Below are 57,671 nucleotides of genomic sequence, written 5' to 3'. Positions count from 1 at the left end.
CAATACCGAAGCGAATACGTAAATCAATGATTGGAGTAACTACTCCTCGAAGGTTGATGACACCTTTAACAAAATCGGCTGCTTGCGGTACACGAGTGATTTTCATTAATCTTTCAATAGAACCAACTTGATCCACTGGAACAGCAAATTCTTCATCCTTTAATTGAAATACAATCACTTTTTGTTCTTGATTTGTTTCATTTCCCATTTTAATATCCCCCTAAGTGTTAAAACTATTTTTATTTGTGCATTGCTAATCCTAAATGCGTTCATACCACATTATTATCATTTATATTTAAAGGAGAAAAGTGAAAATACTCTTCTCTACTTTTAATTCTACTAAATCTATGATTAGGATGGAAGTGTTAAAGACACTTCTTGCTGTTTTCATGAAAAATCTTGAAATATTCACTCGTGCTTTTTCTATAGTTATCTCATTTTATTATGTAAATCACGAGACAATAAATTCCCAAAGGAAATCTTGACTCGTGGAAAAACATGCTACAGGCCTCTCCCTTACCCTTTTGTAATCTTATTAATCATGCTACCGATTTGTTGGATATGAGAATTATAATCTACGGCATTCGTTTTAACAGCTGCTTTTGGCATTCCATAAACAACAGATGACTCTTCAGACTCAGCAATGACAATCGAATTTGGATCTTTCTCTTTTAGATACAAGATCCCTTTGGCACCATCACTTCCCATTCCAGTTAAGACAACTGCCAATTTATTAATTTTTTTTATTTGCGCAAGGGATTCAAATAATACATCGACAGAAGGACGGTAGAGATAACCCAGCTTTTCCTCCGTTATTTCTATAGTATGTGATATCCCCATACTTCTAATTTTCATGTGATGGTTTCCTGGTGCAATGTAAGCCGTGTTTTCCTTGATAATTTCTCCATGAACCGCTTCCTTCACGTGAATGTTGGATAATGCATTTAACCTATCTGCCAACGATTTTGTAAATCCCTTAGGCATATGCTGTGCAATTAGTATTGGCGCTTTAAAATCCTTTGGTAACTCTGTTAATACATGTTGCAATGCACGTGGTCCACCCGTTGAAGAGCCGATTGCAATGATGGATTTATGATGGGTGTGTTGGACCTGGTTTAGATCAGGTTGAATTGGTTTCGTAGTATTAGATTTTGTTAATTGCGCTTGAGAAGCAGCTACTACTTTTTCAATAATTTCTTGATTTATTGTTTGTATATCTAATGAGATAGACCCTGAAGGCTTTGCAATAAAATCTACCGCTCCATTGGAAATTGCTTGCAAGGTCTTAGATGCACCTTCACTTGTGAGGCTTGATAGCATTACAACTGGTACTGGATTGTTATTCATTATTTCTAACAAAGCAGTCATACCATCCATTATTGGCATTTCAACATCTAATGTCACAACATCTGGTTGTAATTTCTTTATCTTCTCTATTCCTTCTTTTCCGTTTCTAGCAGTAGCAATAACCTCTATTCGCTTATCACTTTCCAATATATCTGAAATCATCTTACGCATAAAAGCAGAATCATCAATAACAATTACACGAATAGAATTCACAACTGTTACCTCTCTTTTATAAGTCGTTTAAATTTTTGTATGAATGACATAGGCTTTTCATCTTTTGATTCATCTGTCAATGAAATATAATCCTTGGTCATTTGTTTTAAGGCCTTTGTTATGGCAGCTTTCTCATTTAACAAACTATAAGGAACTTGTCGAATAACTGCTGTTGTAACAATTGGATCATTTGGTAGAATTCCTATAGGTTTCACTTTAACCTCTAAGAATTGCAGAATTACCTGTTGGAACTTTTCTAATGATTTTGAACCAGTCTTTTGAGATAACGCACGATTCATTACAATATTGAGCGGCATCGTTGGTTGTTGTGTAACAATATGCTTAATCATGCTGTATGCATCGGTGATAGACGTAGGTTCAGGAGTTGTTACGACAATACACTCATCGGATGCGAGTACAAATGCCATACTCGTTGGTGTTGCTCCTGCCCCCATATCAAATATAATGTAGTCATATAATTGCACAATTTTATGATACTCCTCAAAAAAATGATCCATTTGTTGTTGTTCCATGATAAATATATCCGATAATCCAGACCCACCGGAAATATAGGATAAATTGTTTGGTCCTGTCTCAATAATATCATAAATCGACAAATTATCGTGTAACATGTCAACAATTGTTTTGTTTGTGTTTGAACCTAATAAAATTTCTACATTGCCCATTCCGATATCTAGATCAACTAAAATTACTTTCTTGTTATGTTTACTGAGCTCTAACGAAAAGTTTAGCGCAACATTAGATTTTCCTACTCCACCTTTTCCACTTACAAAGGATATCGTTTTCGCTTCCCTAGGGTTTTCAGACATCTCAAATCGTCGGCGAAGACTTTCTGCTTGATCATGCATCAATGAACTCACCTACTATATAATTGCTGATTTTCTCTGGTGTTGGTTGGATAAGGTCATCTGGAACATCCTGCCCATTTGTCAAATAGGCTACTCCTACTTGCTTCGTTAATGCGATATTTAGAATACTGCCGTATTGCCTCGTTTCATCTGCCTTCGTAAAGATAACCTCATTAATTGGGATATGATAAAAACTGTTATAAATATCGACTATATCATTCGGCTTAGCTGTCAACGCTAGAACCAAGAATGTCTCTACATTATCACTAATATTAATATTTTCTTGTAATTCCTTTACGTATTTCTCATCTCGGAAATTTCTTCCTGCTGTGTCGACAAGAATTAAATCATAATCCTTAAATTGATCAACCTTTTCTTTATATTCCTCAATCGAATACGCTACTTCAACCGGGACATCCAGAATTTTTGCATATGTCTTAAGTTGCTCGATAGCTGCAATACGGTACGTATCCATCGTGATAAAAGCTACTTTCTTTTTATCCTTTAACATACTATGGGCAGCTACCTTGGCTAAAGTAGTTGTTTTTCCTACACCTGTGGGTCCGACAAACTGGACAATTCTTTTATCATACGTAATCCCATTAAAAGACAATTTGCTTAGCTGTACTTCTATTTCACTACGAACTGCTTTGATAATCTCTGATCCAGAGCTTGAGGGGTAAGATGGATTTTCGATCACTTCCTTAATGATTCTTTCTGCTAGTTCATCATCCACTTCCTGATCTACCAGGTGCTGAAACACTACTTGATAGTCAACATCAAATTCATATTCCTTGTTATCTACCTGTTGTTGCATAATTTTTTTTAAATACTTTATTTCATCCAATATATCTGCACTACTTTTATCAGGTTGTGCTGCTGATTCCTTGATTATCTTTCTTGGTGCTACCGCAGCATGTTTTTTTGCTTTTTCCGGCATTGGGTTTTTATCTAGGGCAGCAACTACTTCTATCTTTCTTTTTTTAAAGAAACCCAAGAATCCCCCCTCTTGGATCTCTTTAGAATTCAAGATCACGGCATCTGGACCGAGTTCTTTACGTACGATGCTCATTGCTTCTGGCATCGTTGGCGCTACATATTTTTTTACCTTCATGCTACATTCACCACTCCAACGCTTTGAACTTGTACATTTGGTTCTAATTCATTATAAGACAATACAACAACCTGTGGTAAAAATCGTTCAAGCAATTGCTTTAAATACATTCGAATTGCTGGTGAGCATAATACAATTGCATTTTCTTCCTGTAGGGTCAATTTCTCCACCTCTTCATGGATCGTTGTTACAATTGTTTGTTGGTATTCAGGATCTAATGCTAAATAATTTCCGTGCTCTGTTTGTTGGATGTTTTCCGCTATTAATTTCTCTACTTTTCCAGAGACAGTAATGACTTTTAACGACATATCATCTGTTACATATTGTTGTGTAATTTGAGAAGATAATGCCTGTCTTACATATTCCCCTAATAGCTCAGGGTCATTCGATAGCTTGGCAAAGTCTGCTAGCGTTTCAAAAATAATCGGTAAGTTCTTAATCGATATATTCTCTTTCAGTAATTTGCTAAGCACTTTTTGAATATCTCCGATTGCTAAAGGTTCTGGTGTAACCTCTTCTACTAATATAGGATAGCTCTCTTTTAGATGATCGATTAATTCTTTCGTTTCCTGTCTGCCTAGTAACTGATGTGCATGCTGCTTTATTACCTCAGTTATATGAGTTGAAACGACTGACGGTGGATCAACGACAGTATAACCAGAAAGCTCAGCCTCATCCTTATGCTCTTCACTTATCCACTTAGCAGGTAAACCGAACGCAGGTTCTTGTGTGTCGATTCCTTCAATTGTATCGTCTTCCATCTCAGGGGTCATCGCCAAGAAATGATCGAGTAGTAATTCTCCTTGTGCAACTTCATTACCCTTAATTTTCAACCGGTATTCATTCGGATTTAGTTGAATGTTATCACGTATACGAACCACAGGAATTACAATTCCTAATTCAATCGCAAGTTGTCTACGAATCATGATCACTCGATCTAATAAATCGCCACCTTGTTTTGCATCAACAAGCGGGATCAATGAATAACCAAATTCAAATTCAATTGGATCCATATTAATCAAGTTTACGACATTTTCTTGCGTTTTCATTTCAGAACTTTCCGTCTCATCCTCTTGTTCCACATCTTGTATTTCTGGTTCCTTCGATTGCTGCATAAGAAGATAACCGCTTAACGCCAACAAACCAGCTATCATTGATGTAAGGAAAAAGTTAATTGGGGTTAAACCCAATAGAAAAATAGTTCCTGCTGCAATAAATAGTAATTTAGGATAACGTAATAACTGTTCAGATACATCACTTCCCAGGTTATTACCCGAAGAAGACGTTCTTGTAACCACAATACCAGTTGCTGTCGATATTAATAAGGCTGGAATTTGACTGACTAATCCATCCCCTACTGTAAGTCGCATAAACGTATTTATTGCTTCTTGAAAGGACATATCCATTTGAACCATACCAATAATCAGTCCAAAGAGGATATTGATTAATACAATAACAATACCTGCTATCGCATCTCCTTTTACGAATTTACTCGCACCATCCATAGATCCGTGAAAGTCTGCTTCATCTTCTACGGTTTTACGTCTTTCTTTTGCTTCTTGTTCGGATATAAGACCAGCATTTAAATCTGCATCTATACTCATTTGTTTTCCAGGCATTGCATCTAATGAAAAACGCGCAGCAACTTCGGATACACGTTCCGAACCTTTCGTAATGACTAGAAAATTAATGATAACCAAGATTACAAATACTACAAAACCAACAAGTGGACTATTTCCAATAACAAACGTACCAAACGTATCAACAACGCCTCCCGCGTCTGCTTCGGATAAAATAGATCTTGTTGTTGAAACATTTAATCCTAATCGAAATAAAGTTAATAGTAATAAGAGAGAAGGAAATATAGAAAATTGTAAAGCATTTTGTGTGTTCATGGAAACTAAAATTACAATTAGTGCAAGTGTAATATTGATTAAAATAAAGATACTTAAAAGCCATCCCGGGAGAGGGATAACTAACATAATGATAATTAATATAACGCCTAAAAGTACGGATAAATCACGTGCCTTCATGGATGAAATCTCTCCTTATTACTTAACTTTTTTGTCCAAACGATAGACATAAGCTAATACTTCAGCTACTGCTTGGTAAAATTCCTCTGGTATCGTGTCACCTATTTCAACCTTGTCATATAACGACCTTGCCAAAGGCCTATTTTCTACAGTAACAACTTCATGTGCTTTTGCTATTTCTTTAATTCTGAACGCAAGATGATCCACACCCTTTGCCAAAACGTAAGGAGCACTTGATTTTTCCTCATCATACTTAATGGCAATTGCAAAGTGAGTAGGGTTCGTAATAACAACATCAGCATTTGGTACCTCACTCATCATACGACTCATAGCCATCTGCCTCTGTCTTTCCTTAATTTTGGATTTGATTAAAGGATCCCCTTCGATATTTTTATACTCATCCTTTACATCTTGCTTTGACATGCGCATATTTTTCTCGAAATCATAGCGCTGGTACGTATAGTCAAACACTGATAAGAATAGCAAAGCAATAATTGCCGCAAATCCCATGATCATTGTCGTTTGACCAAAAAATGCGAGGGAGCTTTCCGTATCCTTAAATGCTGTCATCATCATGTCATCTTTAAAAATCCATATCGTTGAAAAGGTAATAGCTCCAATAAATACAATTTTGAATAATGACTTTAGCAATTCTACCAACGCACGTATGGAGAATATGCGCTTGGCACCCTGAATTGGATCGATTTTTTTCAAATCTAACTTTAATGGTTCGGTTGTAAATAAAAAGCCTATTTGCATTAAGTTTGAAGCAAACCCTGCGATTATAGCCACTAACATTATAGGAGCAACAAGTTTTGCAGTCTCGATTGTTCCTTCAATAAAGACTTGATATACCGTATTTGGAGTTAAATCCCAGTGTATATACTCCGTAAAGGTATGTTGAAACAAAGTTGTCATTATGTTCTTCATATAGCCACCAAAGACAAATAAAATAATAAATGAAAGAAGTAATAAAATTGCCGTATTAACGTCTTGGCTTTTGGCTACTTTCCCTTTTTTTCGCTCATCCTGCCTTTTCTTCGGAGTCGCTTTTTCTGTTTTTTCACCTGCAAAGAACTGCAAATCTAACCTTAACTGCAATCTAAGCACCTCCGAATAATTGCATGAGACCACGCATTGTTTCAAACATCATTTCAAATAAATATTTCACTAAAACAATATAAAGACTTAAAAAGAAAAAGATAGCAATAAAACTTACTAATATTTTTAATGGTAAACCTACAACAAAAACGTTTAATTGTGGGACGGTTCTCGCAATAATACCTAAAGCCACATCCACTAAAAACAAACATCCTACAATAGGAATCGCTATTTGGAAAGCAATTAGAAACATATTATTAAATGCATCGATTACAAACTCGGCAATATTCCCATTATGAAATGGGATAAAACTATCAATTGGGACAAATTGATAACTATTTACAATTCCATCTATTAATAAATGGTGTCCATCAACCGATAATAGAAATAGTAAGGCAAAAATATAAAAATATTGCCCGGTAATTGGACTTTGTGCTCCGGTTTGCGGATCTACTACATTCGCAATGGCAAAGCCCATTTGGAAATCTATGAACCCCCCTGCGATTTGAACTGCTGAGATAATAATGTACCCAATTAAGCCGACAAGCAAGCCAACGAGTGCTTCTTTAATCACTAGAAATAGATACATCTCATCGACAACAACTAACGAAGTATCAACCGTATAGAACATAATAAATGCCAAAAAGAAACTAAAGCCTATTTTAAACGGTAGTGGAACTGTTCGGTAAGAGAAAAAAGGTAACGTTACAAAAAATGCCACCACACGAACTAGAATGAGTAAGAAAACTGGAAAACTATTAATATTAATCGCTTCAAGCATAATTTACCCTACAAACCGATTTAAATTTTGAAATATCTCTGTCGTAAACTCCACCATGGTCGATAACATCCATGGCCCAAAAAACACAAGTCCAACTAATACGGCTACTATTTTGGGGATAAATGCTAATGTTTGTTCTTGAATCTGAGTTGTTGCCTGAAATATACTAACAAACAAACCAACAGCAAGTGCTAAAAGTAATAAAGGACCCGTAACTAATAAAATAGTATAAATTCCTCTTTCAGCTAAAGATAATACAAATTCACTACCCATTACTACGCACCCTTCCTTTTCCTCCAAAAATAGTCATTAGAAACCACTTAATAATGAGTGGGTTATTAAATACCAACCGTCTACTAAAACAAATAGTAAAATTTTAAATGGCAGTGAGATCATTACCGGTGGTAACATCATCATCCCCATTGACATTAATACACTTGCTACGGCCATATCGATCAATAAAAATGGTACAAATATCATAAAGCCCATTTGAAAGGCTGTCTTAAGTTCACTTATTGCAAACGCTGGAACTAAAGTTGTTAAAGGAACATCTTGAATCGTTTCTGGTCTTTCAGTATTTGTATAACTCATAAATAGTTCCAAGTCTTTCTGGCGGGTATGTTTTCCCATAAATTCTTTTAATGGGGTACTTGCCCTTTCATAGGCCTCATCTAATGAAATCTCCTCATCAAAAAGAGGCTGTAATGCCTCGTCATAAACTTCTCCAAACGTAGGAGCCATAATGAAAAATGTTAAAAATAATGCAAGTCCGATTAATACCTGATTAGGTGGCATTTGTTGTGTTGCCAAAGAGGTTCGGACGAAAGATAAAACGATGATTATTCGTGTAAAACTCGTCATTAAAATTAATATACCAGGGGCTAACGAAAATACGGTTAATAATAATAGTAGCTTTACTGAAGTTGCTACATTGGTTGGGTCTGAACTAGAAAACATATCTATAAATTCATTCATCATTAACATCCTTTTGAATTTCTTTATCTCGGAGCGCTTTTCGGTTCTCTTTTAATTTATCTAGTTCTGACGCAAATAAATTCTTGAAATCAGTAGTCTTATTACTATTCGAACCTTTGCTTTCAGCCTTCTTCGGCTGCATGAGATTGGAAAAAAGATCCCCCGCCGAAAAGTTATTCGTTTCTTCATAACTAGCTAAAATTTCACGCCTCATGTCTTCGTCGGTTATTTCTTGTAGTAGTTCAACATTGTCGCCAACCCCAACCAAATACAACTTACTTCCAACCCGGATAATTTGAATCGACTTACTCGGTCCAAGTGTTAGTCCGCCTACATTTTCTAATGCTTTTACTCTACTAAATAATTTATTTCGCTTATTTAAAAACTTTAGTAACAAATAGATTAATGCTAGTACTAATAGCAGCGCAAAAAACATTTTCACTAAGTCAAAAGCCAATGAATTGTTATCTTTTCCAAATGATTCTTCTTTTTCATCAGAATCATTTGTTACTTGCCCTTCTTCTTCACAGTCAACAAGACATTCATCAGCTGTAATTTCTTTTGCCTCAATCTCATTCATCCATGAACCAAAGAAAAGTAATACTATTAAACTAGCAATAAAACTAATTTTTTTAATCACTATAGTCACTCGTTTCTAAGTTAATGCTTTTTGGATAGCTTCAATTACTCGGTCAGCTTGGAATGGTTTCACAATGAAATCCTTTGCCCCAGCTTGTATAGCATCAATAACCATTGCTTGTTGACCCATTGCCGAACACATAATAATCTTCGCTTCAGGATTCGTAGCTTTAATTTCCTTTAATGCAGTAATACCGTCTTTTTCAGGCATGGTTATATCCATCGTTACAAGATCCGGAGTAAGTTCATTATATAATTCAACTGCTTGAGCTCCGTCTTGAGCTTCACCAACAACCTCAAACCCATTTTTACTTAAAATATCTTTAATCATCATGCGCATAAAAGCTGCATCGTCAACTATTAAAATTCGTTTACCCATTATTATCTCTCCTTATTTCAGCTTCATTAATCGATCTGATTGACTAATAATATCTGTAACACGAACACCGAAGTTTTCATCTATAACGACTACTTCGCCTTTAGCAATTAACTTTTCATTAACTAAGATATCAACTGGTTCACCAGCTAGTTTATCTAATTCAATAATCGAACCGGCTGATAGGTCTAAGATTTCTTTGATGGAACGATTCGTCCGTCCTAGTTCAACGGTAACTTTCAACGGTATATCCAGTAGCATATCTAAGTTACGATGCTCGTTTTGATTTAGCTCAACTTGGTTAAAGTTAGAAAAGTCTGCTTGCTGAATATTAGCTTGCTGATTTGCTGCCGCGTTCCCAATATACTGAGGTTGATTATTTTGCATCACGGGTTGTTGTTGATAACCAGCTTGATTAACATGTTGTTGATTCGCTTGGGGCTGGTTCACCTGGCCAACTGGTTGCTGATTTACAGACATTTCTTGCTGTTGGTTAGCAGCTACTGGTTGCTCTAATTGTTCTACAGCTGCAGCTGTTTCTTCCTCAGCAGATTGATTCATTAATGTATCTACTAATTGTTTAGCAAAATCTAATGGAATTAACTGCATGATATTTGAATCGATCAACTCGCCAACCTTCAGTTGAAAGGAAACCTTAACAAATAATTCAGGCTCTTCTTCTGCACTTAACGTCTCATCAACGTGATTTAATGCGATTTCTGGCGGTGAAATATCAATCTTCTTATCAAATACAGTGGACATACTCGTTGCAGCTGCTCCCATCATTTGATTCATGGCTTCTTGAACTGCACTTAGGTGAATATCATTTAATTCCTCGGCAGGACCAGTACCATCTCCACCTAGCATTATATCTGAAATGATTGCTGCATCCTCCGATTTGATGACAAAGACGTTTACTCCATCAAAACCCTCAACATAATTTACTTCAACCCCAACATGCTCCATTTCAAACTCACTGTCTAATTCTTGACGGTTAATGATGGAAACCGTTGGAGTAGTAATGTCTACCTTTTGATTTAATAGTGTTGAAAGAGTTGTAGCAGAGCTTCCGAATGAAATATTCCCAATTTCCCCTAGCGTGTCAACCTCCATGCTCGAAAGATGATCTTTTTCTTCAGGTTGTTTTGTATCTTTTTCTTGGTCATTTTCCTCGTCATCATTTGCTCCAACATTTAATAATGCATCGATTTCATCTTGGGAAAGCATACCATCATTCATCATCTTCATTCCCCTCCTTGATTTCTTCCAACACTTGTACAGAAAGTTTCTTTTTGTACTTACCTGGCTGGACATAGAATTTTGGTTCTTTGTTTATTTCTAACGTAAGTGGACTATCTATTGATTGATCTAAAGCAATTACATCGTTACTACTTAGATCTAAAAATTGCTGAATATTAATCTTACTTTCTCCTAATACAGCTCTAGCTTCCACATTTGCTTTTTGAAGATTAGTAGAAAGTTTTTCATAAGCTTCTGGATCTCTCTTTTTCGTAGTTGTTTGCATCCAGTATTGTACGGACAATTTTGAAATGATTGGTTCAAGAACAATATGTGGGATACATATATTTATCATTCCACTTGTTTCTCCAATTGTTGTATTCAACGACACCACTACTACTGTTTCATTAGGAGAAACTAGTTGGAGAAACTGTGGATTCACTTCAAATTCCTCTAAAACAGGATCTATGTCAATTAGAGATGCCCAAGCTTCTTTTAAGCTAGAGAAACCTTTTTCAAACAACTGTGAGATGAGGATTGTTTCAATCTCTGTAAGGTTCTCAATTTTATTAACACTGTCTCCTCTTCCTCCAAGCACACGATCGAGCATACCATAGGCTATGTTCGGATTAACCTCCATAATCAGTCTTCCCTCTAACGGAGAAACACTAAATATATTTAAGACGGTAATATTCGGGATAGAACGTATGAATTCCTCATAGGGGATCTGATCAACCGAAGCAACCGTAATATTTACATACGATCGTAATTGAGATGAAAAGAATGTAGTTAATTGTCGTGCATAATTCTCATGAATACGACCAATTCCTCGAATCTGATCCTTTGAAAATCGTAATGCACGTTTAAAATCATACACTCGAACTTTTTTCTCTTTTTCTTCCTTTTTTAACTCTTCCGCATCCATTTCACCAGTTGTTAATGCGGATAACAGCGAGTCAATTTCATTTTGCGATAATACTTCTTCTGCCAAGTATACTCACCTCCATTCCGGAGTACATTGCTATTGTAATATTTTCTGTATTGTATATACGTCTGTGATTTTTCCTTCTGTCATTACTTCGTTTAACTCTGTTATGACCTTTTCTTCTAAACTAGATAGACCAGTTTTAAATTCTTCACTCTCTAATTTTGCTAATTCCTTAATCAAAACGTTTTTTACTTGGAAATCTCTTTTTTCAATTTCTTCTTTTGCTTCCTTGCTGTCCGTTATGACTTGAAATTGAATACGAACAAAGCTTCCATCATTTAAATCGGTTGTTATTTCTGGAGTCGCGTAGGAATATTCAATAATATCATCAATTGATTTTTCCTGACCTTCTGCTTTATCATTTACAAAATATAATACGATTGCCGTTGTAATTCCACCTATTAGAATGATAGCTAATAAGGAAATTAACATTGTCTTTATAATTTTATTCACTTGTATCACTCACCTCTTTAAGTGATTGCTGGATTCCTATTTTTTGATAATAGGAAGTTATTAACTCAATCACTTCTTGGACTGGTTCTCTTACGACAATTTTTTTGCCGTTTTGTAGAGTTACTGTTGTATCAGGTAATGCTTGAACCTGCTCGATCATTGCTGCATTTAATACAAAGGCGTCACCATTTAAACGTGTAACAGATATCATTGTATTGGCGGGAGTGAGCTAGTTTAGTAGTCACTCCCTACCCCCTTATTATCGTTTTAGATTAACAAGCTCTTGCAAGATTTCATCTGATGTTGTGATAATTCGTGTATTTGCCTGGAAACCACGCTGTGCTGTAATCATTTCTGTGAATTCTTCCGATAAGTCAACGTTAGACATTTCCAAGGAACCACTTACGATTGATGCTGTTCCTTCTGATTCAGGAATAGAAAAACCATTAAAGCCTGCGTTTGCAGAGTTTAGGAATAGATTACTTCCTGCTTTCTCTAAACCTGCAGGATTTGAGAAATTAGCAACCGCGATTTGTCCTGCAATTCGGTTATCACCAAATTCATCAACATAAGTGATCGTACCATCTGATTGAACACTAAAGCTCTGCGCTGTGTCAGGAATGTTTAATGTAGTTGGATTTTCCATATCATCGTAGTTGATGACTTCTTCAAGTACAGCGTCTTCTCTCATGAAATTAGTAGTTTCATCTGCTATCACTTTGTCAGCACCATCTACTTCTTTAATTGACATAACTGCACCATCTAATGTAACTGTGACACCACCTACTTCTGCAGATAATGTTCCAGTTTCTTCATCAAGTTTAAAGGTTTGACTTGCTGAATCCGCTGTGAGTGTCATCGTTCCGTCTTGTGCAGTTGTTATACTAATTGGACTAACACTATTTGCGTCGTTACTATAGTTAATCTCAATTTCTTCTTCTAAATCCAACTCAGTATTTTCATTGCCATCAGTTGAAAAAGTCTTGCTAACCCCATTTATTTCAATAATTGGATCATGATCTTCATTATCACTAAACTTTACTACTATATCTTCTCCACCCTGGTCTTTAAAAACCTCTAGTTCAAATTCATTATCGACATTTTTGGTGAATGACCCTAGATCTTTTTCTGTACCATCCTCATACACTTTCATAACACTCATAATATCTTCACCAGCATCATTTTCCCCAAACTCAATCTGGTAATTAATTTCCTCACCATCTTCATTAATAGCCGAAACAGTTTTGTTTCCAGTAATTGGATCTGTTGAAATAATAAGTGGATTCCCAGCACTATCCCAAGTAGTTACTTGTCGAGCATCAATCTCTTGCTCAGATGGAAAACCTAATAAATAAGCACCTTCTGAATTAACAATACTTCCATCCTCATCTAAGTAGAAATTACCAGCACGTGTATAGGCGGTCATTTCTCCATCGCGTACAGCAAACATTCCATCACCTTCTAAAGCAAAATCTAATGGATTATTCGTTGTTTGACGAGAACCTTGTGTATGAATATTATCAATTGATCCGAGCTGAGAACCTAATCCTACCTGTGCTGCGTTTACCCCACCACGTGTTTCAGTTGGCCCTTGAGCACCAGAAGTCATTTGACTCATCATCTCTTGGAAAGTTGCACGACCTTTTTTGAATCCGGACGTATTTACATTGGCAATATTATTACCGATAACATCTAATTTCGTTTGGAAGTTTTTCATTCCAGAAATACCTGCATACATTGAACGTAGCATAATTATTACTCCCCTTTAAATTGGTTTGAAAAGCTGTATCAGTCAGTCAACAGCTTATTGGCTTCCCATAAGGGTCCAGCCTAATCGTTTATTAAAATTGTTCCATTAATATTTGAAAAAATATTACTTGTTGCTTCTTCTCGATCCATTGCAGTAACTACTGTATTATTTTTCGTACTGACAACAAGAGCTGCATTATTCGTTACAACCAATGAATCGGTAATCCCCTTCTGCTTTGCTTCCAACACTTTTTCAGAAATGGTCTCCCATTGCTTCTCATTAAACTCGATATTCCGTTCGTTAAGCCGTTGGCTAGCATGCTTACTAAACTTTAGCGCTTGTTGGCCAATGAGAATTTCTTTAAAATCGGAAGTGTGTTGATTATCTATAGGTTTACGACCCGTCGGAATTTGCAAAGCATGTTGCTGTGATACTTGATGAATCCGGTGATCCATGCTATTCACTTCCTTCTTCGGTATCCCCTGCATCTTCCTTATCACTAGGCTGGCTAACTTGTACAATCTCTTCTACATATTTTTTCTCGCCATTTTCTAGTTGTAGAACGGCTTGACCTTCTTTTTGACTAACAGCTATTACGACACTTGTTTCTTGACCAGATTTTTTTTCAGTCTCTTTGTCATACGTATCATATGTAACTTCTTTTCCGATCATATGACTATATTGAATAACTGGAGAAACCGTCTGATTTTGAACAAGTTTATCGATTGAAGCTGTCATATTCATCATTTGTTCCAAGGAAGAAAATGTCGTCATCTGCGAGATAAACTCTTTGTCGTCCATTGGTGCAGTTGGATCCTGATTTTGTAATTGTGTCATTAATATCTTCAAAAACTCATCTTTGCCAAGATTTGTGCTTGGTGTTTTAGTTGTTTGTTGGTTCTTTAAATATAAAGATGGATCAATAGTAGTCATCCCTCACCTACACCTCCTCATTTAATAATAAATCTTGTATGGCAGATTCAAAGTCATTTTCACTGCTTGACTGCTCATTATCATTTGATGACGAGCTTCCAGAGGAATTATTATCATTCTGCTCATTAAATGATTTTTCGTCTTGATTTTTTTGCATATTCTGCCCTTGTTGTTGTGTCGTCAGATCTTGTTTCTCAATCGTCACTTGATGTGGCGAGAACATATTTTTAAGCTGGTTCATGTTGGATTCAAGCATTTCTTTAGCTGCTTGGGACGTAACCATTATCTTCACCGTCATTTCACCGTTAATCTGGGTTAACTTAATCATCATATCACCTAAATTATCCGGCCGTAACGAGATAGATAATTGGTTTGCTCCATTTGGCATGGATAAAAATTTACTTGACTTCATCACTTTTTGTATTTGATCCATTAGCTGTTGATCAGGGGTTGTTTGTTGAGTACCTTGTGCCTGATTAACATGGATTACATATTGTTCTAACCGAGTCATTGGCATTGATGAACCATTCCAAGCGTTTACGTTCTGTCCAGTTAGTTTTTCAGCTAGGCCATTTTTTTGTAATGCATGATCTACCCATTTTGCAATATCTGTCGTCGTAACTTTCGCATTAGTATTATACTGTGCATTTGCGGCAAATTGATTTCGCTTTTGGAAAGATTGTAATAAGTCCTTCCAAATCCCTTCTAACTTGGAACCTTCTTGATTTGTCAAGTTTAGAACGTTGCTGTTATTTCCAAGTGACTTCTCTAATGCAGTCCACTTTTGTAGCAAATCAAGTATTTGTGGCGCTGCTTTCTTTAAATCTCTTTGTGAATTCACATCTTGAAGAATTGCTTCAAATTTAGAGAATAAATCTAGAAACTTATTAAGATTTTTTATCTGGTCGTCACTTAACAGGTCTTTTCCATTGGAGTTTGCTACTAGAGTTTCTTGTAAAGATATCAATTGTTCAATAGTAAATTGAGTTTGTTTACCTTTCTCAGTTTGATCTGAACTTATACTAGCATTAAGATTATGCAACAGGTTCATCAACTGGTCATTTGATAATTCTACGTCCTTCAGCAAACTCACTTGCTCAGTTGATAGATTAGATAGATCGACATTCTCATTTGACATTAGCCACGCAACTAACGGTTGTAAAGCCTCTTCTAAATCACCCGCCCCATCCAACAGTGCCTTTATATCTTCAGGAATAGTTTCGCCATCCTCTGTGGAAAGTTCTAAATTGTTTACACTTGAATTACTTTCTTTTAGCAATAAGGACTGAAACAAGTCATCTTTTTTAGTAGATTGTTGTTGTTTTGTTTCCACTACTGTTGAAAGTTGTTCTGAAACCTTACTAAAAAGCATTCCGATCGCGTTCATTTTTTCACCTCCTTTCAGTTGTACGTTTATTAATCGTTACTTTCTATAAATAAAGCTGTAATTTCTGCTGCTGTTTCAGACTCTATTTCTTGTAAAATGGCTCCACGATCCTTGTTTGATAGTTTCTGCAAAATAGAAACGGCTGTATTGCTATCCAATTGTTCAATAATTCTAGCTGCTTGTTCGCTATCCATCTCTCGTAAGGAGGCAGACATTTCTTTTACCGCATCACGTTGTTCGGTATTATCAGCCTCCTCGGAGGTGGATGTTGCTTCTTCTAGCTTAGCTTCAAGTTGAGCAATCTCTTGTTCCCGTTGTTCAATTATTCCTTCCAAGTTAGAAACTTCAGCAGCTAAGGATTCTATTTCATTGTCTTTTTCTGTAACTTGTGATTGTACTTCTTCCTCGGCTTTTTCCTCTTTCGCTTCTTCCTCGGTAGTAATATAGGAGTTAACAACTGGAATATCGTTTGCGGTGTTCTTTACCCAGTCAACTACATTAATTCCAGCAATTGCTAACCCAACTGCGGTTAGGGATACTACAATTAGTAGTGGAATTACGATTGCAACGAAAAACCATAAGATAGGATTCATTTTCTTTTTTTCTTCATTTATCTCTTTCGCCATGATACTCACCTATTTTGATAGCTCAGAAATTGCTGAACGGATATTTCATCCATCTGCGCATTTTCTAATCTTTTTTCTTGATTCGCTTGATCTATATTACGATATTCGATTAATTTTTCGAATTTCTTCATTTCAACATGAGCATTCGTTAATTTCGATTGCTTCGCTTCCATTTCTGTTCTTGCTTGTTGCACAGCTTGCTGTAAATTGTTAATTTGTTTATTTATAAATTCCATATATTCCATGTGTTCCTGGATTGAAGTGATATTGGTTGAAGCTTGCAGTGATTCTTCATACGCCTGTTCAGCTACTTCTTTTTTTCGTAGAAGCTCATACATTTTTGTACCAATTCGCTCAAATTGATTGATTGATAGTTGGTATGCGTGCTGGGCGTCCTTTTTTTCTTTTTCACGAATAGTTAAAATCTTACTCATTACTACCATGTTAGCCATCTTTAACTTCCTCCATTAAACAACTGCTTCATCAATTCAATTGATTCATCTAGCGTTTTATACTCAAAGATGTCTTGTTTTAAGAAAGATTGTATTTTTGGATGAAATGTGATTGCTTTATCTATTTCTTTGTCTGTTCCTCGTTTATAAGCTCCGATTTGGATTAATTCACTATTTTGCTCATAAGTTGACAATAGTGAACGTAGTTGTTGAGCGATGGAAATATGTTCCTCACTGACAATGTTGTTCATGACCCTACTTATTGATTTGAGAATTTTAATCGCTGGGAATTGTCCATTTTCAGCTAATCTACGATCCATAACAAAGTGACCATCTAAAATTCCTCTAACCGTATCTGCGATCGGTTCGTTCATGTCGTCCCCATCTACTAATACAGTATAAAAAGCAGTAATTGAACCATATTCATTTGTTCCAGTTCTTTCTAATAACTTTGGCAAAGTAGCAAAAACGGACGGTGTATACCCTTTTGTTGTTGGGGGTTCACCAGTAGCTAAGCCTACTTCACGTTGAGCCATTGCAACTCGAGTAACAGAGTCCATCATGAGATTAACTTTGAAGCCCTGGTCTCGGAAATATTCACTGATTGCAGTAGCTGTATACGCACCTTTAATCCGCATTAATGCAGGTTGATCTGAAGTAGCAACAACTACAATCGATTTCTTTAATCCATCTTCTCCAAGATCCTTCTCAATAAATTCCCTAACTTCGCGACCACGTTCTCCTATTAATGCAATAACATTAATATCTGCCTCACTATTTCTAGCGATCATACCTAGTAAAGTACTTTTCCCGACACCACTTCCGGCAAAAATACCAATTCGTTGTCCTTTTCCCACTGTTAACGTTGTATCAATTGCTTTAACACCAACTTGTATTGGATCCGAAATAGGAGCACGAGCCATTGGGTTTGGAGGTTCTCTATCCGTCACATAATTCTCTAAACCTTTGGGTAGTGGCGAATGATCAAGGTTTTCACCTAGCGAATTAATAACCTTACCAATTAATCCTCGACCAACTTTAATACTTAATGGTTTGCCAACTGATTCTACCAAACATCCTGGTCCAACATCTGTTAACTCAGAATAGGGCATTAATATTATTCTTTCATTGTTAAACCCAACTACTTCAGACATTATCTTTTTCTTGTTAGGTGATGAAGGGTGAATATAACAAACTTCACCGATATTTGCATCAGGACCGTGCGATTCGATCATGATACCAATAACTTGTTGCACTTTACCATATCGCTTATATGTTTCGGCTTGTTCAATTGCAGAAAGATGATGGGTAATATTCATTGTTTATTCTCCATTATTACTTCAAATAATACATCACGTAATTGCGTTAACTGGGTGTCAATGCTGGCATCTACTTTTCCAAAAGGATGTTCAATTATGCAAGTTCCTTCTTTTGCTGATTCATCAACTAGTATGGATAATTCTGCTTGCTTCTCTACAATATGCTGTAGTTCCTTTTTTTGTTGCAGTACATATTCATGATTGGAAGGATGCAAATATATAGTTATTAACGATTTATCTTTTAGGGAATGTATTGCTTCCTTCACAATTGGAACAAAGGATTCTGGATGATCGTTGATTTGTTGTTTCATAATTTTCTCAGCTACATGTATTGCCAATTCAATGATGGAGTCATCACTTTTCTCAATTGTTGCATGATAGTCATTCCTTGCAGATTGCAAAATAGAATTCGCTTGTTCAAGAAGGTTAGAACATTCGTTATAACCCTCTTCTTTCCCTTGATTGAACCCTATTTGATACCCTTCTTCTTTCGCTACTTCAACGAGCTGCTGCTTTTCGTCTTCCCAGTTTTTCTTTTCGTTTTCAATTTGTTGTTTCGTTTCGAGAAGGGTTGCTTCTTTTTGTTTAGTTAATTTTTCTACTTCATTTCTAAGTTCCGTTAATTTGTTTTCTTTTTCATGAATGGAATCTAATAAGACTGTTTCTTGGTTTTCGTTAATTTCTTTTTCAATCTTAATAGGCTTTATCTCGATTAATTTTTTTGATTGATAATGTGAATTAGACAATGATATCGTCTCCTCCACCACGAGCAATAACAATCTCACCGACTTCTTCTAACCTGCGAATGATTGCAACAATTCTGGTTTGTGCTTCTTCAACATCTTTCAATCGAACAGGACCCATATACTCCATTTCCTCTTTAAATGTCTCTGCCATTCGTTGTGACATATTCTTGAAGACGATATCTTTTACTTCTTCACTTGCAACTTTAAGAGCAAGTCGCAAGTCTTCGTTTTCGACTTCGCGAATGACACGTTGAATTGCACGATTATCAAGAATAACAATATCCTCAAATACAAACATACGTTTCTTGATTTCTTCTGCTAATTCGGGATCTTGAATTTCAAGTGCATCCAAAATAGTACGTTCTGTGCTTCGATCTACTCCATTTAACACTTCCACAACCGCTTGAATTCCACCAGTTTGTGTATAATCCTCTGATAATGAAGAAGAAATTTTGCGTTCAAGTACTTCTTCTACTTGGCTAATAACTTCTGGTGAAGTAGAATCCATCGTAGCTATTCGTCTTGCTACATCTGCTTGTACCTCTTGCGGTAATTCTGACAAAATTTGTCCGGATTGTTCTGAATCTAAATAAGATAAGACAAGCGCGATTGTCTGTGGGTGTTCACTTTGTATAAAATTCAATACTTGTTGTGGATCTGCTTTACGCGCAAAGTCGAATGGCCTTACTTGTAATGACGATGTTAGTCGTCCAATGATATTTGTTGCTTCTTGTTGTCCAAATGCTTTCTCTAATACTGTTTTCGCATAACCAATCCCACCTTGGGAGATATAATCCTGAGCAAGAGCCGTTTGATGAAATTGTTCTAGTACGTCATCCTTTAACTCACTATCAACTTTTTTTACAGAAGAAATTTCTAAACTTAGTTTCTCTATTTCTTCTTCTGATAAATGCTTATATACCTCAGCAGATACATCTGGACCAAGGGAGATTAATAGAATCGCAGCTTTTTGTCTTCCTGTTAAAGTTTGCTGTTTTGCCATTTAAAAACCTCCTAATCTTCCCCAATCCAACTCTTTAATAGTTTTGCAAAGTCTTCTGGTTTTTCTTTTGCCATTTTCTCTAGTTGTTTTCTGCGTACGACAGATTCAGATTCTTCTTCTTTAATTTCTTCTACTTCTTTCGTTGGTGCAACAGGAACTTCCGTTTCTACATATTCTTCTTCTTCAGTAGAATTTTTCTTCTTACGTAATAACATAACTAATAATATAATGACTGCTAGTAGTAGTCCTCCACCAACAAGGTACATCCACAGTGGAATAGTAGGTGTTGCTCCTTCTGGAACAGTAGGTGTTTCCGTAAACTCTTGGAATACGATAGATGCTTTCTCTTCTGGAACGACTTCACCATATTCCTTATCAATCGAAGTACTAATGATCGAGCTTAATATGTTTTCAATCCCCGCTTCAACATCTGCTTGTTCCTGCTGATTGAGATAAACTACTTGCTCTCCATCCATTCCTTTTACATTATCCACAGCAACTTGTATTCCTAGATCGCGAATTTTGTACGGACTTTCTACAATATCACGATGAATTCTATTAAATTCATTGTTTACTGTTTCCTTCACTAACTCGTAATCACCATAATCTCCATCTTCTAGCCCTTCGTAGCCAGGAATATCCTCTTCCCCAACAGGAATACCACCTGCTGCATCCCCAAGACCGGAATATGTTTCATGGATGGATTCCACACTGACAGGAAGACCTTCCATTGTTTCAGGATCAATTGGTTCAATTAATTCTTCCACTCGGTTTTCTGCTGTAAAATCAACATCAGTAGTTACAGACACAATTACATTATCCATACCAACCATCGTTCCGAGCATTTGCTGCACTCTTCGTTGGATATCTTTTTCGATATCTCTTTTTATATTCTGTTGTTGTGTATATGCATCTTGAGCACCGGACGACGCTTGTGAATTTTGATCAAAATATTCAAAGTATTGGTTCATAATGACGATGTTCTCTGGTTGTAAATTCGGTACGGCTCTAGACACCAAATTATATAATGTATCTACCTGATTTCCCTCGAACTGATATCCAGGTTGTGTATTTAACACAATGGAAGCAGAAGCTGGTTGAACAGCCTCGCTTGCAAATACCGGATCCTTCGGTAGATTTATCATAACTTGAGCATCGTGAATACCTTCTATCCCTTTCATTAAGTTGCCTAATTCTGTCTGCATCGCATCTAGCTTCATCATATCGAATTCGTTATCCGTGACTCCCCATGAGGAGTTTTCACTAAAAAACGAGTAATCAATGTTTCCACTATTTGGAATACCTTGTCCTGCTAGATCAACAAGCAAATTATCTACTTGTTCTTCCGGTACCAATATCGTTGTTCCACCATCTTGTAGCTCAAACGGAACCCCTCTAGCATCCAATTCTGTTTTAATCTGCCCTACTTCTTGTATAGATAGATTATTATATAAAGGTACATTGTTAGAATTAGTTGAAAACAATGAAATGGCTACTATGAAGGCAATTATTATTACGATGGATCCTATAAAAAGCCCTTTTTGACTTTTGGATCGACCAGCCCAAAAGGTTTTCAGTTTATCAGTTGTATTCGATAGTTTTTCCTTCATATATTCCCCCGCCAAATTTCAAGACAATTATTAAATTATTATTGTTTTAATTTAATTATTTATATTTTTAACCGATAACTATATTAGATAATAGTCGATTAAACAGACATACGCATGATTTCGTTATAAGCATCAATTGCTTTCTTTTGAACTTGAACTGTTGCTTCTAACGTAACACTAGCTTTTTGTGCAGTAATCATAACATCATGTAGATCATCAATTTTCCCCATTGCTAATGCTTCTGTCTTTTTATCAGAAACTATTTGCGCTTCATTAACCTCTTCAATAGCGTTTTTCAATGCATTTGCAAACTTCCCTTGTTCTTCACCTGGTGATATAGCAGGTTTTGATGACTGGAGGTCAACAGATGAAGGCTTTTGTATACTATTTAACATTTCAATCATTGATAAATATCCCCTCTACAATTATTTTCCAATTTCTAGTGCTTTTGTTAACATACCCTTACTCGCATTTAATGCTGTTACGTTTGCTTCATAGGATCGAGTTGCACTCATTAAATCCACCATTTCTTTTAATGGATCAACATTTGGTAATTGAACATAACCTTCCTCATTAGCATCTGGATGTGAAGGGTTATAAACGACCTTAAAAGGTTCCTCATCCTCTACAATCCCAGCAACTTTTACACCATCGGCATGATCAGAAGAAGTATTTGATGCCTTTTGCAAAAAGGATCGAAAGGTTTTATCCGTAGGTTCTAAATTTACCATTTTACGACGATAAGGCTCGTACTCTCCATTTTCATTAACTGTTGCACGTGTTGTTTGTGCATTGGATATATTAGAAGATATTACGTCCATGCGAAGTCGTTGTGCTGTTAATGCACTGGCGCTTGCATTGAATGAATTAAATATCGACATACCTAATTACCCCCTCTAATAACTTTCTGTAAGCTACCTAGTTTTCCATTAATACGATCTACTAACGCTTGATAATAGATTTGATTTTGAGCCAATTCAGACATTTCTTTGTCAACGTCAACATTATTACCATTATGATTGTAAGCTGTATTATTTCTGGTGATGGTTTTAAAACTTGATTGGGAATAATCCCCAAAAGGAATATGTTTTTCGTGTGTGCGTTTAGCTGGTAGCGAATCAGAAAGTGCATCGTTTAATACACTTTTAAAAGCAACATCTTTCGCTTTGTAATCTGGAGTGTCTATATTTGCTATATTCGTAGAGATCGTTCTATTTTTTGCGCTCGCATAATCAAGTGAATTTTGCAACGTATGAATTGTACCTCCAAATAAACTCATATCTAATCCCCCCCTTAAGTAATAGGTTGAAATAACTACATTAAAAATTGTTTTCAAAAATACAATAACCGACATAAATTCATAAATCCATACGAATATTGTAATTTATTTACGAGATAAAGTCTATCAAATTTCGACATTATTCTCATCTAGGAAATAAAATAGTTATAATTTACTAGGATGATGTGACTAAAACAGCATTGGTAAATTTCTCCTATGTTGGATTATAACATTCAATAAGCAGGTGAATTTCGACTATATTTGACAAATCAAGTCAATAAAAAAGTGCTAGTAGAAAAATATCCACTAGCACTTTTCCGATCATCTTACAGTATACCCGAGATGTGTCTGGCACACCGACATAAACGTAATGCCTTGTACCTCATAAGAACCCACTTCAAATCTAACAAGTTAAACTAAGGAAGTTAGCTGGGAGCATTAAAGTCAAATGCCCGATTTGTTCATCTAACAATTAGCAATAATGAAGAATCACCTTATCTGGAACGTAATTTTTCTAGTTCTACAAGGAATTTATCATTTAGTACTTTAATGTACGTACCTTTCATCCCTAATGAACGAGATTCAATTACTCCTGCACTCTCTAATTTACGTAGTGCGTTAACAATTACAGAACGAGTTATTCCTACACGATCTGCGATTTTACTTGCTACTAGTAATCCTTCTTTTCCATTTAATTCTTCAAAAATGTGGTCAATAGCTTCTAATTCACTGTAAGATAATGAACTAATGGCCATTTGAACGACTGCTTTACTTCTAGCTTCCATTTCAATTTCTTCAGTTTTTTCATGTAGAATTTCCATACCAACAACAGTTGCTCCATATTCAGCTAGTAATAAATCATCATCGTTGAAGCTATCCTGTAATCTACCGATGATTAGGGTACCTAATCTTTCTCCCCCACCAATGATTGGTACAATTGTCGTTAACCCATTTTTAAATAAGTCACGATTTTCAACTGGGAATACCGTGTACGGACTATCAATATTCAAGTTTGGTGTTGTTTCATGAATATGAAATAGACCTTCTGTATATTCCTCTGGAAATTGACGATCCTCTAGCATACCTTTCATACGTTCATTTTCGATTTCTTGGTTAATGGCAAATCCTAATAACTTACCTCTTCTACTTAATATAAATACATTCCCTTTAATTACATCTGTTAAAGATGCAGCCATATCATTAAAATTCACCGATTTTCCCGTTGCTTTTTGTAACATTGCATTAATTCTTCTTGCGCGAGTTAAAAGTTCCATTATGATCCTCCATTTTTTTAATAATTTAGTTTTGTTATGTTATAAAATAAATTGACTTAAGTCCTTATTCTTAATAATGGTGCTTAATTTTTCATCTACATATTCTGGAGTTATATGAATCGTCTCCATGTTAATATCTGGTGCTTCAAAAGATAGATCTTCTAATAGTTTCTCTAGAATCGTATGAAGCCTTCTTGCACCTATATTATCCGTGTCTTGATTCACTTGGTAAGCAATTTCAGCTAATCTAGTCACAGCTTCGTCTGTAAACACTACATTTATACCTTCTGTTTTCAATAAAGCCTCGTATTGTTTTAACAATGCATTAGATGGTTCATTTAATATGCGCTTGAAATCCTCAACAGATAATTTCTCTAATTCAACACGAATCGGAAATCTACCTTGTAATTCCGGAATTAAATCAGAAGGTTTTGCCATATGAAAGGCTCCCGCTGCAATAAATAACATATGATCGGTTTTAACTGGTCCATGTTTTGTGACAACGGTTGAACCTTCAACGATTGGTAATATGTCTCGTTGGACACCTTCTCTCGATACATTCGGGGAGTTATCTTGTTTTCCGGCAACTTTATCAATTTCATCGATAAATACGATACCAGATTGCTCAGCGCGTTCAATAGCTTCTTGTGCAACTTCTTCCATATCAACCATTTTTTGCGCTTCCTGTTGAATTAGTAATTCTCTTGCATCTGATACTGGAAGTTTACGTTTTTTCTTCTTCTTTGGCATAAACTGGCTGAAGGCATCTTGCATATTCATCCCCATTTGTTCCATACCAGAACCTTGCAACATATCAAACATTGATGGGGGCATTTCCTCAATTTCCACAGTTACAATATGATCTTCTAATTCACCTAAAGCCAATTGGTGTTCCACTCGTTGTCGCTTACTTTTAATTTCATCGTTTTTTTCATGTTCCTGATCCTCATCAGCATTTCCCTGACCTGAAAAAAGCATTTCAAAAGGATTCGTCATTGTTGATTGCTTCTTAGCTTGCGGCACTAATAATTTTACAAGTTGTTTATTCGCTTCTACTTTAGCCTTTTCAGTTACTTGACTCATTTTGGCTTCTTTAACCATCCGAATGGACATTTCTACTAAATCACGAATCATTGATTCAACGTCTCGACCTACATAGCCAACCTCCGTGAACTTTGTTGCTTCCACCTTTACAAAGGGTGCGCCAACTAATTTCGCCAATCTTCTTGCTATTTCTGTTTTACCCACACCAGTAGGCCCTATCATTAAAATATTCTTGGGAACAATCTCATCTTTAATCTTTTCATCTAATTTAGTACGGCGATACCTGTTCCGCAAAGCTACAGCTACCGATTTTTTAGCGTTTTGCTGACCAATAATATATTGATCTAATTGGTTAACAATCTGCCTTGGAGTGTAATTAATACCCATGTATACATGGCCCTCCTCATTAGTCAAGTACTTCCAGAGTAATCTGGTTATTTGTGTAAACACATATTTCGCCAGCAATCTCCATTGCTGCTTTTGCAATTTCCTTTGCTGATAGATTATCCGAATAATTAACAAGTGCTCTTCCAGCACTTAAGGCATAGTTGCCACCAGACCCAATAGCCAAGATGCCATCATCTGGTTCAATTACTTCACCTGTACCTGAAACTAACAACATGCTTTCTTTATTCATTACAATTAGCATAGCTTCAAGCTTTCTTAACACTTTGTCACTCCGCCATTCTTTAGCAAGTTCTACAGCAGCTCTGGTTAAATTTCCGTTGTATGCTTCAAGCTTCCCTTCAAACTTTTCAAATAAAGTAAAAGCATCTGCTACCGAACCAGCAAATCCAGCCAAAACTTTACCATTGTAGAGTCTTCGAACCTTTTTCGCTTTATGTTTCATGACAACTGCATTACCTAGTGTTACTTGACCATCTCCACTCATAGCGCATTGACCATTATGCATGACTGCAAATATCGTAGTCGCATGAATTTCATGCATCCAAATCACCTCATTGCCTTCATTATTAATTTCTAGCTCTTGGGTGGCTGTTCAAATATATATTTCGCAAATGATCCTTCGTTACATGCGTATATACCTGTGTAGAAGATAAATTCTCATGCCCTAGCAGTTCTTGAACCGCACGTAAATCTGCTCCTTCATTTAACATATGCGTGGCAAATGTGTGTCTTAATTTATGAGGATGAACGTGAACTGTGAGAGCTGCTTTTTCCACCATCTTTTTTAAAACTAAGCGAATTCCTCTATCCGTCAATGGGTTACCACGTGCATTTAGGAAGATGTATTCCGTATCATTGTTGGATTTGGTCAAAAGTTTCTGTCGACCATCTTGCAAATATGTATCTATTGCCTTTTCAGCAAAACTTCCAAACGGAATATACCTTTCTTTATTTCCCTTCCCTGTCACAAGTATTGTACCAATCGAAAAATCTATGTCTTTTATCGTTAATTTTTGGCATTCACTCACTCGTATACCTGTTGCATACAATAATTCTAAAATGACTTGATCTCTTTGTCCTAATGGAGTAGAAAGATCATTCACTTCAAAAAGTTTTTCCAACTCCTCCATATATAAAAATCCTGGAATCGGTTTTTGTGCCTTAGGTAGAGAGACATTTAAAAATGGATTTGATGATACATAAGATTCTCTTTCCAAAAATCTAAAGAAGCTACGAAGACTTGAAATTTTCCTCGATACGCTTTTCCTTGATAATTGTTGATCATATAACTTTGTTAAGTATACTCGAACAATTCGTTGATCTATTTCTGTAATTTCACGAATGTCTTCTTGTTGTAAAAATAAAAAAAACGTTTCAAGATCATATGAATAATATTTTACAGTATAAGGCGAAGCGTTTTTTTCAATTTGCAAGTATTCGATAAAATCCTTATGATACACAGTAAAATGACTCAAACCTACACCTCTTTATTGAACAGCGATTAAATCATAACACATAAAAATATGGAAATGCAATCAACTTAACAAAATTGTAACAAAATTCTGAATTGGCATCAAGTTATTTGAATTCCATATAAACTGCATTTTTTACATATTTAATATATATCCAGCTATAATTGGACAGTGTCAAGTATATCACCTTACCAAGACGTAATTATATCTTGTTACAATTGAATAGTCAACAATTACAAATATAAGTTTTTTTTAGAATACTTGGCTTTTACCACATTTATAGGGACGCTTCCATTATGGACTTACGCAGAAAGGAAATTTTAAAATTTTCTTTCTGCTTAAATATTGTATACCCTTTGAAATATTTTGATATACATTTTTCATAAAATTATTTCTATATGTTAGTTCTTCCCAACTATTTGTATATTAAAACACCCATAGACATAAATTTTATGAATATTTCACAAATATCATTTGATTGTTATTTTATATTTTTTCTTTAACAAAAAAAAACCGCCTGCAGCCACAGACGGGTTTCGATCACTGAGCTTCTTCCTTATAATCACAATTGGTACACTGAATTTGTACTTCTTTTTTACTTCGTTTTTCCACAAGTAAAGATTCACATTTGGGACACGGTCGAGAAATTGGTTTATCCCAAGAAACAAAGTCACATTCAGGAAAACGATCACAACCATAAAAGACTCTCTTCTTTTTCGATTTCCGTTCCACAACATTTCCTTCATTACATTTCGGACAGGTGACCCCAATTTCTTTGAGGATCGGTTTTGTATTTCTACATTCAGGAAAATTAGAACATGCTAGGAATTTTCCATACCTCCCCATCTTATACACCATTTCATGACCACAATTTTCACAGTCGATACCTGCAGGCTCATCTTTAATCTCGATTTTTTCCATTTCTTTTTCTGCTTTTTCTAAACGAACTTTAAAGTCTTGATAAAATTCATCTAATAGATTTACCCACTCAACCTTACCATCTTCAATAGCATCTAAATCGCTTTCCATTTTAACGGTGAAATCTACATCTATAATTTCTGGGAAGAATTCCTTTAACGAATCAATAACAATTATCCCCAGTTCTGTTGGTACAAACCGTTTGTGGTCAAGTGTTACATACCCTCTCCGTTGAATGGTATCTAAAGTCGGTGCGTATGTTGATGGACGTCCTATCCCTTGTTCTTCCATTGTGCGAACAAGACGCGCTTCCGTATACCTAGGTGGTGGCTGTGTAAAATGTTGATTCGGAGTTATTTCCTCTGCGTCTACAACCATACCTTCCTCTATATCTGGTAAAAATTTATCTTCTTCTTTTTTATTATCATCATTTCCCTCAACGTAGACTTTCATAAATCCTTTAAATTTAACTTTAGATCCAGTTGCACGGAATTCTACATTATTATTCACCAAGTGAACTGTCATTGTATCTAAAATTGCTGGTGCCATTTGACTTGCTAGGAATCGTTCCCAAATTAGCTTATATAGTCGATATTGATCTCGTGACAAGATATCTTTTAAAGATTTAGGGTCACGGTTAACAGATGTCGGTCGAATTGCTTCGTGAGCATCTTGGGCTCCTTCTTTTTGCTTTTCGTTTTTTCCTCCACCTAAAAATTCTTTTCCATATTTCTCCTCGACTAGGTCCTTCGCTTCCTGCTTCGCCGTATTTGAGATACGAGTTGAGTCCGTACGCATATATGTAATAAGACCCGTAATTCCACCGGCTTTCTTTCCTAGATCAATCCCTTCGTATAATTGCTGAGCAACCATCATCGTTTTCTTCGCTCGAAAATTTAGCTTTCGAGCTGCTTCCTGTTGTAAAGATGATGTAGTAAAAGGTTTTGCCGGATTGCGTTTACGCTCCCGTTTGTTTACTTTCTCCGCGGTAAATTTTTTGTCACTCAATTTATTCAATATATCTTGTACTTCTTCTTCTGAATTTAATGCTTGTTTTTTTCCATCAATCCCATAAAAAGAACCTTGGAAGGACTCTTTATCTTTTAAGAAGCTTGCATCAATTGACCAGTATTCTTCTGGCTCAAAATTCTCAATCTCTTTTTCACGATCAATAATCATTTTCAAAGCAACCGATTGAACACGTCCGGCACTTAATCCTTTTTTTACTTTCTTCCATAGAATAGGACTAATTTTATAACCAACCAAACGGTCTAAAATTCTTCTCGCTTGTTGAGCATCTACCAAGTCGAGGTTTATCGAACGCGGGTGTTTAAATGAGTCTTTGATTGCATCCTTCGTAATTTCATTAAATACAACTCGGCATTCAGAATCTTCTTCCACATTTAATGCATGTGCAAGATGCCAAGCGATAGCTTCCCCTTCACGGTCCGGATCGGCCGCTAGATATACTTTTTTCGCTTTTTTTGCGGACTTCTTCAAATCTTTCAATACATCACCTTTACCACGAATAGTAATATATTTTGGCTTGAAATCTTGCTCAACATCTACACCTGTCTGACTTTTTGGCAAGTCACGAACATGTCCCATAGAAGCTTTTACTTTATATTTTTTCCCTAAATAACGCTCAATTGTTTTTGCTTTTGCAGGTGATTCAACAATCACTAAATAATCTGCCATATATTCTCCTCCAACCTGAGGTCGCTTATTTATTCTTATTTATATTGATGCATGAGTTTAATATTTACAATATGATACGATAATCATTTTCATTATAGAAATCTTCACTTATATTAAATATATCCTGTACATTTGTCAAACATCCTGTAATAGGAACGGTACTTTTTCATTAGAGAGACTATGTAATTGTAGTCATTCTTTTCTCAGGGCTATTCTCCCAATCCTCTAGGATATCGTTTGCATGATGAACTAACTTTGCACCATCCTGAATCATTTTATGGCAACCAATTGTTTGCTGGATAAGTGGCGAACCTGGAACCGCATACACTTCTTTCCCTTGATCAAGTGCTTGATCAACGGTTATTAACGTGCCACTACGTTCCATTGCCTCAATAACTAAGGTACCAAAACTAAGTCCACTTATGATCCGATTTCTTTCTGGGAAATAGTAAGGTTTGGGCGGGCAGTTTGGAGGATACTCCGATATCACTAGACCCTCTTCACATATTCGTTGAAATAGTCCGACATTTTCTTGAGGGTAAATGTTATCAAATCCGCTACCTAATACAGCAATAGTTTTCCCCTTACAATGCAAGGACAATTGATGGGAAAAACTATCAATCCCTCTTGCCATGCCGCTAATAATGACCCATTTGTCATCTAAAAGTGGGCGAACAATATGGTTCAATTTTCCTTTTGCTTCTTTAGACGGTTTTCTTGTTCCAATCACGCTCAGTGCCGGCTGACTGTTTAATAATGAAGTATTGCCAATCGTATATAAAACTAGCGGTGCATCTTTTATTGTTTTTAACATAGGAGGATAGTTTTCGTCAACTATTGTAATTACTTTATAATGGGAAAAATCGCGAACAACTTGATTATATAAACGATCATGGTGAAGATCTTGTACGATCGTAGTGGATTTTTCTAGTGGAATATTATACCTTTTCTTAATGTCAGAGGCTGTTAAATGGTAGATATGTGATAATGCAGGGTCATCGTGGAGAATATGGCGAATTGTCTTTCGAGTAATTCCTCGGCATCGGTGAAGATGCATTAATCTTTGCGAACATGAATTCAAAACAAAATCACTTCCTCTCTATAATTTAGGAACCTAAAAGCTGTAGCTTCTAGGTTCCTTTACATTAATTAATGAGTCTTACATTTTTCAACTAAACCATTTTCTTCTAGAACTTTAATCATCGTCTCTCCCATTACAGATGGAGTTTCTGCAACTTGAATACCACATTCGTTCATTACGCGGATTTTCTCATCAGCAGTACCTTTTCCTCCTGAAATGATAGCTCCAGCATGGCCCATACGTTTTCCTGGAGGTGCAGTTGCCCCGCCAATAAAGCCAACAACAGGTTTATTCATATTTGCTTTCACCCATTCTGCAGCTTCTTCCTCCGCTGTTCCGCCGATCTCACCAATCATAATTACAGCTTCGGTTTCCTCGTCTTCATTAAACGCTTTTAAGACGTCAATGAAATCTGTACCATTTACTGGATCTCCGCCAATACCTACAGCAGTAGATTGACCAAATCCAGCTTCTGACAATTGATGTACTGCTTCATAAGTTAATGTTCCAGAGCGGGATACAACGCCAATATGTCCTTTTTTATGAATATAGCCTGGCATGATTCCAATCTTACACTCTTCTGGAGTAATAACACCTGGGCAGTTAGGACCTACTAAGCGAGTCTTTTTCCCTTCCATATAACGTTTTACTTTCACCATATCCATAACTGGAATATGTTCCGTAATACAAATAACTAGGTCTAGTTCTGCATCAACGGCTTCTAATATTGCATCAGCAGCAAATGGGGCAGGTACATAGATTACAGATGCATTTGCTCCTGTTTTATCTACGGCATCTTGAACGGTATTGAATACAGGAACACCTTCTACTTCTGTACCGCCTTTTTTCGGTGTTACACCACCAACGATATTTGTACCATATTCAAGCATTTGTTTCGTATGGAATTTCGCTGTACCACCAGTAATTCCTTGAACAATTACTTTTGTATCTTTATTTATAAAAACACTCATTTTCGTCCGTCCTTTCCTAAGCAATCTATTTACGTATTTAATCTTACTTCACAAGTGAAACGATTTTTTCTGCTCCATCAGCCATTGAGCCTGCTGAAGTAATATTTAAGCCAGATTCCTCAAGAATCTTTTTACCTAATTCCACATTTGTTCCTTCTAAACGTACTACGAGCGGAATTTCTAGACCTACTTGTTTTGTAGCTTCTACAACACCCTCAGCGATCACATCACACTTCATGATTCCACCAAAAATGTTAACGAAAATACCTTTTACATTGGCATCGGACAAAATGATCTTAAAAGCTTCGGTAACTTTTTCAGCTGTTGCACCGCCCCCAACATCAAGGAAGTTAGCTGGATCGCCACCATAATGCTTAATAATATCCATCGTTGACATTGCAAGCCCTGCACCGTTAACCATACAACCGATGTTTCCATCTAAAGAGATGTAACTTAGGTCATATTTAGATGCTTCGATTTCTTTTTCATCTTCTTCGTCTAAGTCTCGGAACTCCGTGATATCTTTTTGACGATATAAAGCGTTATCATCAAAGTTTAACTTGGCGTCTAATGCAAGTACTTCTCCATCTCCTGTTGTTACCAGTGGATTAATCTCAGCAATAGAACAATCTTTATCTACAAATGCTTGATATAAACCAGTCATGAATTTTACTGCTTTTCCTATTAATTCATCTGGAATGTTAATATTAAATGCTAGTCTACGAGCTTGATAACCAGATAAACCAACTACTGGATCAATTACTTCCTTAAATATTTTTTCCGGTGTTTCCTCTGCAACTTCTTCAATCTCCGTACCACCTTCTTCGGATGCCATCATCACAACACGAGAAGTTGCACGATCAAGAACTAATCCAACATAATATTCTTTTTGAATGTCGCAACCTTCTTCAATAAGTAAGCGTTTAACTTCTTTACCTTCTGGACCTGTTTGGTGCGTTACCAACGTTTTACCTAGAATCTCATCTGCATATGTACGAACTTCATCTAGATTTTTGGCTACCTTTACACCACCAGCTTTACCACGACCACCTGCATGGATCTGAGCTTTTACTACAGAAACAGCTGAACCTAATTTTTTTGCGGCCTCTACAGCTTCATCCACACTATATGCTACATAGCCATTCGGAACCTTTACACCATAGTTACGCAAAACTTCTTTGCCTTGATATTCATGAATGTTCATGCTTTGTCCTCCTTACAAAATTCACTGCATTACCATTGTATTAAAAAATACAAAATATCACAAGAATTGTAGAACAATATTGTCATAAAATTGTTCGTTTATTCGTTTTTATGCAATTGATCAGTACGATAAATAAAAGCAAAAACCTCTGCAACTGCTTGGTAAAGGTCTTCTGGTATTTTTTCATTGATATTTAATTCTGCTAATAGCTCTACTAAAGAGCTATCCTCTAAAATCGGGACGTTACTTTCTTTTGCTTTTTCGATAATATTATCTGCGATGATTCCCTTCCCGTTTGCTGTAATTTTTGGTGCTTGGTCCCGGTTTTGATCATATTGTATGGCTGCAGCTTTTTGTCTTTTTTCTATCATATTCGATAATCAACTCCTTGATAAGAGGTGTTCGTTTGAGCATAACTTGGCGTTTTTTTGTTTTCTAATTCCTTTTTTTGAATGGGTTTGAAAGATATTGTTGAAAGCTGATAATTTAACTCTTCTAACCCCTTTTGTAACACTGATTTTAAAGGTGTATTACCGTTATCCAATCCCAACTTATCGTTCATGATCGTTATAGCTACTGTCCGTTTTTGAATATTCATATCGATCACGGTATCTTTTAGGTTTGCTAATTCTAAATAAAACAGAATTCGACAATAATCCGAATCAATATCACCTTTTTCTGTCTTTTTCCCTTCAAATTCAAGCTCCATATCGTTTACTAATCCTAATTTTTCTGCGGGGATCATCATATTCGCTTGAATAGTGCTTGCCGTTTCATTAACAGATTGTAATTGCAATCCATTAATAAAATGTAACAGCTGTTTCGATGATTCCTGGGTATTGCCCTCGGACTGTTGGACCATTTGGATAAGCAACGATTTGATTGTATTCAATTGTTTTTCGGTTACTTCACCAGAAACATTATGTTCATAAGAAAGGCCAATTGAACCAATCACTTGTTTAAGTTGGGTAAGAATTTGATCTTTTGAATGTAATGTTTTATTAAATAACTGTTCAAGATTCCTATACGTATTTTCATTTTTCAATATTTGCAAACCAGTTAACAACTGTGGTAATGAATCACTAGTTGATTTTAATAACATCCCCTGATCTCTTCCTAGATATGGAGCGACTTTCTGTGAGACCTCATTTCGTAAATTTTCCAAGTCAGTTGTTGAAAGTGGATTGTTTTGTGTAATACTCTGATTAATAGGACCTTCCCATTTTTTTAGCACTTCATTAGCAGAACTTCTCAACAACTGTTGGTTATTTAATATGTTTTCTATACCTTTTATTATCGTTTTTTCTTGCAATGTATAAGGCAATTGATCAGGAGCTATTTTTGTCGAACCTGTAATGGTTGATTCGGGTTGTTTTGTTCGATACACTTCCCAATTATCACGCCAATTAGAGTAATCTAGGGAAGAATCTATAATGCCAGCAAGCTTCAACGTATGAAACAACATTTGATTATTTGTCGTAACCTCTGAAACAATTTGTTTTACTAATCCCGTTTTTAAATCCATCGGTTGCTCAGTCAGTTGGGATAACCTTTGTAATAGATTTTGCTGTAAATTTGAATTGGAATTATTGTCATACGTTAAGTGTTGAACTAATGAATTTATTTGTTGTGAAAAGCTGGAGTTGCGCCTAACGTGTAGGGCAAGAAATACAGATTCTGTCATTGGAAGTCTACTGCGAATCATTTCTTTTAAGACTTCTTTCGCTGCGCCATCACCTTTTAAACCTTCTAGTAATTGATTTGCCTTGATAAGCTGTCCTCTTTCAAAAGGTATTTTCTCTTTTAGTAATGCTTGCAATAAGGCAATGTTTGTTTTAGTTCCTTTTAATCCTAATTGTTGCAGTAGAGTGAGTGTGTCTGTTCGTTCCTTATTCTTTAACTGGTCTCCTATCACTTTTAAGTGAATCAATGAATCCGAAGCATTTACCTGAAAATGATAGTTTGCACCTATTGTTAAAGAAGCCTCTAATCGAGCAATAAATTGTTGGCTCCCTAGTTGAATTTGGGCTTTATTATTAGGGAATAATTTATTTATCTTCCCTTGTACAATTTGACCAGTACGTAAATTATTTGTTGAATCTGTTGTTGTTTTTGCTATTTTATTTCCAAGCAATTGTTGAATGTTCAACTAGAGACACCATCCTTCCGTTTTCAAGCATTTTCCTGACTTATTTTTTCTACTTTATTATATTTTTAACAGGAGCAAACGTTTTTCTGTGATAAGGGGATGCCCCATATTGATACAAGTTATTTACATGGTCCTTTGTTCCATACCCCATGTTAGAACTAAAATTGTATATTGGATAATTTGTATGTATCTCTTTCATTATTCTATCTCTCGTAACCTTTGCTAGAATACTAGCTGCAGCAATGGAAATGCTTTTTGCGTCTCCCTTAATAATAGATTCTGAAGTGCAGGCTAATCCTTCCAAGGGAACGGCATCTACTAATGTATGGTCTGGACATGGATCTAGTTGGGAAATAGCATTTCGCATTGCAAGCTTCGTGGCTTCCAATATATTAATTTCATCGATTGTATCATTACTAACAATAGAAATGCCGTAGCTAATAGATTTTTCTTTAATAAAGTCGAAGAATTGTTGTCGTTGTCCTTCTGTTAGTAGCTTCGAGTCATTTAGGCCTAATAGTTTGAAATCAACTGGTAGAATGACAGCTGCAGCAACTACTGGTCCAGCTAGCGGACCTCGCCCTGCCTCATCCACACCCGCAACTAATTTGTTCCCATTGGCAAACTGTATTTTTTCATATGAACACATTTCTTCATATACCTTTTCTAGTTCTTGCTGCTTTATTTTTTGTTTTTCATATCGGTGAATTAATTGTTGAACACCTTTTCTCTCATCTTGTTTAAGTACACGTAGTAATTGTTCATCTACCGAATTATCATCAAATAATTCTTTTATAGATGCAATAGACTGCTTTTTCATATGACACCTACTTCCTATATCTATATCGGTTCAAACTTCTAAAAATGTTAGAATAAAGTAAGGCATACAGCCCCTAAGGTTGTATGCCAACAAATTAGTTCTCATCTGGAGTTTCCAACGTGATATTACCTAATCGTCCTGTTCGTAGATCACGTAAAACAATATCGGATACTTTATCAAAATTTACATTTCCTCCACTTTCTAATGCCCCATGTTGCTTCCCTATTGTAACAAAAATATCCCACATATCTTCTGTATCGGGATGAATTTGATAACGATCGATCAGTTGCTTCGGATAATATTGTTGCATGTATTTTATAACAAAGGCGACAATATCCTGTAAAGAAAGCAATTGATCCTTGATTGTACCAATAGCAGCAAGTCGATATCCGACTACTTCTTCTTCAAACTTTGGCCATAATATTCCAGGTGTATCTAGTAGTTCAAAATCTTTTTTTACTTTAATCCACAGTTGATGTCTCGTTACACCCGGGCGGTCACCAGTCTTTGCAATTTTTTTATTAGCAAGTCGATTAATTAAAGTTGACTTTCCGACATTTGGTATCCCAACTATCATTGCTCTTGCTGGCCTAGGCTGTATACCTTTTTTCTTCAGTTTTTCCATTTTTTCTTGACCAAGTTCTTTTGCCAATTGGATAACTCGTTTGATGTCCGCTTTATCATTAACATTAATTGAAATCGCAGTTATATCTCTGTCTTTAAAATAGGAGATCCACTTCTCTGTTTCTTTATGATCCGCTAAGTCCCGCTTCATTAAAACAATCATTTTCGGCTTATTTTGTAAAACCTGTTGAAGCATTGGATTTTGAGAAGATAATGGTGCACGTGCATCCACTAGCTCCATTACAAAATCCACAAGCTTTAGTTTTTCCTCGACTTCTCTTCTTGCCTTAGCCATATGGCCTGGAAACCATTGTATTGTCATGTGAAACACCTACTTTCCTATCGTTTGCATGCGATCGAATGGCCAATAAATTAGACTTGTTGTCCCAACAATCTGGTCCATCGAAATTACACCTAATCTTCTACTGTCGGTAGAATTATTACGATTATCCCCCAGAACAAGAACATGGTCATCTGGAATAACACGATGCTCTCCTGGAAGTTCTTCAAGTGTAAAATCATTTGTCGGTCCTGGATTTGGTAACACATCGTCCTGTATATCCTCGTAAAAAGGTTCTTCTACTGGCTCACCATCTATGTATAATACGTTATCTTGATAAGCAACATGTTCACCTGGCAGACCAATTACCCGCTTAATAAAATCCTTTTTATCAGAAGCGTGAAACACAACAATGTCAAATCGTTCAGCTTCATTAATACGATATTTAAATTTATTCACAATCATCTGATCTCGATCATGTAATGTTGGTAGCATTGAAGGACCATCAACGATAATTGGAGTGAATAAAAACGTTCGTACAATAAATGCTAATGCGAAAGCAATTAACAATGCTTTTACCCAGTCAAACCACTCACTTTTCCGTTTTGCCATGTCTTAACCCCCGACATACAAATATGTATACTATAGTTATTTTTAACGTGCTGATAGGAACTATTCAATATTACTAGTTATTATACGTAAAAAGGAGCCTGCGCATAGTGCAAAGCTCCTTTTCGAACCATAATTATTATCGACGCTCTTTAATACGTGCTGCTTTTCCACGTAGGTTACGAAGATAGTATAGTTTCGCACGACGAACAATACCACGACGTGAAACTTCGATTTTATCAATACGAGGTGAATGTACTGGGAAAGTACGTTCAACACCTACACCGTAAGAAATCTTTCTTACTGTAAATGTCTCGCTGATTCCACCGTTTTGGCGTTTGATAACAACACCTTCGAAAACCTGAATACGTTCACGAGTTCCTTCAACAACTTTAACGTGAACTTTTACAGTGTCACCTGGGCGGAAATCAGGATGATCCGTACGAAGTTGATCTTTTGTGATGTCTTCGATTAATTTTTGCATCCTGCTTCACTCCTTCCAAACCAATGCTCTTTATCTCAATAAGGGACAGCGGAACATCGTTTATACGTGCTTAATCGCACTTAAGCACAATAATTAATATACCATAATAGATTAATTTGATCAACTATCAATATATTTTTTCGAGGCAAAATTACAATTCATCTTTTAACTCATCTAGCATCTCTTTTTCCGCAGGAGATAATTGATGATGATCCAGTAATTCCTTACGCCTTTGATAAGTCCGTTTTAGAGATTCTTTTTTACGCCACTGATCAATTTTTGCGTGATCACCCGAAAGCAGAATATCCGGGACCTTCATTCCCCTAAAATCAGCGGGACGTGTATAATGAGGATGCTCTAGTAATCCTGTAGAAAAAGAATCTTGAGGTGCAGATTCTTCATTACCTAAAACTTCTGGCAGCAAGCGAACAACACTATCAACCACAACCATAGCACCTAGTTCTCCACCTGTTAAAACATAATCACCAATTGATACTTCGTCTGTTATAAGATGCTCCCTAATCCGTTCGTCATAGCCTTCATAATGGCCACAAATAAATATTAAATGGTCTTCCTTTGCTAGTTCTTCCGCTTTTTTCTGATTAAATGTTTCACCTTGTGGACACATTAAGACAACTCGTGGTTTTGTAGCTTTTTCTTGTTTTACGGATTCCACAGCATCAAAAACAGGTTGAGGAGTTAGCACCATGCCAGCTCCACCGCCATAAGGGTAATCATCTACTTTATTATGTTTGTTCGTAGTATAATCACGGAAATTCACTAAATTGTAACTGAATTTTTGTTTTTCCTGCGCTTTTTTTAGTATAGAGGATTGAAAGATTGGGTCAATCATTTCTGGAAAAAGTGTTAAAATATCAATATGCATTAATCTAACAATCCTTCCATTGGTTCAATGACAATAAGTTTTTCCTCCACATCGATTGTTTTAACAACCTCTTCAATGTATGGAATTAGAATATCTTTCCCTTTTTTGGGTTTAATAACCCATACATCATTCGCACCAGGTGATAAGATTTCCTTAACAACACCTAATAGTTCCTCAGATGTCGTCTTTACTTCACATCCAATAATTTCATGGTAGTAAAACTCATTCTCCAGTAACTCTGTTTGTTGTTCCTCTGAAATCTTTAGATAACAACCTTTGAAATGCTCTACATCATTAATATTATCGTAACCCTCAAAATGTAGTAGATCGAAACCTTTATGTACTCGATGTCCATCGATAATTAAAGCCGTGCTTTCTTTCGACCCCTTATCTATGTAAACGGTCTTTCCAACTTGAAACCGTTCATCAAAATCACTAATACGAAGTACTTTGACTTCTCCTCGAATACCATGTGTGTTCACTATCTTACCTATATTGTACATATTATCTGTCATAACCTCACCCGCTATTTATCGATCCTTACAACAACATCATCTTTGATGACAATTGCTGTTTGTTCCATTATTTCATTCCAATGAGATCCAACACTCACTTCAACAAGAGCTTCAACTTCTTTTTCAACGATTTCACTACCAATAGCTAGCATATCCAATTGATCTATTTTAAAATCAATTAGTCTTAATTTTTCCTTACGTTTATTAATTTCCTGCTGAAAGCGTTCTGAAATATCCTGTTTGGAAACTCCCGGTTTATTTTGTAATTTCCGTTGTTCAAATAAGAGTTGTTGACACTCTTGCTCAAGTCGCATTTTTGCATCAGAAAATTTAGCTTTCAATTTATCTTTACTTTTCTCTGTAATAATTTGTTTGATTAGGACTTTCTTCATTATTTCCATTCTAATCCCCCCACAAACTAAATCTTATTTTATTCCCCAGAGATGTGTAAAAAGGGAAAGGTATCCCCTTTCCCTTTACATGATATCCAAATAAATTCGCTTGTTAGCATCCGTTTTAGCTGCATATACAACTGTTCGGATCGCTTTTGCAATACGCCCATTCTTTCCAATAACTTTCCCTACATCATCTTGATTAACCGTAAGATGGTAAACTACTTTCGATTCTTCTACTTTTTCATTTACAACAACATCTTCCGGATGATCTACAAGAGGAGTAACGATCGATTCGATTAGGGCTTTCATGATTATCACACTACTTTACTATTGATTTTTCTGTTCGTGGAATTTTTTCATGATGCCTTCATTTGAGAAAAGGTTGCGTACTGTATCACTTGGTTTTGCACCTTTGGTCATCCAATCAAGTGCTTTTTCTTCATCTATTTTTACTTCAACTGGATTAACTACTGGGTTATAAGTTCCAATTTGTTCAATAGAACGTCCATCACGTGGAGAACGTGAATCAGCTACTACGATACGGTAAAATGGGTTTCTTTTTGATCCCATACGTTTTAAACGAATTTTTACTGCCATGTGTCTTGCACCTCCATAATTATGTTTATCTAAAATGTTTATCACAAGTTTAGATTCTAACAGAAACTTGTTCGTCTGTAAAGTGTTTTTACATTACAACATAACAAAACTTATAATTATTATTCTTCAGAGTCCTTTTTAGAGAAATATAGTGCTGCATAATTCCTTATATACCTCTTACATAAAAGGAAATTTCATCCCTTTTCCTTTTTTCCCTTTTTGCATGTTTGTCATCTGCTTCATCATTTTCTTCATCTCGTCAAACTGTTTTAACAAACGATTCACTTGAGAAACAGACGTTCCGGAACCTTTTGCAATCCGTTTTTTACGACTTGCATTCATTAAGCTAGGATCCTGACGTTCTTTTTTTGTCATCGATTGAATGATTGCTTCAACATGAGAAAGTTGTTTCTCATCAATTTGCGCATTTTTCAATCCCTTCATCTTGTTTGCTCCAGGTATCATCGCCATTAAATCTTCTAGTGGTCCCATGTTTTTCACTTGACCCATTTGCTCTAAAAAGTCATCAAATGTAAACGACATGGTGCGCATTTTTTCTTCTAACTGCTTCGCTTGCTTTTCGTCTACATTCGTTTGTGCCTTTTCAATTAAAGATAGCACATCACCCATACCCAATATGCGAGAGGCCATACGTTCTGGGTGGAAAGGTTCTAGTTGATCCAGCTTTTCCCCCATACCCGCAAATTTAATTGGTTTATTAGTGACCGCTTTAATGGAAAGCGCAGCACCACCACGTGTATCCCCATCAAGCTTCGTTAAAACTACACCAGACACATCTAATTGCTCATTAAAGCTTTCTGCGACATTGACAGCATCTTGACCGGTCATGGCGTCCACTACTAAGAAAATCTCATTTGGATTAACCGTTTCTTTTATTTGGTCAAGCTCTTCCATTAAATCAGAATCAACATGTAGACGACCAGCTGTATCAATAATCACATAATCATTATGATCTTCTTTTGCTTTATCAATAGCTTCTTTGGCTATATCAACTGGATTAGCATCCGTACCCTTTGAAAATACAGGCATGTCTAATTGTTGACCTAGCGTTTCTAATTGTTTAATTGCAGCAGGACGATACACATCACAAGCAACCAATAGTGGAGAGCGATTATGTTTTTTACGTAAGTGATTAGCAAGTTTACCGGTAGTTGTCGTTTTACCTGCACCTTGTAGACCAACCATCATGATAACGGTAGGGGAGCGATCAGCTACCGCAATCTTACTTTGCTCTCCACCCATCAATTCGGTTAGTTCTTCTTTTACCACTTTAATTACTTGTTGTCCAGGTGTTAGGCTTTCCATAACTTCCTGTCCAACAGCCCGCTCTTTAATACGCTTGATTAAATCTTTGACTACTTTAAAATTAACATCCGCTTCTAACAAAGCTAAACGAACTTCACGAGTCATTTCTTTTACATCTTGCTCAGAAACCTTTCCTTTACCAGTGATCTTTTTAATTGTATCTTGTAAACGATCGGCTAATCCTTCAAATGCCATCGAGGGTTCCCCCTAATCTATTTCTTTTAATTGATTTATTAACGAACTCAATTGATCCGAATCTAAATCACTAGCTTCATCACTTAGTTTTTCCATTAGTTTCGAACGTTGTTGAAATTTATCGTATAAGTGTAATTTCTCCTCATAAGACTCCAACATGGATTCTGTTCGCTTAATATTATCATATACTGCTTGGCGTGATACTTGGAATAACTCAGAAATTTCACCTAAAGAATAATCTTCCAAATAATACATTTCCATATAATTACGTTGTTTGGGTGTTAATAATGCTTGGTAAAAATCTAATAAATAATTCATCCGTGTTGTTTTTTCTAGCATGCCTACACCCCTTGTTAAGTGAATTTCCTTTACATTTTATCTTAACGAATAAATAGAACGATTGTCAAGTTCATTCCACCTATTCCTAACTTGGATCCTCTTCCAACATATCAGCAAATAATCCATAGACAAAAGCATTTGCGTTAAATTTTTGTAAATCTTCTATTTGCTCACCCAGCCCAACAAATTTAACAGGAATCTCTAATTCGTGTCGAATCGCGAGGACAATACCACCCTTTGCTGTTCCATCTAACTTTGTTAGCACGATACCGGATACGTCCGTTGCTTCAGAAAAGGTTTTCGCTTGGCTCAAAGCATTTTGTCCAGTAGTCGCATCCAATACAAGCAATACTTCATGTGGTGCACCTGGAACTTCTCGTTCAATAACACGTTTCACTTTAGAAAGCTCATTCATCAGATTCACTTTATTTTGTAACCTTCCTGCTGTATCACAAATTAACACATCCGCTTGTCGAGATTTTGCTGCTTTAATACCGTCAAAAATAACAGCAGCAGGATCACTACCTTCTTGGTGTTTGATTACATCTACTTCTGCACGTTCTCCCCAGACCTCTAGTTGTTCTATCGCACCTGCTCGAAATGTATCTCCCGCAGCTAATACAACATTTTTGCCTTCGCTTTTTAATTGATGTGCTAGCTTCCCAATCGAGGTTGTTTTACCAACTCCGTTTACACCTACGACTAGGATAATGGAAAGCTCATTTTCTTGTAGGTTGACTTCTTCTATTTCTTCATCATCATCACCATAGTAGATTTCCACTAATTTTTCAGAAATAACTTCTTTGATATCGCTTGAATCTTTTATTTTTTGACGTTTCACTTCCATTTTTAATTCATCAATAAGATCCATTACCGTCATAACGCCAACATCTGCTGAAATTAATACTTCCTCTAATTCTTCAAAAAAATCTTCATCTACTTTGCGATAACGGGCAATTAAATCGTTAATTTTCCCAGAAAAAGAATTTCTTGTTTTTTTCATACCTTCTTTATATTTTGTTGATACTTCTTCGTTATCTTTTTGTTTAAATTTATTTTTTAGTTTATCCATGAAGCCCATCATCCAACACTCCTTATGATTCAATTAATTCCTTCGTTTCCTCGAGTCGAACCGATACTAATCGTGATACACCAGATTCTTGCATGGTAACACCGTAAAGCACATCAGATTCTTCCATTGTACCTTTACGATGGGTGATGACAATAAATTGGGTGTTTTCACTATACATTTTTACATATTTTGCAAAGCGGGCAACATTTGCCTCATCTAATGCCGCTTCTACCTCATCTAATACACAAAACGGAACTGGTCGAACGCGTAAAATTGCAAACAGTAATGCAATTGCAGTTAATGCACGTTCCCCACCAGATAGCAAACCTAAGTTTTGTAGTTTCTTACCTGGAGGTTGAGCAATAATGTCAACGCCTGTATCTAATAAACTTTTTGGATCGGTCAATTTCAGTTCAGCCCGTCCACCACCAAATAGTTCTTTGAAGACGATCGCAAACTCTTCTTTTATTTGAGTAAAGGTGTCATTAAATAACTTTTCCATCTCTTCATCCATTTCGGCAATAACTGTATACATCGTCTCCTTAGCTTCTACCAAATCTGTCTTTTGTTCGATCAAGAATTGATAGCGCTCCGATATCCGCTCATATTCATCAATCGCACCTATATTTACGGTTCCTAACTGCTCGATACTCCATTTTATTTCCTTTACTTTCGATTTAGTTTTTTCAACATCATCTGTTTTCGGATAGGACTGCTTTGCCTTTTCGAAAGTCATTGTATATTCCGTTTGTAAATGTGATAACTTATTCTCTAAATCAACGTCTAAACGGTTTGCTTTTACCTCTTTGTGTTGGATTGTTTGAGAGAGCACCTGATGTTGTTTTGTTTCTTCTTTTAGCTCCCTTTCTTGATCTTGCATCAATTGAGTTTGCTTTGTTCGCTCCGATCGTTTCGTTTGGATCGATTCCGTAATCGTATCTTTTTCAGCTTTTGTTTGATGAATCGAAGCATCCATTTCTTCTTCTGTCTCTTCACCATGTTTTAATGCGATTAATTGCTCTAACTCATTGGTATAAACGTCAAGCTGCTCACGTAATTCTTCGATTTGTTCATGTAGCGTACGTGTCTTTAAACGCTGGTTTTTCAAACGTTCTTCTTGTTCAGCAAGTGATACCTGATTTTGGTGAAGCTCTTGTTGAAGTTGTTCCCGATTTTCTTTAAAGGATTTTTCCTGCTCCGTTAGCTGATCAATTTTCACTTGAATGTCGCTCAGTTTTTGTTCAATCTCCTCTAGATTACGTATAATTTCTTTATCCCTTTGAAGAAGTTGATTACTTTCTTGATTGAATTGCTGTTTATCCTGATCGTATAAAGACAGGTTTTCATTAAGAGACCGTAACTTCATATTAATCTCATTAAATGCAGTCTTTGCTTGATCATAGAAATGTTGTGTTTCACTTAAAGTTGCTTCTAGAGCTTCTATTTCATTTTCTTTCAACTTGATCTGATTCTTTTGATTTTGAACCTGCTGCTCAAAGCGTTGTGCTTTTTTCTCGTAATCAGCAAGTTTATCTGTTAATTCTTGTAAATCCTTTTCACGAGTGAATAGAGATTGATTCGTTTTCTTTTGAGCACCACCTGACATAGAACCACCTGGATTTACAACATCCCCCTCCAAGGTCACTATTCGGTATTTACGCATAACTAGATTCGCAATTTCGTTTGCATCCTTTAATGTTTTCGCAATAACTACATGCCCCATCAGATGATTAATGGCTTTTTGGAATTTACTTTGGGATGAAACTAAATCAGAAGCAACGCCTACAAATCCTGGATGGTCGGTTATTTTTTGTAGACTTTCCTTTATGATAAAGCGTGGTTGTATGGAGCCTAGTGGTAAAAATGTAGCCCTTCCGCTATTCGTTCTCTTCAACCAAGAAATGGCATTTCTCGCACTTTGGTCATTTTCTACAATAATGTGTTGTGCTTGCCCACCCAACACCGTTTCTATTGCGGTAATATATGCTTTAGGAACATCAACTAATTCGATCACAGCACCATGAATGTTTTCAAGCTGCTTTTCTTCTCTTGCCTTTAATATAGCTTTAACCCCTTGAAAAAAACCTTGAAAGTCTTCTTTCATATCTTCAAGCATCTCTTTTTTAGATTTCACTTTTTCAATATGCTGATACCCTTGATATAACTTCGCTTGTGCATCCTGAAAAGAAGTACGTTCTTCCTCTAATTCTACTTTTAATTCCTTCAGCTTGGATGTTTGTCCATTGTATTGTTGTTCCATTTCTTCTAGTTCTGTACTCTTTTGTTTTTTCTGTTCCGAGTATTCATCACGAAGATTTATTAAGTCTTGAAATTTATCTGCTTGTTTATCTTTTTTAGTCGTGATTTGCTGCATTTGCTGTTGGATGGTTTGTCTTTCATTTCGGAGTGCGGCCTGATCATTTAAGTATTCAATATACTCCGACTTCAATTCTTCTATTTGCTCTACTATATTTTCGCCTTCAGTTGTTAATTTTTGTTCTAATTCATCCACAGTTTGTTTTGTTTTTGCTCGTTGCTCCTGCAATTTGTTAAGTGTTGACTTTTCTTCTGCTAATTCCATTTCCAATTTTTCAACACGTTCTAAAGCATCTTTCTTTTGAGCTTCAAGCTTTTTTTTATTTTCTTCGTAATGCTTGGAACGCTCCTGAAAAACTTGTTTTTTTCCTTCATATTGTTCCAATAATTGCGTAGTCGTTAGAAGTTTTGCTTGAAGTTCTTCAATTTCGTCATCTATCTTCTCAATTTCATTTCTTTCCGTTTCTAACTTCGCTTCTTTTTGCTGAATAGTCGTTTTAACTTCAATTTCCTTCATTTTTTCTTGGTCAATTTCGTTTAATAATTGCTGCCAATCATTATGGAGATGTTCTATTTCTGTGACTAATAATGATATTTCGTGTTCTTTTAGTAACTCCTTTTGCTTCAAGTATTCCTGAGCCGTTTCAGCTTGTTGTTGTAATGGATCAATCTGTTGCTCAATTTCGTGAATAATATCTTCCACACGATTCAGGTTCTCCTGCGTTTCGGCTAATTTATACTCTGCTTTCTTTTTTCGTTGTTTATATTTTAACACTCCTGCAGCTTCCTCAAAGATCGTCCTACGTTCCTCCGCCTTAGAGCTTAAAATTTCTTCAACCTTCCCTTGACTAATAATAGAAAAAGCTTCTCTCCCTAACCCGGAGTCCATGAATAGATCAACAATATCTTTTAACCGACAGGATTGTTTATTAATATAGAATTCACTCTCCCCGGAACGGTAGACACGACGCGTTACACTTACTTCTTCATAATCTAACGGAAGTGCTTGGTCAGAGTTGTCGAGTACTAATGACACTTCCGCAACATTTAACGCTCTTCTCGTATCACTTCCTTGAAAGATAATATCCTCCATTTTCGATCCACGTAAAGATTTCGCAGACTGTTCTCCTAACACCCAGCGAATTGCATCGGTAATATTACTTTTCCCGCTCCCATTGGGGCCCACTACTGCTGTAACTCCCGGAACGAAATCAACTTGAATTCGCTCAGCAAAAGATTTAAACCCCACACTTTCTAATCGTTTTAAAAACATAATCATTCTCCTAATAGAAAACTGACACGATGTATGTAAAATACTATCTGTTCCCCTAAAATTATAGTAAAACCTGTTCTTTTTCAAGGCTTATTGCGACTTTATATTTCAAAATTATAAAAATAGAAGTTGGCTTTTTAACGCATTTATTTTATCATAAAAGTAGTAACAAAAGAAGCGTATCAAAAAGATGAAGCTATTTGTTATAGTCAAATGTAAAGAGGTGTACATATGAATTTAGAAAATCCAACCCAAGAAAACCTAAAGTTCATTCTTGATGAACTAGCAGAGAAGTTAAATGTAGTAAACCGTTCTGTGATGGATGCAGAAGATTACGACTTAAATAAATACGAGGACATCAAATTTCTTTATGAAGTTGTTTCTCAAAAAGGGCAATTAAGCACTTCGGAAACACAAGCTTTTATCGAGGAACTACGTAACGTGAGGAAGAAATAACACATCTCTCAATTTATTATAACCGTTACTCTATTAAGCTTGCACAGTTGGCCTATCTTAAAGCTGAGTACTACTATTAATAAAGACTAGACAGTAAAATTATGAATAGAAAAGAGACTGTACTAGCGAATAAATTACAGTCTCTCTTTTTCGTTTATCTTTGAAAAGTATCTAATACTTTTTTGGCAGCTCGTTGCTCTGCTTCTTTTTTTGTCCGGCCAACACCCATACCAGTTATTCCCTCTTTAACAATCACTTCTGCGACAAATTCTTTATTATGTGATGGGCCTTTTTCTTCAATGATATGATATTCTATTTTCTGATTTTTTTCCTGTTGAACAAATTCTTGCAATTGACTTTTATAATCCATCCCATATGAAAAAGCACCAGTATCTATCTTCGGAAAAACGTTTTGCTCTAAAAATTGTAACGCTGTATCAAAGCCTTGATCTAAATAAAGTGCGCCAAGAAATGCCTCAAACACATCAGCTAATAATGCTGGTCGATCACGTCCGCCGGTAAGTTCTTCTCCTTTACCTAGAAATAAGTGATTCCCAAACTGAAGCTCTTTTGCAAAATTATAGAGAGAAGGCTCACATACAATTGACGCCCGTAATTTTGTCATTTCGCCTTCAGGCATTGTTGGGTTTTTACGATATAAATACTGAGATACACCTAATTCCAAAACAGCATCTCCAAGAAACTCTAAACGTTCATTATCCGAAAAAGATTGATCACGATGCTCATTCACATAAGATGAATGTGTAAATGCTTGCTTTAATAAAGAATGGTTGTGAAACGTTACATTTAATTGTTGTTCTAATTGCGCAACATTCATTTGAATGACACCTCTATACAAAAAAGATATACGGAAAGTCTCGTTTTACACGAGACTTTCAACATGAAATCAGGTAGCTGTTCGGGGATATCCCGTAAAAGCTCCCATATTATGACTGTAAACTGTTTATGTAATTAACAGCATCACCAACAGTATTTATTTTCTCTGCTTCTTCATCAGCGATTTCCATGTCAAACTCATCCTCTAATTCCATTACAAGTTCAACAACATCTAATGAATCTGCTTCAAGATCATCTTTGAATGAGGCCTCCATCGTTACTTTCGATTCTTCCACATCTAATTTATCAACGATGATTTCTTTTACACGATCGAATACGTCTGCCATCTATTTCACCTCCTTTCAAGAATTTGTCATCGTTAAAAGCTTCGTTTATTTCAACGGAAGCTTTATCTTCACATTACCATTCCACCATCAATATGAATGGTTTGTCCAGTAATGTAATTCGCGTCATCTGAGGCTAGGAAACGAACAACTTTCGCTACATCTTCTGGTGTACCTAATTTTGCTAAAGGAATCATGCCTAGCATCCCCTCTCGTTGCTCGTCTGTCAATTCATCGGTCATATCTGTAGAAATAAACCCTGGAGCAACAGCATTTACTAGAATATTACGAGATGCTAATTCTTTAGCTGTCGTTTTTGTCAATCCGATAACCCCTGCTTTAGCAGCTACATAATTAGCTTGCCCAGGGTTACCACTTACACCTACAATAGATGCCACATTAATAATTCTGCCGGATTTTTGTTTCATCATTTGTCGTGTAACTGACTTGGTGCATACAAACACACCTTTTAAATTGGTGTTAATAACTTGATCAAATTCTTCTTCTTTCATTCGCATTAATAAATTATCTCTCGTAATGCCTGCATTATTCACCAAAATATCTAAGCTTCCAAACTCATTTACTACTGACTTGATCATTTCTTTTACACTGTCTTCATTTGATACGTCTGCTTGAATTTTCATTGCCTTTACACCGAGTTGCTCAATTTCTTCAACAACTGCTTGGGCTTTTGCTTCACTACCAGCATAGTTTACCGCGACATTAGCCCCTTGCCTAGCTAGTTCCAAAGCAATAGAGCGGCCAATTCCTCTGGAAGCTCCAGTTACTAGTGCACTTTTCCCATTTAACATTTACGCATCCTCCTTAAACCATTTTAGAAATTCATTTAACGATGCAATATCTTGAATGGCAAAGGTTTTCGATTTTCGGTCAATTTTTTTAACCAGCCCACTTAATACCTTACCATTTCCAACTTCCACAAAAGCATCGATATCTTCATTCATCATATTACGAATTGACTCTTCAAACCGAACAGGAGAATATAATTGCTTTAATAGTAATTCCTTAATTTCTTCGTTATCCGTAACAGGTTTTGCAGTGACATTCGCGGTAACTGGAAGACGCGCATCATTGATTGATACTTCATCTAAATACTTTGCAAATTCCTCATTTGCAGGTTCCATTAATCTAGAGTGAAAAGGACCACTTACATTCAACGGCAAAACGCGTTTAGCCCCATTTTCTTTTAAAATACTAGTAGCTTGTTCAATTCCTTCCCTTGAACCAGATATAACAATTTGTCCAGGGCAATTTAAGTTTGCAATATCAACAACTTCGTCCGTAATGTCATTTAATACCTCTTGGATATCTCCCTCGTTCATCCCTAGTACAGCGGCCATTGTACCTTTTCCTTTAGGAAAGGCATCTTCCATTAAGCGACCTCGGGTACGTACTAGTGGCAAAGCTTCTTCTAAAGAAAGAGATCCAGCTGCAACCAATGCACTATATTCCCCTAAGCTATGACCAATTGTCATGACAGGATGAATGTCTTCATTTTCTAATATGGTATGTATGGCAATGCTAGACAATAACAAAGCTGGTTGCGCGTTTTCCGTCTCCGTCAACGTTTCCTTTGGCCCTTCAAACATAAGTGTCTGTAGGTCTTTATTTAAAACTTCATTTGCTGTTTCGTACAAGGCTTGAACCGTTGGAAATTCATCATAAATTTCTTTCCCCATTCCTACAGTTTGTGAACCCTGTCCCGGAAACATAAATGCTACTCGTTTCATTCAGTCCCCTCCTGATTTGCTTCTATTGTTTCTTTTATCGTTTTCGTCACTTCATTATCAACCATATGACATGCTTGTTTAATTGCACTGAAAATTGCTCTCTGATTTGATGACCCGTGAGCCTTAATTACTGGAGCAGCTAAACCAAACAAGCCTGCACCTCCGTACTCGGAATAGTCTAGTTTATTTTTTAAATATTTAAGGTCTGATTTCATCATTCCCGCAGCAATTTTTGTCTTCAGCGATCCCATAAAGGTTTCTTTTAACATAGAAAACATCGCAGAAGCAGTACCTTCAATTGTTTTCAATGCTACATTACCGCTAAAACCGTCGGTAACGACAACATCTGCTACACCAGTCAATAAATCACGTGCTTCCACATTACCAATAAAATTAACGGGCGCTTCCGTTAATTGCTGAAAAGCTTTTTTCGTTAGGTCATTCCCTTTTCCATCTTCTGTTCCAACGTTCAATAAACCGACTGTTGGATTAGATATTGAACGCACCTTTTCCATGTAAATGGAACCCATAATACCATATTGTACGAGGTGTTGTGGTTTGGCATCAACATTTGCTCCAACATCTAACAATAAAAATCCTTTCCCTTCAACGGTTGGAAGGGTTGGACTTAGAGCAGGACGCTCAATACCAGGTATTCTGCCAACCACGAATAATCCCGCACTCATTAGCGCCCCTGTATTCCCTGCAGAAATACAAGCGTCTGCACGCCCTTCTTTTACTTCATTTGCCATCAATACTAATGAAGCATTCTTTTTACGACGTACTGCTCGTACCGGCTCATCATCCCCGGTAATTACTTCGGTTGTATGTATGATATCTATGTTTGATTCATTATTAAGTAACGGTTTAATTCTTTCTTCATCACCAACTAAAGTAATATGTAAGTGATCTATGTTATTGGCGGCTTCTACTGCACCCTTGACAATTTCATCAGGAGCATGGTCTCCACCCATCGCATCAATAGCTAATCTCATTTAATTGCCTCCTTTGTCTTCGGCTGAGCGATACATTTGAAAAATACCCGTAAATACTTGCTCGTTTTCAACTGTACTATTCACTCGTACAATAGTTAATCCTTTTTCAGTGGTGCCATCTACTTCAGCTTTTGCTACTACTCGCTCCCCTTGTTTAACTTGTCTCATAAACCTAATTTCAGATTGAGCGGTTAATGCCAATTCATCATTTATGACCGCGACTGCTAATGAATTGGCTTGTGCAAACAGATGATGACCTCTTGCAATATTATTTCTTGTAAATACATGCTCTTGACTAATGTCTAAAATAGAAATTGCTCGCTTGTCTAATTCTAAATCAATTATTTCCCCTATTACATCTTCTAAAGGCAATGCTCTTACCGTTTCATTCCATTGGTTCGTAGCTACCGTTTTTATCCGCTCACGTAGCTCGGGTATGGAAAGCTCCATTCGATCCAGTCGAACGGTTTGAATACTTACAGAGAACTTTTTTGCCAATTCTTCATCGGTAATAAAAGGTGTTTGTTCAATCGTTTCTTTTAGCAATTCCTGCCGTCTACCCTTTGGGATCTTCATTTCAAACACCATCCACTTTGTAATTATTATTCATTTGTTTATCAATTTATTATTTTTATGACTTGGTCTTAATAGTAATATATAATACCAGATTAATTTATGCAAGTAAGATTAATCCAGCTTTTTAGTATAAATCCCTTCATTTTCCATATGAACCTTAAGTTCATGGTATGTAGGATCTTCCTCTAATAAATTTTGAGATAGAATGAATTGCGCATCATTTCGCGCAGTCTCTAAAGCTCTATAGTCATGTACCATATCTGCGACTTTAAACTCCGGCATTCCACTTTGCTTTTTTCCAAAGAAGTCACCAGGGCCACGTAATTTAAGGTCCTGTTCTGCCAATTCAAACCCATTATTTGTTTCGGTCATTATTTTCATTCGCTCTTTTCCAACTTCACCTTTTGGATCCGCAATTAAAATACAGTAGCTTTGTTTATCACCTCTCCCAACTCGACCTCGAAGTTGGTGTAATTGAGATAAACCAAAGCGTTCCGCATCGTAAATAACCATTATTGTCGCATTTGGGACGTTTACCCCAACTTCAACAACTGTTGTAGAAACAAGGACTTGAACTTCGTTACGTGCAAATTGTTGCATGACTTGATCCTTTTCTTCAGCATGCAATCTCCCATGCATCAAACCAACCTGGATACTAGAATCATAATATTCTACCAGTTGATGGTATAATTCTACGGCGTCTTGTATATCTAGCTTGTCAGATTCTTCAATTAGTGGGCAAATAACATACGCTTGTTCTCCAGCTTGGATTCTTTTTTCAATAAATTGTAGAATGCGATCAAAGGTATTCGCTTTTGTCCAATACGTTTCAATTTCTTTTCTACCAGCTGGCATTTGATCTATAACAGATACATCCATGTCACCGAACGCCGTTATCGCTAATGTTCGTGGTATAGGTGTTGCCGTCATAAATAAAACATCCGGCTGTAATCCCTTTTCTCTTAGTGTTCTCCTCTGCTCCACACCAAATCGGTGCTGTTCATCAACAATTACAAAACCTAAGTCATGGAAGAAAACATCATCTTGGATTAATGCATGTGTCCCTACAACAATTTGAACTTCATTATTTTGAATTGCCGATAAAATTTCTTTTCTTTTTTTCCCTTTCACGGAACCAGTTAATAGAACAATTTTAGCGCGGTCACCAAAAAGCTCTTTCAGTGATTGGAAGTGTTGCTCAGCTAGGATTTCCGTCGGTACCATTAATGCACCTTGTTTATTTGCTGTAATGGATGCATAAAGTGCTATAGCAGCTACTGCTGTTTTTCCAGATCCAACATCCCCCTGTAAAAGACGATTCATGCGGAAAGGAGATTTTAAATCAGCTAGTATTTGCTGTAAAGATCTTTCTTGAGCTCCTGTTAAGCGAAATGGAAAATCATTGATAAAATCCTTAACTTTTTGCGCTTGAAATAATTGAGCATTACCTTGTGTCGCTTCTCTTTTAAGCTTTCTTAACAATTGGACTTTAAGCTGAAATAGCAAAAATTCCTCATATGTAAACCTTCTACGAGCATGTTTAAGCGCCTGTCGATTGCTTGGAAAATGCATGGATTTGATCGCATTTATACGAGTTGGAAGTTTATAGGAAGTTAAATAATCTGAAGGCAGCAATTCCGTAACATGTTCACCATAATTTTGAATTGCAGTTTGGATCGCTTTTTTTAATTTTACATTTGAAACATTTCCCTTTACGGAATAGATCGGCTGAATAGTTGCTTGACTCTCCGCAGGACCTTTTTTGTAATTACTAACGGTTATTTGTAAACGATGTGCATCCCATTTCCCAGTTAAAGTTACAGTATCACCAATTTGTAGTTGTTTTTTCGCAAATGCTCGGTTAAACATCACTGCTCGTACTACTACATTTTCAACTTCAACGTTGAACATAAGTCTAGATTTTTTCTTCCCATAAAAGGAGAGAGAAGGGGCATTTAATACCCTTCCCTCAATCGTTACTTTATCTTCATGAATTAACTCGCTAAGAGGTCTAACTTCAAAAACGTCATATCGATTTGGAAAATATAATAGAAGATCTTCTATCGAATGAACTCCCATTCCAGCTAATTCTTCCGCAAATTTATCACCGATACCTTTTACATTCACAACTGCTTCACTTAGCATTTTAATCACTCTTTCTATACGGACATTCCAAATATTTTTTCTTTTAGTAGACGTCCTGTCGGTGTATCAGCAAGCCCACCTTCACCAGTTTCCCGTAAGCTAGAAGGCATTTGTTTACCAATTCGATACATTGCGCCTATTACTTCATCACAAGGTATTCTACTTGTCACGCCTGCTAAAGCCATGTCAGCCGAAACAATTGCCAACGAAGATCCAGCAGCATTACGTTTCACACACGGAACTTCTACAAGTCCAGCAACTGGATCACATACTAATCCGAGCATATTCTTTAACGTTATTGCAAATGCATCTGCGGATTGCTGTGGTGTTCCACCTGCCATTTCAACGATAGCAGCAGAAGCCATTGCACCAGCAGATCCAACTTCCGCTTGACACCCTCCAGCTGCTCCAGAAATAAAAGCATTGTTAGCAACAACAAAACCGAAAGCACCTGCTGTAAACAGGTAGCGGATCATTTGTTCTCTTGTTGGATTCAATTGGTTTTTCACAGCAAACAATGTTCCCGGAACACAACCAGCACTCCCTGCTGTTGGAGTTGCACAGATCGTACCCATCGCAGCATTAACCTCGTTTGTACCCATTGCCTTACTAACAGCATCTAGTAATAAATTACCAGATAAAGGCGTCTGTTCTTTCATATAGGTTTGGATTCTAACTGCATCTCCCCCAGTTAATCCAGTAACAGATTCAACACCTTCTAAACTGTCCTCAATTGCCTGTTCCATCACTTCTAAATTCTTTTCCATATCAGCAAATACTTCATCGCGAGTACAATTTTTCACATCCATCTCTTGACGAATCATTACCTCTGAAATTAAAATATTTTCCTTTTCAGCGATTTCCACTAATTCCGCAACCGTTCGAAACATGTGAAAACTCCTCTCTCTAGTTAGCTAACAATCTTTGATATTTGAATAATGTGATCTGCATTCTCTAATTCTTTTAACACCGCGTCATCTACATTTTGGTCTACTTCAATTACCATTAAGGCTTCTTTCCCTACGTCTTTTCGATTAACTTCCATATGGCCTATATTAATCTCATATTTAGCTAGTATCTTTGTAACGGAAGCTATCGCTCCAAAACGATCATTGTGCATAATTAATATAGCGGGATGTGTCCCAGATAATCGCAGTTCAAATCCATTAAGTTCCGTAATTTCTACTTTACCACCACCAATTGAAATCCCTACCAATTCGATATTTTCATCTTCATTACCTATCATTAGTCTTGCAGTATTGGGATGGTCTACTTTTGCACTATCTTCAACGAACTCTATTTCCAATCCACGCTCTTTTGCAATATCCAACGCCTTGCTCATTCGAGGGTCATCCGTCTCAAAACCTAGCAATCCACCAGCGAGTGCAAAATCTGTCCCGTGTCCTTTATATGTCTTTGCAAATGATTCATACAAATGAATTCGTGCCCATTTTGGTTCTTTCCCTAAAAAATTTCGTGCAGCTAACCCAATCCTTGCTGCACCAGCTGTATGTGAACTTGATGGACCTATCATTACTGGTCCAATAATGTCAAAAACGGAATTGTACTTCACGTTATTCACCGCCTATATTCTAAAGTTATTTGTAAAACGTGTGAACTTTATTAAAACACCTATTGTAAATTATAACAAAAAACTCTATAATTATCATTTGTGGATTATAGATTAATAATCGGGTGGGAGAGGGACAACTTAATATTTGAGGAGATCACATGCTTTTTAACAGCAAAAAAACGATGCTTAATACACGAGAAAACCTGCGTAATGACATTGTAGCAGGGATTATTGGGTATTTAACAACGGTTTATATCGTCGTTGTTAATGGATCCATTCTCAGTGAAGCAGGTATTACGTTAGAAGCAGGTATGATTGCAACGATACTAGCAAGCTTTGTCGGTACATTACTAATGGGAATAATTAGTAAATTACCGCTAATCCTCATCCCTGGGATGGGTATTAATGCATTATTTGCATACTCTATTATACAGGGAAATGGTTTTAGTTTTGAAGAGGGTTTAGCAGTTGTATTAGTAGCTGCGGTAATTTTCTTAGTAACAGCATTTACAAAGCTCGGTCTAATCTTAAAAGAGGCAATACCTAATTCCCTAAAACATGCTATAACAGTGGGTTTAGGATTTTTCCTTATCTTAATAGGTTTAGAAAAGAGTGGACTAGTTGTTAGTGGAGAAAGTACCATTATTGCTATCGGTGATTTTACTTCACCCACAATAATCGTTAGCATAATAACTTTGTTTCTAGCGATCTTTCTGTTTGTTAAAAACGTTCCAGCAAACTTCTTAATCACCATGATTGTTGGAACTTTCATCGCCTATTTATTCGGAATCATGGAGTCAGGAACCAAAGCAATCCAATTAGATGCTAGTGAATTGCTCTTCATTCCATCTTTTAGCGCAATTGGCGAACTATCATTTTGGTTAGCTGTATTCCCATTAGCTATGATTCTCATTTTTGAGAACATGGGATTATTGAATGGTCAACTCCATATGTTAGACAGAAATAAGAGCTATAAAAGCGGATATCGAGTGACAGCATTTTCAACACTGACATGCGCTTTTCTAGGAACATCACCTACTGTTTCTGCTGCAGAAAATGCTGCTGTCATTGCTTCTAAAGGCAAAAACGGGTTAGCTGCGATTATTGCAGGAGTACTATTCTTAGCGACAGTATTTATTATTCCTTGGATTACAATGATACCAAGTACAGCAATCAGTCCAATTTTAATCATTGTTGGATTTTTGATGGCTCAAAATATTCGTCATATTCCCTTGGATAATATTTCAGAAGCTATACCTGCATTTCTTATCGTTGTAATGATTCCATTCACGTACAGCATAGCAGATGGAATGGCATTTGGATTTATTGCCTATCCCATCGTGAAATTGGCTCTCGGTAAACAAAAAGAATTGCCCGCAACATTGGTGATCATTTCAACATTATTTTTGTTTGATTTCGTCATTAAAATTGCAGGAGTTTAACTTGAAAAAAAGGCCTTTCCATAATAATATGTACCCTTTGTAAAGGACTTTTAAAAAAAAAGACTATGCTACACTGGAAAGGTGATTCCTGTATTGTACAGGGGTCATCTTTTTTAGATTCCATTGATATCTGTAATTGTTGTAATAAGTCATATAACTCTTAATTTCACGCTTTAACTCATTTAGTGTTTCACAAGGTTTAATATATGCTTCATCTTTGAAATGCCCAAAAAATGATTCTTGTGGGGCGTTATCCCAACAGTTTCCTCGCCTTGACATGGATTGTCCTAAACCATATTTCTTAACCATTTTTTGATAGGTAGGGTTTGTATAGTGAAATCCTTGATCCGAATGGATGAAAGCTCCCTC

At 36.3% G+C, this 57,671-nt stretch carries 63 protein-coding genes (1 of these 63 running past the window's edge); 2 read left to right on the top strand and 61 right to left on the bottom strand.

Going from position 1 to position 57,671, the window contains the following annotated elements:
• The 51 genes from BMX40_RS02610 to smc form a co-directional block, all read right to left on the bottom strand.
• Positions 1-208: the start of a chemotaxis protein CheW gene (locus tag BMX40_RS02610; protein ID WP_090866551.1), read on the bottom strand. Its footprint begins 269 nt before the window's first position; only the first 208 of its 477 coding nucleotides appear in the window; it begins with the start codon at positions 206-208; the stop codon falls past the left edge of the window.
• Positions 209-516: 308 nt separating this feature from the next.
• Positions 517-1,560, bottom strand: coding sequence for a protein-glutamate methylesterase/protein-glutamine glutaminase (locus BMX40_RS02605; protein WP_090866549.1), 1,044 nt, complete (start codon positions 1,558-1,560; stop codon positions 517-519).
• A 5-nt stretch (positions 1,561-1,565) separates the two neighbouring features.
• A complete protein-coding gene (locus tag BMX40_RS02600) occupies positions 1,566-2,429 on the bottom strand; it encodes a MinD/ParA family protein (RefSeq protein ID WP_244513325.1) in 864 nt (287 codons plus the stop codon).
• On the bottom strand, positions 2,422-3,543 hold the full coding sequence (flhF, locus tag BMX40_RS02595; RefSeq protein WP_090866546.1) for a flagellar biosynthesis GTPase FlhF: 1,122 nt from the start codon (positions 3,541-3,543) through the stop codon (positions 2,422-2,424). Before flhF ends, BMX40_RS02600 begins: the two co-directional genes overlap by 8 nt.
• Positions 3,540-5,576, bottom strand: coding sequence for a flagellar biosynthesis protein FlhA (gene flhA / locus BMX40_RS02590; protein ID WP_090866545.1), 2,037 nt, complete (start codon positions 5,574-5,576; stop codon positions 3,540-3,542). Before flhA ends, flhF begins: the two co-directional genes overlap by 4 nt.
• A gap of 18 nt (positions 5,577-5,594) precedes the next feature.
• Entirely contained in the window at positions 5,595-6,677 is a 1,083-nt protein-coding gene (gene flhB / locus BMX40_RS02585) for a flagellar biosynthesis protein FlhB (RefSeq protein WP_090866543.1), read from the bottom strand.
• A 1-nt stretch (position 6,678) separates the two neighbouring features.
• On the bottom strand, positions 6,679-7,458 hold the full coding sequence (gene fliR / locus BMX40_RS02580; RefSeq protein ID WP_090866541.1) for a flagellar biosynthetic protein FliR: 780 nt from the start codon (positions 7,456-7,458) through the stop codon (positions 6,679-6,681).
• Positions 7,459-7,461: 3 nt separating this feature from the next.
• A complete protein-coding gene (fliQ, locus tag BMX40_RS02575) occupies positions 7,462-7,731 on the bottom strand; it encodes a flagellar biosynthesis protein FliQ (protein ID WP_090866539.1) in 270 nt (89 codons plus the stop codon).
• A gap of 36 nt (positions 7,732-7,767) precedes the next feature.
• A complete protein-coding gene (fliP, locus tag BMX40_RS02570) occupies positions 7,768-8,433 on the bottom strand; it encodes a flagellar type III secretion system pore protein FliP (RefSeq protein ID WP_090866536.1) in 666 nt (221 codons plus the stop codon).
• Positions 8,426-9,073 carry a flagellar biosynthetic protein FliO gene (locus BMX40_RS02565; protein ID WP_244513323.1) on the bottom strand — a complete coding sequence of 216 codons (648 nt, stop codon included), beginning with the start codon at positions 9,071-9,073 and terminating at the stop codon, positions 8,426-8,428. Before BMX40_RS02565 ends, fliP begins: the two co-directional genes overlap by 8 nt.
• 15 nt (positions 9,074-9,088) lie before the next feature.
• Entirely contained in the window at positions 9,089-9,451 is a 363-nt protein-coding gene (locus BMX40_RS02560; RefSeq protein ID WP_090866534.1) for a response regulator, read from the bottom strand.
• 12 nt (positions 9,452-9,463) lie between these two features.
• On the bottom strand, positions 9,464-10,690 hold the full coding sequence (gene fliY / locus BMX40_RS02555; RefSeq protein ID WP_090866532.1) for a flagellar motor switch phosphatase FliY: 1,227 nt from the start codon (positions 10,688-10,690) through the stop codon (positions 9,464-9,466).
• Complete coding sequence (fliM, locus tag BMX40_RS02550; protein WP_090866530.1) at positions 10,680-11,678, bottom strand: flagellar motor switch protein FliM; 999 nt, start codon at positions 11,676-11,678, stop codon at positions 10,680-10,682. The genes fliY and fliM overlap by 11 nt, the downstream gene beginning before the upstream one ends.
• 30 nt (positions 11,679-11,708) lie before the next feature.
• On the bottom strand, positions 11,709-12,128 hold the full coding sequence (gene fliL / locus BMX40_RS02545; RefSeq protein ID WP_090866528.1) for a flagellar basal body-associated protein FliL: 420 nt from the start codon (positions 12,126-12,128) through the stop codon (positions 11,709-11,711).
• A complete protein-coding gene (locus tag BMX40_RS02540; RefSeq protein WP_090866526.1) occupies positions 12,121-12,339 on the bottom strand; it encodes a flagellar FlbD family protein in 219 nt (72 codons plus the stop codon). The genes fliL and BMX40_RS02540 overlap by 8 nt, the downstream gene beginning before the upstream one ends.
• A 48-nt stretch (positions 12,340-12,387) precedes the next feature.
• Entirely contained in the window at positions 12,388-13,815 is a 1,428-nt protein-coding gene (locus tag BMX40_RS02535) for a flagellar hook protein FlgE (protein WP_244513345.1), read from the bottom strand.
• 143 nt (positions 13,816-13,958) lie between these two features.
• Positions 13,959-14,333, bottom strand: a complete 375-nt coding sequence (locus BMX40_RS02530; protein ID WP_090866521.1) for a TIGR02530 family flagellar biosynthesis protein — start codon at positions 14,331-14,333, stop codon at positions 13,959-13,961.
• Between the two features lies 1 nt (position 14,334).
• Positions 14,335-14,811 (bottom strand): flagellar hook assembly protein FlgD, encoded by a 477-nt coding sequence (gene flgD / locus BMX40_RS02525; protein ID WP_090866520.1) that lies wholly within the window; start codon positions 14,809-14,811, stop codon positions 14,335-14,337.
• A gap of 7 nt (positions 14,812-14,818) precedes the next feature.
• Positions 14,819-16,198 (bottom strand): flagellar hook-length control protein FliK, encoded by a 1,380-nt coding sequence (locus tag BMX40_RS02520; RefSeq protein WP_090866518.1) that lies wholly within the window; start codon positions 16,196-16,198, stop codon positions 14,819-14,821.
• Between the two features lie 29 nt (positions 16,199-16,227).
• Complete coding sequence (locus BMX40_RS02515) at positions 16,228-16,824, bottom strand: MotE family protein (RefSeq protein ID WP_090866516.1); 597 nt, start codon at positions 16,822-16,824, stop codon at positions 16,228-16,230.
• Positions 16,825-16,829: 5 nt separating this feature from the next.
• Positions 16,830-17,276, bottom strand: coding sequence for a flagellar export protein FliJ (gene fliJ, locus BMX40_RS02510; protein ID WP_090866514.1), 447 nt, complete (start codon positions 17,274-17,276; stop codon positions 16,830-16,832).
• A 2-nt stretch (positions 17,277-17,278) separates the two neighbouring features.
• Positions 17,279-18,595, bottom strand: coding sequence for a flagellar protein export ATPase FliI (gene fliI / locus BMX40_RS02505; protein ID WP_090866512.1), 1,317 nt, complete (start codon positions 18,593-18,595; stop codon positions 17,279-17,281).
• Positions 18,592-19,341 carry a flagellar assembly protein FliH gene (fliH, locus tag BMX40_RS02500; protein ID WP_170840646.1) on the bottom strand — a complete coding sequence of 250 codons (750 nt, stop codon included), beginning with the start codon at positions 19,339-19,341 and terminating at the stop codon, positions 18,592-18,594. Before fliH ends, fliI begins: the two co-directional genes overlap by 4 nt.
• The gene (gene fliG, locus BMX40_RS02495) at positions 19,334-20,344 is read right to left on the bottom strand and encodes a flagellar motor switch protein FliG (RefSeq protein WP_090866508.1); all 1,011 of its coding nucleotides are present in this window, start codon (positions 20,342-20,344) and stop codon (positions 19,334-19,336) included. Before fliG ends, fliH begins: the two co-directional genes overlap by 8 nt.
• 11 nt (positions 20,345-20,355) lie before the next feature.
• Positions 20,356-21,954: a flagellar basal-body MS-ring/collar protein FliF gene (gene fliF, locus BMX40_RS02490; RefSeq protein WP_090866506.1), complete on the bottom strand. Its 1,599-nt coding sequence runs from the start codon at positions 21,952-21,954 to the stop codon at positions 20,356-20,358.
• 98 nt (positions 21,955-22,052) lie between these two features.
• Positions 22,053-22,349, bottom strand: a complete 297-nt coding sequence (gene fliE / locus BMX40_RS02485; RefSeq protein ID WP_170840656.1) for a flagellar hook-basal body complex protein FliE — start codon at positions 22,347-22,349, stop codon at positions 22,053-22,055.
• A 30-nt stretch (positions 22,350-22,379) separates the two neighbouring features.
• Positions 22,380-22,835 (bottom strand): flagellar basal body rod protein FlgC, encoded by a 456-nt coding sequence (flgC, locus tag BMX40_RS02480; RefSeq protein WP_090866502.1) that lies wholly within the window; start codon positions 22,833-22,835, stop codon positions 22,380-22,382.
• A gap of 2 nt (positions 22,836-22,837) precedes the next feature.
• Positions 22,838-23,233: a flagellar basal body rod protein FlgB gene (flgB, locus tag BMX40_RS02475; RefSeq protein ID WP_090866500.1), complete on the bottom strand. Its 396-nt coding sequence runs from the start codon at positions 23,231-23,233 to the stop codon at positions 22,838-22,840.
• A 494-nt stretch (positions 23,234-23,727) separates the two neighbouring features.
• Complete coding sequence (gene codY / locus BMX40_RS02470) at positions 23,728-24,507, bottom strand: GTP-sensing pleiotropic transcriptional regulator CodY (protein ID WP_090866498.1); 780 nt, start codon at positions 24,505-24,507, stop codon at positions 23,728-23,730.
• 39 nt (positions 24,508-24,546) lie between these two features.
• Complete coding sequence (hslU, locus tag BMX40_RS02465) at positions 24,547-25,938, bottom strand: ATP-dependent protease ATPase subunit HslU (protein ID WP_090866496.1); 1,392 nt, start codon at positions 25,936-25,938, stop codon at positions 24,547-24,549.
• Between the two features lie 19 nt (positions 25,939-25,957).
• Complete coding sequence (gene hslV, locus BMX40_RS02460) at positions 25,958-26,500, bottom strand: ATP-dependent protease subunit HslV (RefSeq protein ID WP_090866495.1); 543 nt, start codon at positions 26,498-26,500, stop codon at positions 25,958-25,960.
• 25 nt (positions 26,501-26,525) lie between these two features.
• On the bottom strand, positions 26,526-27,434 hold the full coding sequence (gene xerC / locus BMX40_RS02455; RefSeq protein WP_090866493.1) for a tyrosine recombinase XerC: 909 nt from the start codon (positions 27,432-27,434) through the stop codon (positions 26,526-26,528).
• Positions 27,435-27,971: 537 nt separating this feature from the next.
• Complete coding sequence (topA, locus tag BMX40_RS02450) at positions 27,972-30,047, bottom strand: type I DNA topoisomerase (RefSeq protein ID WP_090866491.1); 2,076 nt, start codon at positions 30,045-30,047, stop codon at positions 27,972-27,974.
• Between the two features lie 178 nt (positions 30,048-30,225).
• Complete coding sequence (gene dprA / locus BMX40_RS02445; RefSeq protein WP_090866489.1) at positions 30,226-31,104, bottom strand: DNA-processing protein DprA; 879 nt, start codon at positions 31,102-31,104, stop codon at positions 30,226-30,228.
• 92 nt (positions 31,105-31,196) lie between these two features.
• The gene (gene sucD / locus BMX40_RS02440) at positions 31,197-32,099 is read right to left on the bottom strand and encodes a succinate--CoA ligase subunit alpha (RefSeq protein WP_090866487.1); all 903 of its coding nucleotides are present in this window, start codon (positions 32,097-32,099) and stop codon (positions 31,197-31,199) included.
• A 43-nt stretch (positions 32,100-32,142) separates the two neighbouring features.
• A complete protein-coding gene (gene sucC, locus BMX40_RS02435) occupies positions 32,143-33,303 on the bottom strand; it encodes an ADP-forming succinate--CoA ligase subunit beta (protein WP_090866485.1) in 1,161 nt (386 codons plus the stop codon).
• 98 nt (positions 33,304-33,401) lie between these two features.
• Complete coding sequence (locus BMX40_RS02430) at positions 33,402-33,674, bottom strand: EscU/YscU/HrcU family type III secretion system export apparatus switch protein (RefSeq protein ID WP_090866483.1); 273 nt, start codon at positions 33,672-33,674, stop codon at positions 33,402-33,404.
• Complete coding sequence (locus BMX40_RS02425; RefSeq protein ID WP_090866481.1) at positions 33,671-35,452, bottom strand: hypothetical protein; 1,782 nt, start codon at positions 35,450-35,452, stop codon at positions 33,671-33,673. Before BMX40_RS02425 ends, BMX40_RS02430 begins: the two co-directional genes overlap by 4 nt.
• A gap of 49 nt (positions 35,453-35,501) precedes the next feature.
• Entirely contained in the window at positions 35,502-36,272 is a 771-nt protein-coding gene (locus BMX40_RS02420) for a ribonuclease HII (RefSeq protein ID WP_090866479.1), read from the bottom strand.
• A gap of 94 nt (positions 36,273-36,366) precedes the next feature.
• Positions 36,367-37,218, bottom strand: coding sequence for a ribosome biogenesis GTPase YlqF (ylqF, locus tag BMX40_RS02415; RefSeq protein WP_090866477.1), 852 nt, complete (start codon positions 37,216-37,218; stop codon positions 36,367-36,369).
• A 9-nt stretch (positions 37,219-37,227) separates the two neighbouring features.
• On the bottom strand, positions 37,228-37,788 hold the full coding sequence (gene lepB / locus BMX40_RS02410; RefSeq protein WP_090866475.1) for a signal peptidase I: 561 nt from the start codon (positions 37,786-37,788) through the stop codon (positions 37,228-37,230).
• Between the two features lie 136 nt (positions 37,789-37,924).
• On the bottom strand, positions 37,925-38,269 hold the full coding sequence (gene rplS, locus BMX40_RS02405; RefSeq protein ID WP_042223789.1) for a 50S ribosomal protein L19: 345 nt from the start codon (positions 38,267-38,269) through the stop codon (positions 37,925-37,927).
• Between the two features lie 151 nt (positions 38,270-38,420).
• Complete coding sequence (gene trmD / locus BMX40_RS02400; RefSeq protein ID WP_090866473.1) at positions 38,421-39,155, bottom strand: tRNA (guanosine(37)-N1)-methyltransferase TrmD; 735 nt, start codon at positions 39,153-39,155, stop codon at positions 38,421-38,423.
• Positions 39,155-39,670 (bottom strand): ribosome maturation factor RimM, encoded by a 516-nt coding sequence (rimM, locus tag BMX40_RS02395; protein ID WP_090866471.1) that lies wholly within the window; start codon positions 39,668-39,670, stop codon positions 39,155-39,157. The genes trmD and rimM overlap by 1 nt, the downstream gene beginning before the upstream one ends.
• Positions 39,671-39,681: 11 nt before the next feature.
• Complete coding sequence (locus tag BMX40_RS02390) at positions 39,682-40,071, bottom strand: YlqD family protein (protein WP_090866469.1); 390 nt, start codon at positions 40,069-40,071, stop codon at positions 39,682-39,684.
• A 75-nt stretch (positions 40,072-40,146) separates the two neighbouring features.
• Positions 40,147-40,374: a KH domain-containing protein gene (locus BMX40_RS02385; protein WP_090866467.1), complete on the bottom strand. Its 228-nt coding sequence runs from the start codon at positions 40,372-40,374 to the stop codon at positions 40,147-40,149.
• Positions 40,375-40,392: 18 nt separating this feature from the next.
• Positions 40,393-40,662 (bottom strand): 30S ribosomal protein S16, encoded by a 270-nt coding sequence (gene rpsP, locus BMX40_RS02380; RefSeq protein WP_090866465.1) that lies wholly within the window; start codon positions 40,660-40,662, stop codon positions 40,393-40,395.
• A 177-nt stretch (positions 40,663-40,839) separates the two neighbouring features.
• On the bottom strand, positions 40,840-42,183 hold the full coding sequence (gene ffh / locus BMX40_RS02375) for a signal recognition particle protein (RefSeq protein WP_090866463.1): 1,344 nt from the start codon (positions 42,181-42,183) through the stop codon (positions 40,840-40,842).
• A 12-nt stretch (positions 42,184-42,195) separates the two neighbouring features.
• Positions 42,196-42,522 (bottom strand): putative DNA-binding protein, encoded by a 327-nt coding sequence (locus BMX40_RS02370; protein WP_090866461.1) that lies wholly within the window; start codon positions 42,520-42,522, stop codon positions 42,196-42,198.
• A gap of 85 nt (positions 42,523-42,607) precedes the next feature.
• Positions 42,608-43,603 carry a signal recognition particle-docking protein FtsY gene (gene ftsY / locus BMX40_RS02365; RefSeq protein ID WP_090866459.1) on the bottom strand — a complete coding sequence of 332 codons (996 nt, stop codon included), beginning with the start codon at positions 43,601-43,603 and terminating at the stop codon, positions 42,608-42,610.
• 13 nt (positions 43,604-43,616) lie between these two features.
• Entirely contained in the window at positions 43,617-47,183 is a 3,567-nt protein-coding gene (smc, locus tag BMX40_RS02360; protein ID WP_090866457.1) for a chromosome segregation protein SMC, read from the bottom strand.
• 231 nt (positions 47,184-47,414) lie between these two features.
• Here smc and BMX40_RS02355 point away from each other — a divergent pair, with 231 nt between their 5' ends.
• Positions 47,415-47,639 carry a DUF1128 domain-containing protein gene (locus BMX40_RS02355; protein WP_090866455.1) on the top strand — a complete coding sequence of 75 codons (225 nt, stop codon included), beginning with the start codon at positions 47,415-47,417 and terminating at the stop codon, positions 47,637-47,639.
• A gap of 154 nt (positions 47,640-47,793) precedes the next feature.
• On the opposite strand, the gene rnc is transcribed toward BMX40_RS02355, so the two are convergent.
• The 9 genes from rnc to sdaAB form a co-directional block, all read right to left on the bottom strand.
• Positions 47,794-48,477: a ribonuclease III gene (rnc, locus tag BMX40_RS02350; protein WP_090866453.1), complete on the bottom strand. Its 684-nt coding sequence runs from the start codon at positions 48,475-48,477 to the stop codon at positions 47,794-47,796.
• A gap of 109 nt (positions 48,478-48,586) precedes the next feature.
• The gene (gene acpP, locus BMX40_RS02345) at positions 48,587-48,823 is read right to left on the bottom strand and encodes an acyl carrier protein (protein ID WP_090866451.1); all 237 of its coding nucleotides are present in this window, start codon (positions 48,821-48,823) and stop codon (positions 48,587-48,589) included.
• A gap of 68 nt (positions 48,824-48,891) precedes the next feature.
• Entirely contained in the window at positions 48,892-49,632 is a 741-nt protein-coding gene (gene fabG, locus BMX40_RS02340) for a 3-oxoacyl-[acyl-carrier-protein] reductase (protein ID WP_090866449.1), read from the bottom strand.
• Positions 49,633-50,571, bottom strand: coding sequence for an ACP S-malonyltransferase (gene fabD / locus BMX40_RS02335; RefSeq protein WP_090866447.1), 939 nt, complete (start codon positions 50,569-50,571; stop codon positions 49,633-49,635).
• Positions 50,568-51,566 carry a phosphate acyltransferase PlsX gene (gene plsX / locus BMX40_RS02330; protein WP_090866446.1) on the bottom strand — a complete coding sequence of 333 codons (999 nt, stop codon included), beginning with the start codon at positions 51,564-51,566 and terminating at the stop codon, positions 50,568-50,570. The genes fabD and plsX overlap by 4 nt, the downstream gene beginning before the upstream one ends.
• Positions 51,567-52,142: a transcription factor FapR gene (gene fapR, locus BMX40_RS02325; protein ID WP_090866445.1), complete on the bottom strand. Its 576-nt coding sequence runs from the start codon at positions 52,140-52,142 to the stop codon at positions 51,567-51,569.
• A gap of 111 nt (positions 52,143-52,253) precedes the next feature.
• Positions 52,254-54,287, bottom strand: coding sequence for an ATP-dependent DNA helicase RecG (recG, locus tag BMX40_RS02320; protein WP_090866444.1), 2,034 nt, complete (start codon positions 54,285-54,287; stop codon positions 52,254-52,256).
• A gap of 14 nt (positions 54,288-54,301) precedes the next feature.
• A complete protein-coding gene (gene sdaAA / locus BMX40_RS02315; RefSeq protein WP_090866443.1) occupies positions 54,302-55,177 on the bottom strand; it encodes an L-serine ammonia-lyase, iron-sulfur-dependent, subunit alpha in 876 nt (291 codons plus the stop codon).
• Positions 55,178-55,197: 20 nt separating this feature from the next.
• The gene (gene sdaAB / locus BMX40_RS02310; RefSeq protein ID WP_090866442.1) at positions 55,198-55,860 is read right to left on the bottom strand and encodes an L-serine ammonia-lyase, iron-sulfur-dependent subunit beta; all 663 of its coding nucleotides are present in this window, start codon (positions 55,858-55,860) and stop codon (positions 55,198-55,200) included.
• Between the two features lie 182 nt (positions 55,861-56,042).
• On the opposite strand from sdaAB, the gene BMX40_RS02305 reads away from it, so the two are divergent.
• Entirely contained in the window at positions 56,043-57,302 is a 1,260-nt protein-coding gene (locus BMX40_RS02305) for an NCS2 family permease (protein WP_090867191.1), read from the top strand.
• A gap of 63 nt (positions 57,303-57,365) precedes the next feature.
• Here the strand turns inward: BMX40_RS02305 and BMX40_RS02300 are convergent.
• Positions 57,366-57,671 (bottom strand): IS3 family transposase (locus BMX40_RS02300; protein ID WP_139177900.1); only part of this gene is annotated, 306 nt, incomplete at its 5' end.

The organism is Oceanobacillus limi, from assembly GCF_900111445.1.
GTDB lineage: Bacteria > Bacillota > Bacilli > Bacillales > Amphibacillaceae > Ornithinibacillus > Ornithinibacillus limi.
This window is presented reverse-complemented; position numbering and strand designations above follow the sequence as displayed.

What these genes read in the sequence shown, in the direction of transcription:
- BMX40_RS02600 (WP_244513325.1), bottom strand. Translation starts at nt 2,429, where the DNA reads ATGCATGATCAAGCAGAAAGTCTTCGCCGACGATTTGAGATGTCTGAA.
- flhF (WP_090866546.1), bottom strand. Translation starts at nt 3,543, where the DNA reads ATGAAGGTAAAAAAATATGTAGCGCCAACGATGCCAGAAGCAATGAGC.
- flhA (WP_090866545.1), bottom strand. Translation starts at nt 5,576, where the DNA reads ATGAAGGCACGTGATTTATCCGTACTTTTAGGCGTTATATTAATTATC.
- fliR (WP_090866541.1), bottom strand. Translation starts at nt 7,458, where the DNA reads ATGCTTGAAGCGATTAATATTAATAGTTTTCCAGTTTTCTTACTCATT.
- fliQ (WP_090866539.1), bottom strand. Translation starts at nt 7,731, where the DNA reads ATGGGTAGTGAATTTGTATTATCTTTAGCTGAAAGAGGAATTTATACT.
- fliP (WP_090866536.1), bottom strand. Translation starts at nt 8,433, where the DNA reads ATGAATGAATTTATAGATATGTTTTCTAGTTCAGACCCAACCAATGTA.
- BMX40_RS02560 (WP_090866534.1), bottom strand. Translation starts at nt 9,451, where the DNA reads ATGGGTAAACGAATTTTAATAGTTGACGATGCAGCTTTTATGCGCATG.
- fliY (WP_090866532.1), bottom strand. Translation starts at nt 10,690, where the DNA reads ATGATGAATGATGGTATGCTTTCCCAAGATGAAATCGATGCATTATTA.
- BMX40_RS02540 (WP_090866526.1), bottom strand. Translation starts at nt 12,339, where the DNA reads ATGATATCTGTTACACGTTTAAATGGTGACGCCTTTGTATTAAATGCA.
- BMX40_RS02530 (WP_090866521.1), bottom strand. Translation starts at nt 14,333, where the DNA reads ATGGATCACCGGATTCATCAAGTATCACAGCAACATGCTTTGCAAATT.
- flgD (WP_090866520.1), bottom strand. Translation starts at nt 14,811, where the DNA reads ATGACTACTATTGATCCATCTTTATATTTAAAGAACCAACAAACAACT.
- BMX40_RS02520 (WP_090866518.1), bottom strand. Translation starts at nt 16,198, where the DNA reads ATGAACGCGATCGGAATGCTTTTTAGTAAGGTTTCAGAACAACTTTCA.
- BMX40_RS02515 (WP_090866516.1), bottom strand. Translation starts at nt 16,824, where the DNA reads ATGGCGAAAGAGATAAATGAAGAAAAAAAGAAAATGAATCCTATCTTA.
- fliJ (WP_090866514.1), bottom strand. Translation starts at nt 17,276, where the DNA reads ATGGCTAACATGGTAGTAATGAGTAAGATTTTAACTATTCGTGAAAAA.
- fliI (WP_090866512.1), bottom strand. Translation starts at nt 18,595, where the DNA reads ATGAATATTACCCATCATCTTTCTGCAATTGAACAAGCCGAAACATAT.
- fliG (WP_090866508.1), bottom strand. Translation starts at nt 20,344, where the DNA reads ATGGCAAAACAGCAAACTTTAACAGGAAGACAAAAAGCTGCGATTCTA.
- fliF (WP_090866506.1), bottom strand. Translation starts at nt 21,954, where the DNA reads ATGAAGGAAAAACTATCGAATACAACTGATAAACTGAAAACCTTTTGG.
- fliE (WP_170840656.1), bottom strand. Translation starts at nt 22,349, where the DNA reads ATGTTAAATAGTATACAAAAGCCTTCATCTGTTGACCTCCAGTCATCA.
- flgC (WP_090866502.1), bottom strand. Translation starts at nt 22,835, where the DNA reads ATGTCGATATTTAATTCATTCAATGCAAGCGCCAGTGCATTAACAGCA.
- flgB (WP_090866500.1), bottom strand. Translation starts at nt 23,233, where the DNA reads ATGAGTTTATTTGGAGGTACAATTCATACGTTGCAAAATTCACTTGAT.
- codY (WP_090866498.1), bottom strand. Translation starts at nt 24,507, where the DNA reads ATGGAACTTTTAACTCGCGCAAGAAGAATTAATGCAATGTTACAAAAA.
- hslU (WP_090866496.1), bottom strand. Translation starts at nt 25,938, where the DNA reads ATGGGTATTAATTACACTCCAAGGCAGATTGTTAACCAATTAGATCAA.
- hslV (WP_090866495.1), bottom strand. Translation starts at nt 26,500, where the DNA reads ATGCATGAAATTCATGCGACTACGATATTTGCAGTCATGCATAATGGT.
- topA (WP_090866491.1), bottom strand. Translation starts at nt 30,047, where the DNA reads ATGGCAGATTATTTAGTGATTGTTGAATCACCTGCAAAAGCAAAAACA.
- dprA (WP_090866489.1), bottom strand. Translation starts at nt 31,104, where the DNA reads ATGCATCTTCACCGATGCCGAGGAATTACTCGAAAGACAATTCGCCAT.
- sucD (WP_090866487.1), bottom strand. Translation starts at nt 32,099, where the DNA reads ATGAGTGTTTTTATAAATAAAGATACAAAAGTAATTGTTCAAGGAATT.
- sucC (WP_090866485.1), bottom strand. Translation starts at nt 33,303, where the DNA reads ATGAACATTCATGAATATCAAGGCAAAGAAGTTTTGCGTAACTATGGT.
- BMX40_RS02430 (WP_090866483.1), bottom strand. Translation starts at nt 33,674, where the DNA reads ATGATAGAAAAAAGACAAAAAGCTGCAGCCATACAATATGATCAAAAC.
- BMX40_RS02420 (WP_090866479.1), bottom strand. Translation starts at nt 36,272, where the DNA reads ATGAAAAAGCAGTCTATTGCATCTATAAAAGAATTATTTGATGATAAT.
- ylqF (WP_090866477.1), bottom strand. Translation starts at nt 37,218, where the DNA reads ATGACAATACAATGGTTTCCAGGCCATATGGCTAAGGCAAGAAGAGAA.
- lepB (WP_090866475.1), bottom strand. Translation starts at nt 37,788, where the DNA reads ATGGCAAAACGGAAAAGTGAGTGGTTTGACTGGGTAAAAGCATTGTTA.
- rplS (WP_042223789.1), bottom strand. Translation starts at nt 38,269, where the DNA reads ATGCAAAAATTAATCGAAGACATCACAAAAGATCAACTTCGTACGGAT.
- trmD (WP_090866473.1), bottom strand. Translation starts at nt 39,155, where the DNA reads ATGCATATTGATATTTTAACACTTTTTCCAGAAATGATTGACCCAATC.
- rimM (WP_090866471.1), bottom strand. Translation starts at nt 39,670, where the DNA reads ATGACAGATAATATGTACAATATAGGTAAGATAGTGAACACACATGGT.
- BMX40_RS02390 (WP_090866469.1), bottom strand. Translation starts at nt 40,071, where the DNA reads ATGGAAATAATGAAGAAAGTCCTAATCAAACAAATTATTACAGAGAAA.
- BMX40_RS02385 (WP_090866467.1), bottom strand. Translation starts at nt 40,374, where the DNA reads ATGAAAGCCCTAATCGAATCGATCGTTACTCCTCTTGTAGATCATCCG.
- rpsP (WP_090866465.1), bottom strand. Translation starts at nt 40,662, where the DNA reads ATGGCAGTAAAAATTCGTTTAAAACGTATGGGATCAAAAAGAAACCCA.
- ffh (WP_090866463.1), bottom strand. Translation starts at nt 42,183, where the DNA reads ATGGCATTTGAAGGATTAGCCGATCGTTTACAAGATACAATTAAAAAG.
- BMX40_RS02370 (WP_090866461.1), bottom strand. Translation starts at nt 42,522, where the DNA reads ATGCTAGAAAAAACAACACGGATGAATTATTTATTAGATTTTTACCAA.
- ftsY (WP_090866459.1), bottom strand. Translation starts at nt 43,603, where the DNA reads ATGGGCTTCATGGATAAACTAAAAAATAAATTTAAACAAAAAGATAAC.
- smc (WP_090866457.1), bottom strand. Translation starts at nt 47,183, where the DNA reads ATGTTTTTAAAACGATTAGAAAGTGTGGGGTTTAAATCTTTTGCTGAG.
- BMX40_RS02355 (WP_090866455.1), top strand. Translation starts at nt 47,415, where the DNA reads ATGAATTTAGAAAATCCAACCCAAGAAAACCTAAAGTTCATTCTTGAT.
- rnc (WP_090866453.1), bottom strand. Translation starts at nt 48,477, where the DNA reads ATGAATGTTGCGCAATTAGAACAACAATTAAATGTAACGTTTCACAAC.
- acpP (WP_090866451.1), bottom strand. Translation starts at nt 48,823, where the DNA reads ATGGCAGACGTATTCGATCGTGTAAAAGAAATCATCGTTGATAAATTA.
- fabG (WP_090866449.1), bottom strand. Translation starts at nt 49,632, where the DNA reads ATGTTAAATGGGAAAAGTGCACTAGTAACTGGAGCTTCCAGAGGAATT.
- fabD (WP_090866447.1), bottom strand. Translation starts at nt 50,571, where the DNA reads ATGAAACGAGTAGCATTTATGTTTCCGGGACAGGGTTCACAAACTGTA.
- plsX (WP_090866446.1), bottom strand. Translation starts at nt 51,566, where the DNA reads ATGAGATTAGCTATTGATGCGATGGGTGGAGACCATGCTCCTGATGAA.
- fapR (WP_090866445.1), bottom strand. Translation starts at nt 52,142, where the DNA reads ATGAAGATCCCAAAGGGTAGACGGCAGGAATTGCTAAAAGAAACGATT.
- recG (WP_090866444.1), bottom strand. Translation starts at nt 54,287, where the DNA reads ATGCTAAGTGAAGCAGTTGTGAATGTAAAAGGTATCGGTGATAAATTT.
- sdaAA (WP_090866443.1), bottom strand. Translation starts at nt 55,177, where the DNA reads ATGTTTCGAACGGTTGCGGAATTAGTGGAAATCGCTGAAAAGGAAAAT.
- BMX40_RS02305 (WP_090867191.1), top strand. Translation starts at nt 56,043, where the DNA reads ATGCTTAATACACGAGAAAACCTGCGTAATGACATTGTAGCAGGGATT.